The 55824-nt window shown below is 66.8% G+C and carries 59 protein-coding genes (1 of these 59 only partly in view); 26 read left to right on the top strand and 33 right to left on the bottom strand.

Features of this window, described 5'->3' with window-relative positions:
- Positions 1 to 822: the 3' portion of a GNAT family N-acetyltransferase gene (locus E1263_RS14965; protein WP_202868881.1), read on the top strand. It extends 42 nt beyond the left edge of the window; the window shows 822 of its 864 coding nt (coding positions 43-864); its start codon lies beyond the left edge, outside the window; it ends in the stop codon at positions 820 to 822.
- 2 nt (positions 823 to 824) lie between these two features.
- On the opposite strand, the gene E1263_RS14960 is transcribed toward E1263_RS14965, so the two are convergent.
- Together E1263_RS14960 and E1263_RS14955 are read right to left on the bottom strand one after the other, a co-directional pair.
- Positions 825 to 1469, bottom strand: a complete 645-nt coding sequence (locus E1263_RS14960) for a hypothetical protein (RefSeq protein WP_132167898.1) — start codon at positions 1467 to 1469, stop codon at positions 825 to 827.
- Positions 1470 to 1483: 14 nt separating this feature from the next.
- On the bottom strand, positions 1484 to 2164 hold the full coding sequence (locus tag E1263_RS14955; RefSeq protein ID WP_132167897.1) for a hypothetical protein: 681 nt from the start codon (positions 2162 to 2164) through the stop codon (positions 1484 to 1486).
- Between the two features lie 89 nt (positions 2165 to 2253).
- Here E1263_RS14955 and E1263_RS14950 point away from each other — a divergent pair, with 89 nt between their 5' ends.
- A complete protein-coding gene (locus tag E1263_RS14950) occupies positions 2254 to 3183 on the top strand; it encodes a WD40 repeat domain-containing protein (RefSeq protein WP_132167896.1) in 930 nt (309 codons plus the stop codon).
- Between the two features lie 11 nt (positions 3184 to 3194).
- Positions 3195 to 3944 (top strand): inositol monophosphatase family protein, encoded by a 750-nt coding sequence (locus E1263_RS14945; RefSeq protein WP_132167895.1) that lies wholly within the window; start codon positions 3195 to 3197, stop codon positions 3942 to 3944.
- Here E1263_RS14945 and E1263_RS14940 read toward each other — a convergent pair.
- Positions 3919 to 5055, bottom strand: coding sequence for a phosphotransferase (locus E1263_RS14940; RefSeq protein ID WP_165956619.1), 1137 nt, complete (start codon positions 5053 to 5055; stop codon positions 3919 to 3921). The genes E1263_RS14945 and E1263_RS14940 overlap by 26 nt on opposite strands.
- Before the next feature lie 11 nt (positions 5056 to 5066).
- Positions 5067 to 6038, bottom strand: coding sequence for a helix-turn-helix transcriptional regulator (locus E1263_RS14935; protein ID WP_132167893.1), 972 nt, complete (start codon positions 6036 to 6038; stop codon positions 5067 to 5069).
- A gap of 87 nt (positions 6039 to 6125) precedes the next feature.
- On the opposite strand from E1263_RS14935, the gene E1263_RS14930 reads away from it, so the two are divergent.
- Positions 6126 to 6527 (top strand): RidA family protein, encoded by a 402-nt coding sequence (locus E1263_RS14930; RefSeq protein ID WP_132167892.1) that lies wholly within the window; start codon positions 6126 to 6128, stop codon positions 6525 to 6527.
- A 20-nt stretch (positions 6528 to 6547) separates the two neighbouring features.
- On the opposite strand, the gene E1263_RS14925 is transcribed toward E1263_RS14930, so the two are convergent.
- The 6 genes from E1263_RS14925 to E1263_RS14900 all read right to left on the bottom strand — a co-directional run bounded on the left by E1263_RS14925 (position 6548) and on the right by E1263_RS14900 (position 12899).
- A complete protein-coding gene (locus E1263_RS14925; RefSeq protein WP_132167891.1) occupies positions 6548 to 7186 on the bottom strand; it encodes a DUF6624 domain-containing protein in 639 nt (212 codons plus the stop codon).
- Between the two features lie 15 nt (positions 7187 to 7201).
- On the bottom strand, positions 7202 to 8980 hold the full coding sequence (locus E1263_RS14920; protein ID WP_132167890.1) for an FAD-binding dehydrogenase: 1779 nt from the start codon (positions 8978 to 8980) through the stop codon (positions 7202 to 7204).
- An 88-nt stretch (positions 8981 to 9068) separates the two neighbouring features.
- Entirely contained in the window at positions 9069 to 11039 is a 1971-nt protein-coding gene (locus E1263_RS14915) for a golvesin C-terminal-like domain-containing protein (protein WP_132167889.1), read from the bottom strand.
- 104 nt (positions 11040 to 11143) lie between these two features.
- Positions 11144 to 11587, bottom strand: a complete 444-nt coding sequence (locus E1263_RS14910; RefSeq protein WP_132167888.1) for a VOC family protein — start codon at positions 11585 to 11587, stop codon at positions 11144 to 11146.
- A 186-nt stretch (positions 11588 to 11773) separates the two neighbouring features.
- Entirely contained in the window at positions 11774 to 12349 is a 576-nt protein-coding gene (locus tag E1263_RS14905; protein ID WP_132167887.1) for a GNAT family N-acetyltransferase, read from the bottom strand.
- Between the two features lies 1 nt (position 12350).
- The gene (locus E1263_RS14900; protein WP_132167919.1) at positions 12351 to 12899 is read right to left on the bottom strand and encodes a GNAT family N-acetyltransferase; all 549 of its coding nucleotides are present in this window, start codon (positions 12897 to 12899) and stop codon (positions 12351 to 12353) included.
- A 229-nt stretch (positions 12900 to 13128) separates the two neighbouring features.
- Here E1263_RS14900 and E1263_RS14895 point away from each other — a divergent pair, with 229 nt between their 5' ends.
- Positions 13129 to 13710 (top strand): GNAT family N-acetyltransferase, encoded by a 582-nt coding sequence (locus tag E1263_RS14895; protein WP_132167886.1) that lies wholly within the window; start codon positions 13129 to 13131, stop codon positions 13708 to 13710.
- A 3-nt stretch (positions 13711 to 13713) separates the two neighbouring features.
- On the opposite strand, the gene E1263_RS14890 is transcribed toward E1263_RS14895, so the two are convergent.
- The 3 genes from E1263_RS14890 to E1263_RS14880 all read right to left on the bottom strand — a co-directional run bounded on the left by E1263_RS14890 (position 13714) and on the right by E1263_RS14880 (position 16566).
- Positions 13714 to 14151 carry an NUDIX domain-containing protein gene (locus E1263_RS14890; protein ID WP_132167885.1) on the bottom strand — a complete coding sequence of 146 codons (438 nt, stop codon included), beginning with the start codon at positions 14149 to 14151 and terminating at the stop codon, positions 13714 to 13716.
- Positions 14152 to 15141 carry a tyrosine-type recombinase/integrase gene (locus E1263_RS14885; protein ID WP_132167884.1) on the bottom strand — a complete coding sequence of 330 codons (990 nt, stop codon included), beginning with the start codon at positions 15139 to 15141 and terminating at the stop codon, positions 14152 to 14154.
- Between the two features lie 648 nt (positions 15142 to 15789).
- Positions 15790 to 16566, bottom strand: a complete 777-nt coding sequence (locus E1263_RS14880; protein ID WP_238161252.1) for a class I SAM-dependent methyltransferase — start codon at positions 16564 to 16566, stop codon at positions 15790 to 15792.
- A 112-nt stretch (positions 16567 to 16678) separates the two neighbouring features.
- Here E1263_RS14880 and E1263_RS14875 point away from each other — a divergent pair, with 112 nt between their 5' ends.
- Positions 16679 to 17566, top strand: a complete 888-nt coding sequence (locus tag E1263_RS14875) for an aminoglycoside phosphotransferase family protein (RefSeq protein WP_132167883.1) — start codon at positions 16679 to 16681, stop codon at positions 17564 to 17566.
- Positions 17567 to 17579: 13 nt separating this feature from the next.
- Here the strand turns inward: E1263_RS14875 and E1263_RS14870 are convergent, their stop codons facing one another.
- Both E1263_RS14870 and E1263_RS14865 read right to left on the bottom strand, forming a co-directional pair.
- Positions 17580 to 18212: an HAD family hydrolase gene (locus E1263_RS14870; RefSeq protein ID WP_132167882.1), complete on the bottom strand. Its 633-nt coding sequence runs from the start codon at positions 18210 to 18212 to the stop codon at positions 17580 to 17582.
- Positions 18209 to 18895, bottom strand: coding sequence for a class I SAM-dependent methyltransferase (locus E1263_RS14865; RefSeq protein ID WP_132167881.1), 687 nt, complete (start codon positions 18893 to 18895; stop codon positions 18209 to 18211). The genes E1263_RS14870 and E1263_RS14865 overlap by 4 nt, the downstream gene beginning before the upstream one ends.
- Positions 18896 to 19022: 127 nt before the next feature.
- Here E1263_RS14865 and E1263_RS14860 point away from each other — a divergent pair, with 127 nt between their 5' ends.
- On the top strand, positions 19023 to 20747 hold the full coding sequence (locus tag E1263_RS14860; protein ID WP_132167880.1) for an ABC transporter transmembrane domain-containing protein: 1725 nt from the start codon (positions 19023 to 19025) through the stop codon (positions 20745 to 20747).
- Positions 20744 to 22471: an ABC transporter ATP-binding protein gene (locus E1263_RS14855; RefSeq protein WP_132167879.1), complete on the top strand. Its 1728-nt coding sequence runs from the start codon at positions 20744 to 20746 to the stop codon at positions 22469 to 22471. The genes E1263_RS14860 and E1263_RS14855 overlap by 4 nt, the downstream gene beginning before the upstream one ends.
- 47 nt (positions 22472 to 22518) lie before the next feature.
- Here the strand turns inward: E1263_RS14855 and E1263_RS14850 are convergent, their stop codons facing one another.
- Positions 22519 to 22944, bottom strand: coding sequence for a nitroreductase family deazaflavin-dependent oxidoreductase (locus E1263_RS14850; RefSeq protein ID WP_238161251.1), 426 nt, complete (start codon positions 22942 to 22944; stop codon positions 22519 to 22521).
- A gap of 173 nt (positions 22945 to 23117) precedes the next feature.
- A complete protein-coding gene (locus E1263_RS14845; protein WP_132167878.1) occupies positions 23118 to 24161 on the bottom strand; it encodes a hypothetical protein in 1044 nt (347 codons plus the stop codon).
- 264 nt (positions 24162 to 24425) lie between these two features.
- Between E1263_RS14845 and E1263_RS14840 the strand changes: the two genes are divergently transcribed.
- The gene (locus tag E1263_RS14840; RefSeq protein WP_132167877.1) at positions 24426 to 25628 is read left to right on the top strand and encodes a S1 family peptidase; all 1203 of its coding nucleotides are present in this window, start codon (positions 24426 to 24428) and stop codon (positions 25626 to 25628) included.
- Between the two features lie 59 nt (positions 25629 to 25687).
- On the opposite strand, the gene E1263_RS14835 is transcribed toward E1263_RS14840, so the two are convergent.
- A complete protein-coding gene (locus tag E1263_RS14835; protein WP_132167876.1) occupies positions 25688 to 26539 on the bottom strand; it encodes a hypothetical protein in 852 nt (283 codons plus the stop codon).
- A gap of 55 nt (positions 26540 to 26594) precedes the next feature.
- Positions 26595 to 28142 carry an MFS transporter gene (locus E1263_RS14830; protein ID WP_132167875.1) on the bottom strand — a complete coding sequence of 516 codons (1548 nt, stop codon included), beginning with the start codon at positions 28140 to 28142 and terminating at the stop codon, positions 26595 to 26597.
- A 76-nt stretch (positions 28143 to 28218) separates the two neighbouring features.
- Here E1263_RS14830 and E1263_RS14825 point away from each other — a divergent pair, with 76 nt between their 5' ends.
- The 5 genes from E1263_RS14825 to E1263_RS14805 all read left to right on the top strand — a co-directional run bounded on the left by E1263_RS14825 (position 28219) and on the right by E1263_RS14805 (position 33454).
- Positions 28219 to 28785 (top strand): helix-turn-helix transcriptional regulator, encoded by a 567-nt coding sequence (locus E1263_RS14825; RefSeq protein WP_132167874.1) that lies wholly within the window; start codon positions 28219 to 28221, stop codon positions 28783 to 28785.
- Positions 28786 to 28902: 117 nt separating this feature from the next.
- Entirely contained in the window at positions 28903 to 29790 is an 888-nt protein-coding gene (locus tag E1263_RS42725; RefSeq protein ID WP_165956618.1) for a hypothetical protein, read from the top strand.
- A complete protein-coding gene (locus tag E1263_RS42720) occupies positions 29787 to 30389 on the top strand; it encodes an AAA family ATPase (protein ID WP_165956617.1) in 603 nt (200 codons plus the stop codon). Before E1263_RS42725 ends, E1263_RS42720 begins: the two co-directional genes overlap by 4 nt.
- Positions 30390 to 30392: 3 nt before the next feature.
- The gene (locus E1263_RS43630; protein ID WP_238161250.1) at positions 30393 to 31853 is read left to right on the top strand and encodes an ASCH domain-containing protein; all 1461 of its coding nucleotides are present in this window, start codon (positions 30393 to 30395) and stop codon (positions 31851 to 31853) included.
- A 278-nt stretch (positions 31854 to 32131) separates the two neighbouring features.
- Positions 32132 to 33454 (top strand): helix-turn-helix transcriptional regulator, encoded by a 1323-nt coding sequence (locus E1263_RS14805; RefSeq protein ID WP_132167872.1) that lies wholly within the window; start codon positions 32132 to 32134, stop codon positions 33452 to 33454.
- Here the strand turns inward: E1263_RS14805 and E1263_RS14800 are convergent.
- Positions 33436 to 34455, bottom strand: a complete 1020-nt coding sequence (locus E1263_RS14800; protein ID WP_165956616.1) for a helix-turn-helix transcriptional regulator — start codon at positions 34453 to 34455, stop codon at positions 33436 to 33438. The genes E1263_RS14805 and E1263_RS14800 overlap by 19 nt on opposite strands.
- A gap of 423 nt (positions 34456 to 34878) precedes the next feature.
- Positions 34879 to 36015, bottom strand: a complete 1137-nt coding sequence (locus E1263_RS14795) for a coiled-coil domain-containing protein (RefSeq protein WP_132167870.1) — start codon at positions 36013 to 36015, stop codon at positions 34879 to 34881.
- Positions 36016 to 36152: 137 nt separating this feature from the next.
- On the opposite strand from E1263_RS14795, the gene E1263_RS14790 reads away from it, so the two are divergent.
- The gene (locus E1263_RS14790; RefSeq protein WP_132167869.1) at positions 36153 to 37274 is read left to right on the top strand and encodes a tyrosine-type recombinase/integrase; all 1122 of its coding nucleotides are present in this window, start codon (positions 36153 to 36155) and stop codon (positions 37272 to 37274) included.
- Between the two features lie 68 nt (positions 37275 to 37342).
- The gene (locus E1263_RS14785) at positions 37343 to 37780 is read left to right on the top strand and encodes a VOC family protein (protein ID WP_132167868.1); all 438 of its coding nucleotides are present in this window, start codon (positions 37343 to 37345) and stop codon (positions 37778 to 37780) included.
- A 746-nt stretch (positions 37781 to 38526) separates the two neighbouring features.
- Here the strand turns inward: E1263_RS14785 and E1263_RS14780 are convergent.
- Positions 38527 to 39270, bottom strand: coding sequence for a DinB family protein (locus E1263_RS14780; RefSeq protein WP_132167867.1), 744 nt, complete (start codon positions 39268 to 39270; stop codon positions 38527 to 38529).
- A 79-nt stretch (positions 39271 to 39349) separates the two neighbouring features.
- On the opposite strand from E1263_RS14780, the gene E1263_RS14775 reads away from it, so the two are divergent.
- Entirely contained in the window at positions 39350 to 39814 is a 465-nt protein-coding gene (locus tag E1263_RS14775; RefSeq protein ID WP_202868879.1) for an NUDIX domain-containing protein, read from the top strand.
- A 1-nt stretch (position 39815) separates the two neighbouring features.
- Here E1263_RS14775 and E1263_RS14770 read toward each other — a convergent pair whose 3' ends face one another.
- A complete protein-coding gene (locus tag E1263_RS14770; RefSeq protein WP_132167865.1) occupies positions 39816 to 40655 on the bottom strand; it encodes a helix-turn-helix transcriptional regulator in 840 nt (279 codons plus the stop codon).
- A 170-nt stretch (positions 40656 to 40825) separates the two neighbouring features.
- Here E1263_RS14770 and E1263_RS14765 point away from each other — a divergent pair, with 170 nt between their 5' ends.
- Positions 40826 to 41683 carry an oxidoreductase gene (locus E1263_RS14765; RefSeq protein ID WP_132167864.1) on the top strand — a complete coding sequence of 286 codons (858 nt, stop codon included), beginning with the start codon at positions 40826 to 40828 and terminating at the stop codon, positions 41681 to 41683.
- A gap of 17 nt (positions 41684 to 41700) precedes the next feature.
- Here E1263_RS14765 and E1263_RS14760 read toward each other — a convergent pair whose 3' ends face one another.
- From E1263_RS14760 to E1263_RS14745, 4 genes are all read right to left on the bottom strand, one after another.
- Positions 41701 to 42258, bottom strand: coding sequence for a hypothetical protein (locus tag E1263_RS14760; protein WP_132167863.1), 558 nt, complete (start codon positions 42256 to 42258; stop codon positions 41701 to 41703).
- Between the two features lie 22 nt (positions 42259 to 42280).
- On the bottom strand, positions 42281 to 43027 hold the full coding sequence (locus E1263_RS14755) for a DUF3626 domain-containing protein (RefSeq protein ID WP_238161249.1): 747 nt from the start codon (positions 43025 to 43027) through the stop codon (positions 42281 to 42283).
- Entirely contained in the window at positions 43024 to 43785 is a 762-nt protein-coding gene (locus E1263_RS14750) for an SAM-dependent methyltransferase (protein WP_132167862.1), read from the bottom strand. The genes E1263_RS14755 and E1263_RS14750 overlap by 4 nt, the downstream gene beginning before the upstream one ends.
- 121 nt (positions 43786 to 43906) lie before the next feature.
- Positions 43907 to 44704: a nucleoside/nucleotide kinase family protein gene (locus E1263_RS14745; RefSeq protein WP_238161248.1), complete on the bottom strand. Its 798-nt coding sequence runs from the start codon at positions 44702 to 44704 to the stop codon at positions 43907 to 43909.
- Between the two features lie 138 nt (positions 44705 to 44842).
- Here E1263_RS14745 and E1263_RS14740 point away from each other — a divergent pair, with 138 nt between their 5' ends.
- Entirely contained in the window at positions 44843 to 45475 is a 633-nt protein-coding gene (locus E1263_RS14740; RefSeq protein WP_132167861.1) for a phosphotransferase-like protein, read from the top strand.
- On the opposite strand, the gene E1263_RS14735 is transcribed toward E1263_RS14740, so the two are convergent.
- The gene (locus tag E1263_RS14735) at positions 45426 to 46577 is read right to left on the bottom strand and encodes a lipid II:glycine glycyltransferase FemX (protein ID WP_238161247.1); all 1152 of its coding nucleotides are present in this window, start codon (positions 46575 to 46577) and stop codon (positions 45426 to 45428) included. The genes E1263_RS14740 and E1263_RS14735 overlap by 50 nt on opposite strands.
- 252 nt (positions 46578 to 46829) lie before the next feature.
- Here E1263_RS14735 and E1263_RS14730 point away from each other — a divergent pair, with 252 nt between their 5' ends.
- Together E1263_RS14730 and E1263_RS14725 are read left to right on the top strand one after the other, a co-directional pair.
- Positions 46830 to 47684 (top strand): aldo/keto reductase, encoded by an 855-nt coding sequence (locus E1263_RS14730; protein ID WP_238161246.1) that lies wholly within the window; start codon positions 46830 to 46832, stop codon positions 47682 to 47684.
- Positions 47685 to 47731: 47 nt separating this feature from the next.
- Entirely contained in the window at positions 47732 to 48391 is a 660-nt protein-coding gene (locus E1263_RS14725; RefSeq protein ID WP_132167859.1) for an HAD family hydrolase, read from the top strand.
- Position 48392: 1 nt separating this feature from the next.
- On the opposite strand, the gene E1263_RS14720 is transcribed toward E1263_RS14725, so the two are convergent.
- Genes E1263_RS14720 through E1263_RS14710 form a run of 3 tightly spaced genes read right to left on the bottom strand, consistent with a single transcriptional unit; the run spans position 48393 to position 50226 of the window.
- Positions 48393 to 48944, bottom strand: coding sequence for a cysteine hydrolase family protein (locus E1263_RS14720; protein ID WP_132167858.1), 552 nt, complete (start codon positions 48942 to 48944; stop codon positions 48393 to 48395).
- 48 nt (positions 48945 to 48992) lie between these two features.
- Entirely contained in the window at positions 48993 to 49283 is a 291-nt protein-coding gene (locus E1263_RS14715; RefSeq protein WP_132167857.1) for a DUF1905 domain-containing protein, read from the bottom strand.
- Positions 49276 to 50226, bottom strand: coding sequence for a helix-turn-helix transcriptional regulator (locus tag E1263_RS14710; RefSeq protein ID WP_132167856.1), 951 nt, complete (start codon positions 50224 to 50226; stop codon positions 49276 to 49278). The genes E1263_RS14715 and E1263_RS14710 overlap by 8 nt, the downstream gene beginning before the upstream one ends.
- Positions 50227 to 50333: 107 nt before the next feature.
- On the opposite strand from E1263_RS14710, the gene E1263_RS14705 reads away from it, so the two are divergent.
- From E1263_RS14705 to E1263_RS14695, 3 genes are all read left to right on the top strand, one after another.
- Positions 50334 to 51239 (top strand): LppU/SCO3897 family protein, encoded by a 906-nt coding sequence (locus E1263_RS14705; protein ID WP_132167855.1) that lies wholly within the window; start codon positions 50334 to 50336, stop codon positions 51237 to 51239.
- 63 nt (positions 51240 to 51302) lie between these two features.
- Positions 51303 to 52142, top strand: coding sequence for an alkaline phosphatase family protein (locus tag E1263_RS14700; protein WP_132167854.1), 840 nt, complete (start codon positions 51303 to 51305; stop codon positions 52140 to 52142).
- A complete protein-coding gene (locus E1263_RS14695) occupies positions 52139 to 52924 on the top strand; it encodes an SDR family oxidoreductase (protein WP_132167853.1) in 786 nt (261 codons plus the stop codon). Before E1263_RS14700 ends, E1263_RS14695 begins: the two co-directional genes overlap by 4 nt.
- Here E1263_RS14695 and E1263_RS14690 read toward each other — a convergent pair.
- Both E1263_RS14690 and E1263_RS14685 read right to left on the bottom strand, forming a co-directional pair.
- A complete protein-coding gene (locus E1263_RS14690) occupies positions 52905 to 53330 on the bottom strand; it encodes an OsmC family protein (protein ID WP_132167852.1) in 426 nt (141 codons plus the stop codon). The genes E1263_RS14695 and E1263_RS14690 overlap by 20 nt on opposite strands.
- A 30-nt stretch (positions 53331 to 53360) precedes the next feature.
- Complete coding sequence (locus tag E1263_RS14685) at positions 53361 to 54017, bottom strand: SDR family oxidoreductase (RefSeq protein ID WP_132167851.1); 657 nt, start codon at positions 54015 to 54017, stop codon at positions 53361 to 53363.
- Between the two features lie 36 nt (positions 54018 to 54053).
- Between E1263_RS14685 and E1263_RS14680 the strand changes: the two genes are divergently transcribed.
- Both E1263_RS14680 and E1263_RS44050 read left to right on the top strand, forming a co-directional pair.
- Positions 54054 to 54827: an alpha/beta fold hydrolase gene (locus E1263_RS14680; protein WP_202868878.1), complete on the top strand. Its 774-nt coding sequence runs from the start codon at positions 54054 to 54056 to the stop codon at positions 54825 to 54827.
- 232 nt (positions 54828 to 55059) lie between these two features.
- Positions 55060 to 55185, top strand: coding sequence for a hypothetical protein (locus E1263_RS44050; RefSeq protein WP_272949667.1), 126 nt, complete (start codon positions 55060 to 55062; stop codon positions 55183 to 55185).
- Positions 55186 to 55824: the final 639 nt, after the last annotated feature.

Raw genomic sequence — 55824 nt, 5'->3', positions numbered from 1 at the left:
ATGCAGGAGTTGCTGCAGCGGGTCTGGTCTCCGCGATCGCGGATGCACATCGGCGATGTTGCCTGGGAGCGGGCGGTCAACGCCGGCCGGAGCGCACACACCTGGCGTACGGCGTGCTGGGACGACGGCGGTCAGGTGATTGCGTGGGGCTGGGCCGAGGGCGATCACCTGTCACTCGTGGTCGATCCGGACCGGGCCGAGGTCGCGGCCGACGTACTGGCGTGGTTCCAGGAGCTCGCACCCGCAGGAGTGGTCAGCGTCCTCGAGACCGAAGACCACTTGGTCGCGGCGCTGGAGGCTGCGGGCTACCACTCGGACGACGCCGCACCCTTCTTCACCCACCACCGGATCCCGTTGAGCGATCTCCCGGCGCCGGTAGTCCCGGACGGGTTCACGCTCCGGCACACCCGGCCCGACGAGGTTGAGAAGCGGGCGGCTGCGCACCGCGCTGCCTGGTCCGACCTGGCTCCTTCGAAGGTGAGTGATGCAGACGTTGCCGCTGTCATGTCCACCTGGCCGTACGAATCCGAGCTGGACTGGATCGTCGAAGCGCCCAACGGCGACTTCGCCGCCACGGCCCTGATCTGGCACGACAAGCTCCACGGCATCGGCCTGGTCGAGCCGGTCGGCTGCGCGCCGCCGTACCGGCGCCAAGGCCTGGCCCAAGCCGTCAATCTCGCCGCTCTGCACGCCCTCCGAGAGGCCGGCGCCACCGACGCCATGGTCTGCCCGCGCGGCGACGACGGCTACCCGCAAGCGCGAGCCCTCTACCAATCCATCGGCTTCCGCCCAGGTGCCCGTACGGCGCTCTACCTTCCCTGAGGTTATTGGCGCGTCCACGGGCCGCCGGGGTGTTGGCGCAGCGCGGCTTGGCCTGGAGTCAGGTCGAGGACGTCGAGCAGGGTTTGGTCCTCGTCGATGACATGGCTGAGGTGGCCGACTTTGCCGTCGTCGGCCAGGTTCGTCGTACCGAGGATTTGCCACACGCCGTCGTCAGCGGCGTGACCGACGACGAGGATCGGCTCGGTCAGGTCGAAGACCTCGGCGGTCTGGATACAGGTGGTCTGAAGCAACCAGTGGAGCAACCACCAGGCACGGCGATCGCGGGCAAGGGCGTTGTCTGCGACCCACCACATGAACGCCAAGTCCTCATGAGCCCGGGCCTGCTGCGCGGTGAGATGCGGGCCGCCCTCAGGGACTTGCTCGAAGGGATCGTCGACGAGGCTGAAGGCATACTCGCCCCCGTTGTCGACGACGATCGCATGGATGGTCGCGCCACCGGGATTACCGGCGCCGATGCCGACCGAGAGGCGGCCGACGTGCTGATCGGTGCCGGTCGTCCAACCGATCGCGTACGACGCGAGCTCGCCCTGCGGACCGGTGAACTCGCCGAACGCGCGGCGATCGATGCCGCTGGCATCGGGTGTCGGCACCTCGATGAAGCGGCCCTCGGTGATCTGAACATCCATCCCGGCACGCTAACTCATCGCGGTGGCGCTTCTTGGCGAAAATCCTTCAAGACGAAGGGCGGAATTCGGTCGACGATTCCGTGGAGGAAGGGGACGGTCGCGAGAGTGTGCGGGACGGTCCACGGCTTGGCGGTGTAGGCGACCAGGAGGTTGCCGACCAGGCGGAGGTCCTGCGGAGGGTGCGCTAGGAGCCACTCGATCATGCGGGGATGCAACATGGCTGAGGTGTAACGCGGATCGAGGCTGGCCGCGTAGTACCGCTGGTTGAACGCGTCGCTCTCGGTGTCGCTCGTCTGCAACACCGGCTCAAGCGGAGGCAGCGCCGGGTCGGCGACTCGATCATGACTGATCCGCAGCTCGGGAAGGCCGGCTGGGAGCTCAAGCGCGACCAGGTTGTTGAACACGTCCGTCGGGAGCCTGCCCCCGGAGGACGTCACGAACTCCGCCATCTGAATCCGGCGGCCCTCGTACTCACCGACGAGCAGTCGCCGCAGTTCGCCGTCCTTGTCGAAACAGCGGGCGCCGGCCGCGGCGAGCTTCCCATCGACGTCGTCGCCCGGAACCCAGCCGTAGCGCTCGGCGCCCGCCTGAAGCCGCGCGAGCTCAGCGGCCTTCCGGTCGAGTGACGGAGAGGCCACGTGAACGATCAGCCGAGCAACGAGGTAGAAGCCACCAACGAGCACTACCAGGGCCACACTTATTTCGACGGTGGCTTCGAACCAGGTAGAGAGCACGACGAAAACCTAGCGGACCTGCCCGGTCAAACTCGGTACTGTCTGGCTTCGTGAGCTTCTCCGAGCAAGCGGTCCAGCTTCAGCCGGCCAACGACCGATGCCTCGCGCCACTAGGCGACAGCTGGCTCGTCTACACCGGCTCGCACCTCGTGCAGCCGGACGGAACGTCGTACGAGCTGATGTTGCCGGACGAGCTGGAGGAAGACGACCGCTTCGGTACGCCGGGACCGACTGTGCACACGTCGGCGGACGGGCGCTTCGCGGCGGTGGTGCGTGACTACGGCCGGTACGGCGCAGTCGTGGATCTCGCCGATGGCCGCGTCACCCTGCCCCTCGACCGGAAGGACGATGACGACAGCTGCACGACGCCGTACCCGATCGCCTTCCTGAACGCCGGCACGCTGGTGGCAGCGACCGAGTGGAATCGGCTGGATCGCTTCGATGCTGCAACCGGCGAGCTTCTGACGCCGCGTGACCTCCAGGATTTTGACTACTTCCACGGCGCGTTGACGCTCAGCCCGACCGGTGCCTGGCTGCTCGACGATGGCTGGTCCTGGCATCCGGTCGGCATCCCGACGGTGATCGATCTGACCGCTTGGAAGAACGGGCACACCTTCGCAGCTGAGCACGGTCGCCAACTGTCGCTCCGTACCTACCACTGGAACCAGCCGATCGCCTGGGTGAGCGACCACGTCGTCGCCGTCCAAGGCATCGGCGAGGACATCGACTCGATGGTCGACGGCGTCGAGCTGTACGACGCTCCGAGCGGTGAGCGCGTGGGCACGGTGTTCGGTCCGAAGGGGCGGATGTGGGCGGTCGACGGTCAGCTCGCGGTGGTTGGCGACCAAGGGCTCGAGTTCTGGGATCCGGCCGAGGGCGCGCGGGTCGGCGTACTGGCTGGGTATCGGCCTACCGCATTCAACCCGCGCACGCGGACGTTCGCCGTAGTCGACGACGGGGTGCTGCGGACGTATTGCTAGCTTGGGCGGCGATGAACGATCTTGAGCTCGCCTTCAGCACGTCAGATGAGGCCGCGGAGGTTGCGCTCGCGCACTTCAAGGCGGGTGTTGCCGTCTCCTGGAAGGCTGACGGGTCGCCGGTCACGGAAGCCGACCGCGAGGTTGAGCATCTGCTGCGCGACCGGCTGTCGGCAGCGCGGCCGGGCGACGCCTTCTTCGGTGAAGAACTGGGGGAGTTGGGCGAGTCCGAGCGGATCTGGATCATCGACCCGATCGACGGCACCCGCCGCTTCGCTTCCGGCGATCCGAACTGGCGGGTTCAGTTCGCACTCGAGGTCAACGGCGTCACCGAGCTATCAGTCGTCACCTCGCCCGCGCTCGGCCGACGGTGGTGGGCTACCCGCGGCGGCGGTGCGTTCGAAACATCCTGGCCGCACGCGGACGCCGAGCCCCGGCGTCTCCAGGTCAGTACGACTGCCGAGCCGGCAACTGCCGTAGTCGATGCCGTACGCAACGACCAGGAACGACTCGCGATCGCCCGCCCAGCCGCCAGCCCGCTCCCCGTGATCGAACTGGTCCGCGGCGAGATCGACGGCTTCCTCGTCGAGCGCTACTCCAAGTGGGACCACGCCCCCTGGATCCTCCTGGTCGAAGAAGCCGGCGGCCGCTTCACCAACCCGGTCGGCACCAACACCGGTGATCACGGCGGCGGCATCTACTCCAACGCCAACCTCCACACCGACCTCACCACCGCACTTAACTACCCGAGCCGAAAGCAGTAAACAGTTTGGGTGGCGGCTGGGTCGCGTCGGGCCAGCGTCGGGTCATCGCCTCGGCGAGCTCGTGAGACCAACTGGCCAAGTTGGACAGTATTCGCGTGCGGCCGATCAGCCGGTTCAGTACGCCGATCTGTTGGACCAGCTGAGCGCGTCGTCGCCAACTGTCATCAGGGGACTGGTCGTCTCGGGCAAGCACCGGAAGCCTTACGACGCGGCCGGCCATGGCTGCGGCAGCGCCGACCGCGACCATCTCGTCGTACCCGCTGAGCATGGCCGTGCCGAGCTCGGCACGGTAGGCCGCGTCAGCTGCCTGGGTCACCGATTGCGGTAGCACCGACCAGTTCGCGCTGTGATGCGGGAAGGGGAAGTGCAGGAACGAGGCGTCGAAGCCGATGTGCCCGAAACCAGAGCCTTCGAAGTCGACCAACCGGACGCCGTCATCAGTGACCAGCGCATTCGTCGGATTGAGATCGTTGTGCACGACAGCGGCGTACCGGCCCGGGGCCTCCAGTTGCGCACGGACGAACGCGATGTCGTCCCGGGCCTTGCCCGCGTCGGGGAATCCGAGATCCTGGCAAGCCGCTTCGACGAGGTGCCACCGCCGGGTGCCGCGTGTTCCAGTATCGGCACCGGTCGTCACATCGGCGCCCCCGAACTCGGCAAGTGCCTGAGCATGGTCGGTACGGCGATTGATCGTGCTGGCGTGCAGTCGTCCAACGGTCTGCGCAAAGGAGTGCATCGCGGCGACCGCCTGACCGCGGTCGTCACCGTGGAGGACCTTCTCCAGCGTCGGCCACACTCCGAGGTCCGACTGGACGACAACGCCCGAACGGTCGTCGTACAGGATCAACTGCGCGGCAGTACCGCTCGGCGCCGCCGCTCGCAGGCCGGCCACCTCCCGGCGCAGATAGGCGGGCCCACCATGCCCTTCACCGTCCACGCGACGGGTCTTGACGATCGCCGTCCGGCCAACGCCAGGCAGGTCGCGGTCAAACACGAGCCTGGTGACCGGCGCCCACTCGTGCCCAACCTGGTGCTCTGCCACAACGGTCGGCCGCTGTCCGCACGCCGCCTGCAGCCCGTCGAGGACCGCCGTACGCCGCTTGTTCGTCAACGGGTACTGCATTAGGACTCGGCGTAGCGCGCGGCCAGTTTGGCGGCTTTGGTTTGGAGGGTGGCTCGCAGCCAGTCGGGGGAGAGGGCTTCGGCGTGGGTGGCTAGTTGCCAGAGGGCCCATTCGGCGTGGCGGCGGTCTTGGAAGGTGAGCTCCAGGTGGAGCCAGCCGTCGGGGGTTGGGCGTTCGGTGTGGATGGCCAGGGCGGTGCGGGCGAGTTCTTCGCGGCGGGTGGGGTGGACTCGGGCCTCGATGGTTACCTGGTCGCCGCCGGTGCGGAATTTGGTGGTGCGCTCTTGCCAGGCCTTGTCGAGGTCTACGCGGTGGGGGCGTTCGGCTGCGTCAGGGAGAGCTTCGGCGGCCTGGATGCGGGAGAGCCGGTAGGTGCGGTCGGATCCTTCGCGGGTGGCCAATAGGTAGCCCTGGTCGCGGACTGTGACGACGCCGATCGGGTCCACATCGCGCCATTCGGGTGGCTTGTTGAAGGCGGCGTACTGGATGCGCAGTTTGTTGCCGGACAGTACGGCGCGCAGGACTTCGGCGGCGACCTCGTCGGGCATCTCGTCGGTGTAGATCGGCCGAGCGAGCAGGTCGGCGGCCGGGTCGATGAGTAGGCGCTGGGATGCGCCGGCGGCGGTGTCTCGATAGCTCTCTGGGAGGGCATCGATGACCTTGAGCATTGCCGACGCGAGAGCCGATCCGAGGCCGAACGCTTGGGCGCCGCGGCGTGACCCGGCAACCACGAGCGCGAGCGCCTCGTCGTGATTGAGACCGGTCAGCTGGGTCTGGAATCCGGGCAGCAGCGCAAACCCGCCATACCGGCCTCGCTCGGCGTACACCGGCACGCCCGCCGCAGACAACGCCTCGATGTCACGCAGGACCGTACGGGTCGAGACCTCCAGCTCCTGGGCGAGCCGGACCGCCGACAACTGGCCGTGCTGCCGCAGCAGCAGGACTAGGGAAACGAGCCGGTCAGCGCGCATGCGAAAACCCTACGGCATACACGACAGAGGGTGTCGTGATTCGCTGGAAAGCTTGTCAGTAAGAGAAACAAGCCGAAGGGACCTGATGTGGGAGTAGTACGAACGGCGGTCAATCCGTGGGCCTGGTCGAGAGATCTCGGCTACAACCAGGGCGAGCTCATCACCGGCGAAACCCGGACCCTGTACTGCGCCGGCCAGACGGCCATGAACGCCGACGGCAAGCCGGAACACCCCGGTGACATGGCCGCGCAACTGACGCTGACCCTCGACAACCTGGAGGCGGTCCTCGCCGAGGCCGGCATGACGCTGGCCAACGTCGTCCGGCTCAACGTCTACACCACCGACGTCGACGACCTCTTCGGCTCGTACGGCGTCCTGGCCGCGCGACTGGGCGCCGCCGGCGTCGCCCCTGCCACCACGATGCTGGGCGTGACCCGCCTGGCGATACCTGACCTGCTGGTCGAACTCGAGGCCACGGCGGTTGCATGAGCCGGGCCTGGGATTGGTAGTCACCAGGGTTCGGGCCGGGTGCCGTCAGTGGCATCCGGCGGATGACCGGCACGCCGCCGGTCCAGGTCCACGCTGACCGGAAGCAGTCCGATCTGCGCGCGGTTCTGATCGATGACGTCAGCGTCGAGATCAGGCCGCAGTACCAGCTCGCCGTCCTCCCGCACGAAGGAAGTATTCAGTACGGCGAAGTCCGGCGGCTGGTTCGATCGCAGGCACAAGTTGTCCACCACATGAGCCAGGTGCCGCGGATGCACCTCCCCAGCCCGTACGGCGTCCTGTAGCAGCGGAACGCAACTCGCCTGGAAGGCGAGATTGTCCGGCGTACCGATCGTGGGCACGCCAGATCCGGCGTGCTGAAGGATCAGCCAGAACGCATCCACGCCGTCCTCGCCGACCACGGATCTCCCTGGCCAGGCTCGCTCAGCCAGTACGCCACGCAGCCACTCGACGTTGTCGTGCACAACGGTGAGGACACGCCGTACGGGCTCGGGTGGGTCGTCTTGCTCCAGGAGCGAGTAGGGCCAAGGCACCTCGGAGTGGCTGACGCCGGTGGGTCCAGCGGTTGCCAAGAAGGCGCCGACAGCATCACTGTCGGCGCCTGCCCTGGCGAGTACCTCTGCGCGCAGCTTCTCGTCCACGCACGCAATCTACGGTCAGGCGCTCTCCGCCGCAGCGGCTCGCCCGGTTTGGCGGCCGGTGAAGAGGCAGCCGCCGAGGAAGGTGCCTTCGAGGGCCCGGTAGCCGTGCACGCCACCGCCGCCGAAGCCCGCGACCTCGCCTGCTGCGTAGAGGCCGGGGATGGGTTGGCCGGATGCGTTGAGCACCCTTCCGGACAGGTCGGTCTGGAGGCCGCCGAGAGTTTTGCGGGTGAGGACGTTCATACGGATGGCGATCAGCGGCCCGGCGGACGGGTCGAGGATCTTGTGCAGGGACGCCGTACGGGCAAGGCTGTCGCCGCTGTAGGCGAGCGAGTTGCGGATCCCCATCACCTGGCCGTCCTTGGTGAACGGGTTGTCGACCTGCTGATCCCGTACGACGATCTGACGGCGCAGGGCGTCGTAGTTGATCAGGTTGGTCCCGGTGAGCTGGTTCATGCCGGTCACCAACTCCGGCAGCGTATTGGCGATGACGAAATCCTCGCCGCGATCCATGAACGCCTTCACCGGCGGCGGCGTACTGGTCAGCAATCTCATCGCCAGATACGCGACCAGGTCCTTGCGGGTCAGCTCCGGGTTCTGCTCCGAGCCCGACAGCACGAACTCCTTGTCGATGATCTTCTTGTTGAGCACGAACCACGAGTAGCCGTGACCGGACTGCCCGATGAGCTCCAGCGTGCCGAGCGTGTCGTAGCTGGGCACACCAGGGTTGGCGAAGCGGCGACCGCTCGCGTCGAACCACAGTGACGACGGCGCCGCCAGCACACGGATGCCGTGACCGGGCCAGATCGGGCTGTGGTTCACCATCCCTTCCGTGTAATGCCACATCCGATCCGGGTTGACCACGCGCGCCCCGGCGCGGCCGCTGATGGCGAGCATGCGACCGTCAACATGAGCCGGTACGCCGGTAATGAGCCGGGCTGGCGGCGTACCGAGTCGCGCCGGCCAGTTGGCGCGCACCAGATCCAGGTTGCCGCCGATACCGCCGGACGTGACGATCACCATCGGCGCATGCAGCTCGAAGTCGCCGACCTTCACCCGTGAACTAGGCGTACCGCGCGCCGCACTGCTCGCCTCCAAGACACTGCCCTGTACGCCGTTGACGACGCCGTTCGTGGTGGTGAGCCCGTCGACCTGATGCCGGAACCGGAATGTCACCTTGCCCTCGGCCGCCGCAGCCCGAACCTTCTTCTCGAACGGCTCCATGACGCCAGGCCCAGTCCCCAACGTCAGGTGGAAGCGGGGGACCGAGTTGCCGGGACCGTCAGCCAGCTGCCCACCACGCTCGGCCCAGCCGACAATCGGCACCCAGGTCAGCCCGAGACTGGCCAGCCACGAACGCTTCTCGCCGGCCGCGAACTGCAGGTACGCCTCGGCCCACCGCGATCCCCAGTAGTCCTGGCCGAGTGGATCGTCGACACCACGGTCGAAGCCCGCCGTACTGAACCAGTCGTTGCGGGCGAGATCGATCGAGTCCCGGATCCCGCCGAGCCGCTGCTCGGGAGAGTTGATGAGAAACAGACCGCCCAGCGACCAGAACGCTTGCCCACCAAGGCTGGCTGCCGGCTCTTGATCGAGCAGAATCACCTTCCGCCCGGCCGCCACCAGCTCCGACGTAGCAACCAGCCCCGCCAGCCCGCCGCCCACCACGATCACATCCGCATCAGCCTGCGGCGCGGCCGACGCTTGTCGCGGCCCGAAGCCAGCGAGCGCCGTACCGGCGACCACCCCGCCTGCTGCCAACACGCTGCGGCGGCTCACGCTTTCGTCACCCATCCAGTCATCTCCCTCACAAAGATGCACTACCGTTCAGTAAGGGTAGGGTTTGTGACCGCCCGATCACCAGAGGTGACGGCGGGTTTACCTAGGGCTGGCGGCGGAATCGAACTGCGTCAGCGATCACGAACCCGTCAGCCGCATCGGTGAGCTGGACATAACCAGCGATCCCGGCCTTGAAGGTGAACACGCCCAGAGACTTCCATTCGCCAGTGCGGTCGTCGGGCGTGGCACGCAGACGCTGGTTGACGGTGACAGTCGTCGTACCGGTGGCGTGATGTACGGCGTACTTCGCGTTGCTCGCGCGGTTGGGGTCGGCTGTGTAGGAGACCAGCACCTCGTAGCGACCGTCACCCGGCAGGGCGGGGCGGAACCGCACGAGGTTGGCGCCGGTACCTTTCGGGTGCGTGAGGTAGTTGAAGCCGTAGTACCCGGCGATGCTGCGCGCACTGTTCCAGTCGCCGACCACCTCGAACCCGAGGCCGTCGTTGTCCACGGTGATCTCCTCCCTGACGTCCGGCTTCGCCGGTGCAGTGACCAGCGAGAGGTGCTCGAAGGACATCGCCTTGCCACTGCCTCGGCCAGCGCCGGCGAGTGTCATGCGCAGCGTGTGGCGCCCAACTGTCAGCCGCCGCGTATCGATCAGTACGACGTCATGGCCGTCGCCGCGGAATGAGGTGAGGTCGACGGCCGCCGTACGCGGGGCCTGACCGTCAATAGCGACCGTGACCAGAGCGCCGTCGGATGTGCGGTAGTAGCGGAGCCATAGCTCGTACTGGTCGTCACGGCTGACGGTGAAGGGGTACTCGATGGTGTCGGTCGGCGGGGGACCGAGCGGAAAGGTCTGTGTGGTGAGTGCGGGGCCGGTGGCCAAGGAGTCGCGGCCCTGGGTGAGCCACTCCAGGTTGAAGCGAGCGACTGCGACACTGCGCGGGAAGCCGTCGAGATCGCCGTCGCGGCCGTAGAGCAGCACGATCGTTCCGTCGGACAGCCGGCCCAGGTCCGAGTAGTAGCTGCGGCCCGAGTGGACCACGCGGCTGTAGCGGAACGAGTCGCCCTCGTCATAGCTGACCGACACGGTCATATTCCGTCGCATCGGTGCGTCCGGCCGACTGAAGAGGACCCGGTCGTCGGTGTAGCGGATGAAGCCCGTGTCGACGCCGTTGAACAGGCCGGCCCCGAAGTCGAGTGTAGGACGCGACCAGCTCAGTCCGCCGTCTGTACTGATCGCCACGCCGCGCGGCCAGTCGTTTCCTGAGCCAGGCCGGCTGTTGAGGATGACACTGCCGTCAGCGCGTTCCACCAATCGCGCCTCGCCCATGTGCGGCAGGCCAGGCCCCAGCGGCACCTCACCACCTGAACGCCACGTGCGCCCGTGATCATCGCTGTAGATCGACGAGACGCCGTACCGGCGTTCAGCAGCCGGTACGCCGGTAATGATCGTCCGATGCCCGACAGTGAGCAGCAACCGGCCGGACGTGAGCTGGATCCCGTGTCCCGGACCAGGGCCGTGCATCGCCCAGTTGTGCGGGAAGTGATCGAACAGCGCGGTCAGGTTGCGCGCCTCACCCCAGGTCGCGCCGCTGTCCGTACTGGAGATCACGTGGACGGTGCTGGAGTCGGACGAGCAACTGGTGTTCTGAGGCAGCCGCACGCACAGCCCATGGAACAAGAACACCTCGCCCGTGCTGTTGTCGACCACGAACGCCGGGTTGGCCCAACTCTGCCCATTGACCGAAGGGACGACAGCAACGGACGGCGCCCAACTCCGGCCGCCATCAATGCTGCGGCGGATCAGCAGGTCATGCGGACCGGCATCACACACCTCATGCCTGCCCTCAGTGCAAGCCAGAATCGTGTCATCCGGCAGTACGGCGAGGGCGTGGACGTGGTAGTTGGCCAACGGATCAACGGTGTTGTCCCACAAGACCGTCTCGGCAAACTCAGGCGGTGCAACCTCAGCACGGCTGGCTGCCCAGGCAGTCTGCGGCAGGCTGCCTGCGACGACTCCGGCGGCGAGTCCTGCAGTGAATGTGCGACGGCTGATGGGCGGCGTCATACGTCAGCTCCTCAGGTGGATTCGCCACGGACGCTACCGATCCACGACACCACAAAGCACGCTTCCCAACGTCCAACTCCGGACTCTGACAGGAACCTGACGCTCTAGTTGATATCGAACTCGTTGCCCTCCGGATCCGTCATCGCGACGGCGTAGTGGTCCAGCCCTTCGTTGGCAAGAGTCGCCAGCCGGGTAGCGCCAAGAGCCACCAACCTCTCGGCCTCTGCCTCGACACGCTCCCGCCGTACATCAAGGGGCAGCCCACGGCCGCCACCCGCACTCACATCGATATGCATCCGGTTCTTGATCGACTTCTCCTCAGGAACCACCTGGAACCAGATCCGCGGACCTCCACCCGCAGGGTCCACGATGCTGTCCACACCACCCCCGAGCTCATCCTCAGGCACCCCGATCGACCGGTAGAAGTCGTCCCAGGACGCAAACCCGTCCGGCGCCGGCGCAAGCACGTAATGCAAAGCCCCGGCCCAGAACTGCGCCAACGACCCAGGTGACCGGCAATCGACCACCAACTGATACGAAACACCCATCGCAGTCCCCAAACCCTCGAAGTTCCCAACACCCTCGCAGGCCCCGCCGACAAAACGTGCGCTGCCCGGCTACCCGGTCGGCGAGTGTAAGAAGTGTGCCGTCGTGCATCGTTTACCGGCGGCAAGCTCCCACAGCCGACGCCGACTGGCCGTACGCGGACAGCCTTTAGGTGGGGGAATCGAAAGTCAGGCGCATGACGGTTCTTGCGCCGGCGTTGCGGATGGCGACGAATCCTCTGGACTCGTACGACGGGCGGCGGCCCATCCAGCTGTCGTTCTCTTCGGCTCGACGGCTCGACGGTTCGCTTGGGCGTGGGGCGCGATGTCCGTTTTGGGGAACGCCTCGAGCGCTGTGGCGCCCGCTGATCGCGCGTAGTCGATTGCTGCGTCCAGGAGCGCGCTGGCGACGCCGGTACCACGGAGGGCACGGTCGACGTAGAGGCAGGTGACGGCGTAGACGTTGTCGTCGTCCGGTTCGGGGCCGTAGTTGCGGGAGCGTTGGAGCCGGTCGTGGTCTTCGCGCGGTGCGACGGCGACCCAGCCGGCGGGCTGGCCGTCTACGTACGCGATGAGTCCGGGGGAGCGGCCCTCGTCAACGACGGATTTCAGGCCGGCTTTGCGGTCGGCTCTTGTGTCGAGCTTGTCGCGCCACAACATGCACCAGCAATGACCAGGAACCGGTACGCCGCCTCGCGGGCCGGGGCGTTCGAACAGCTGCACGAGATCGGGCCAGCGATCTGGCGTGACGACGTCGATGTCCACGTCAGGGTTTCCAGTCTCGCCTGAGCAGGCCGTAGACCCAGGAGTCGGAGACGTCGCCGTTCACGATGCAGTCTTCGCGCAGGGTGCCTTCGAGGAGGAAGCCGAGTTTTTGGAGGACGCGGGCCGAGGGTGCGTTGCGGGTGTCAGCCTCGGCTTGGACCCGGTTGAGGTCGAGCGTGCCGTAGGCCCATCCGAGGAGGGCGCGCGCAGCTTCGGTTGCATAGCCGTTGCCCCAGGCGGCAGCGTTGTAGCAGTAGCCCAGCGATGCGCTGCGAAAGTCCGGGTTCCACTCAGTCAGGCTGCACCAGCCTAGGAACACTCCATCGGCCGCGCGCTCGACGGCTAGCCGGGCACCGGTGCCTTCGGCGGCCATTGCCCGGCAGGCCGCGACGAAGCGCTCAGCTCGCGCGGGCTCGGTCCACGGTGGCGAGTCCCAGTAGCGCAGTACGTCGGCGTTGCTGTGGAGCGCGAAGAGGTCGCCTCGGTCAGCATCCTCGAAGGGGCGCAGGCGGAGGCGGTCGGTGAGTAGCGTCGGAGTCGGCAGCGACATGTGCGCCATCGAAACACCCGTCCGAGCCTGGAGACAACAGAATTCAACTCGATCAAGCGCTGATTGGAAGCGATCTTTGTGGGAGTCCTACTGCCGCAGAGAGGCCTTGGGAGACCACAAAGATTCAGTCGACGACGAAACCGGAGGCCCGAGGGCTGGGGAGTGTTGCCTGACGTTTTGGGTCCGTAGCGCTCCCCAGCCTGCCCGAACGTGGCTTACGATCGGCGCCATGGGGGCGAGTGAGTATTCGGTTCAGCCGTTGAGTGCTGACACCTGGGATGCGTTCGCCGGCCTGGTGGAGCGGCACAACGGAATCTTCGGTGGGTGCTGGTGCATCTACTTTCACCCTGACTGCGCTGAGCGGGGTCAGGGATTCGAGGGCAATCGCGCGCTGAAGCGGCAGCTGGTCGAGGCCGGACAGGCTCATGCGGCGCTGGTGATGGTTGATGACGAGGCGATTGCCTGGGCGGAATACGGTACGCCGGATGAGCTGCCGAACATCCATCACAGCAAGCAGTACCTCGCCGAGCTCGACGTCACGCCCGACTACCGGATCACCTGCATCTTCGTCGACAAGCGATACCGCAAGCAGGGCTACGCCAAGATCGCTCTGACGGGTGCGCTCGATCAGATTGCCGCGCACGGCGGCGGTGTCGTCGAGGGATACCCGCACGAGATCGGCGAGAAGCGGATGAGCAACTCGTTCGTCTACAACGGCACCCGCACGATGTACGAGCAGGCCGGCTTCACCTTCGTCCGTCCCAAAGGGCTGAAGAACACCGTCATGCGCCGTACGGTCCAACCGGCCTGAACCTCACCAGTCAGGCCGTCGACCGGCCAAGGGGGAGAGGATGCTCGGCAGGCTCTCCGGGTGGCCCAGCTTCAAGTATGGGAGCTCGCTGGGCAGGAACCAGCGAAGATCGTCATGCTCCTCCGGTGCCGCGTTGACAGGTTCCCCGTCCCAGCGCGTGACGAGGAACGCGTGCACGTCGAGGGTCGGGTCGCTGATCGTCATCGGGATGGGTACGGCGTCGTGGACGTGGACCCCGAGTTCTTCGCGGCATTCCCGGACGACGGCTTGTTCAGGCAACTCGCCTGCCTCGACATGCCCGCCCGCGGAGAAGCTCCAGCAGTCGGGATACCACCGACGCGATGGATGGCGATGCACCAGGAGCACGAGACCATCGCGCACAAGCAGAGCGACTGAGATCGGAATCTTGGCTTCAGCGGCCTGAGACGAGGGCTGCTGCATCTAATGGACTCCCGTCTGCTGCTCGCTCGGTGCGGTGGGATCGAGGACTCTGTCGAGCGAGCGGTAGGTCCGGTTGCTTGCGGCAGCGGCTCGTTGCTCGCGGCCGGTCGCCTCTATGTAGTTCTGGCTCGTCGCCAGGCTGGCGTGTCCGAGCAGCGTCATGATCTCGGAGGCGGTCGCGCCATCCTCGGCCAACCTGGTCGCGAACGTGTGCCGCAACGCATGCAGATTCGCGCCGACGGGGACCTGATCGTGCAGGCCCGCCCAGCGGTAGCAGGACTTGACCAGGTACTCGAGTCCGCCACGGCCGATCGGCTCGCCCGCACGGTTCAGCAGCAGTGGTGTGGAGCGCCCGAACCTTTCCTTCGGAAAGCGCCGGCGGCACGAAGCGACGTACGAATCAATAATCTTCTCCATGATCGGTTGAACCGGGATCGATCTGTCCCGGCTGCCTTTTCCGTGCACGTGTAATCGCATTTCACCCGGTCTTCCCGCGAGTGATTGAGCGGTCAGCGTCCGCATTTCCGCCGAGCGGAGACCGGCGACCAGTCCGAGTGCGATCACCAGGACGTCGCGCTCGGGCCAAGGATCTCTGGCCTGACGCGCGCCACCGGCCGCGGCGGCGAGGAGCTTCTCCGGGGTGTCTTCACCGCGCAAAGGCTTGGGGGAGAGGGGAGGGGCTTTGGGTCTGGCGACGGCGCCCATCGGATTACCCGCGAGCAGGCCGTCGGACACGCAGAACGTGAGGAACTGGTTCCAGGTCGACCAGGCACGCAGGACTGAACTCTTCGCGTGCCCGTCGGCGAATGCACCGAATGCGGACCGGAGCGCTTGAGCAGTGAGACTGTCAACGCCAAGCTCTTCAGGTGTTTCGGTGAGCAGCGCCGTGATCCCGGCCAGGTCACGACGGTAGGCATCGGTGGTGTGAGGGGAGTCCTTCCGCGGCCGGCGGGCGGCGAAGAATGCCGACTGTGCTTCGAGAACCTTCATGGGGGAGTTCTACCGTTCGCCACCGACAGTTTCCGCCAGCGCGAACTAGGGGGAGGGAGGCCTTAGCTTAGTTGTTGCTCTAAGCAACAGTAGTTGACCTTAATCCCCCGCATTTGCTGCATAATAGCAATTATGCATGACAGAAATATCCGAGAGCGCATAAACGCTCCATGGGGGATTCTGCGGGCCATTAGATCAATTGACGGCGGGATCTCATAATTCGGCGCCGATGCATTCGCTGAGTCACTGCTCATGAACCGGCGACCGTGAGCGACCTCCTGAATGCCGGGGCGCCGATAGCTGTAGGACATGGTTCTGAGAGCGGCATCCTAAGCCGCGGACATCGCACCCAAACTCGCAAGGCGGTCGCCAGATCGCTCTCACATAACTCCGTAGCGTCACATTCGTAACAGACAGTATTCAGGGCCAGCTTGGATCATCGCTGCCGATTCACCGACGATGATCCACTCAGGCAACTACTGAAGCTTGCGGACGATCGCATCGTCACCACGGCGTGCGGCGTCTCAACCGGCCTTGCTCATGAAGGCTTGTAAACAAGGACAATCCAAGTGGATCCAGGCGACCCACCTCTCCCTGAGACCCCCTACTGAATGCGCCGATAAGCGACATTATGTCAACTAGTACGGATTATGCCCCTCTCCTCGCGACCACCAGGTAGTTCTCGGCCTCAAGATCGAACGTGCTCAGTTCGATCCGGAGTCCGACCCGGTGCAGCTCGGCTTCGAGTTCCTCGTACCGGTAGGGCCAGCAGGACAGCAGTTCTGAGCGAACAAGAACCGATCCAGTCCCATCAACTTGCGCGATCGCAATCTCGATGTGGTGTTCCTCCTCCCAATGCGACGCAATCTCCCAGCGGTAGACCACGACGGCATCGCGACCGTTTCGGCGGACGAGTCGGTCACTGATGTCGAGCCGGGAACCTCTGGCCCTCACGAGTTCCCAAGTGCGGGATGTGAGTACCAAGCGCCCGCCAGGGCGCAGGAGGCGTGACATCGACTCCAGCGCGGCTCCCCTACCTGTGGCGCCCGCAGCATGGTGGAGCGAGTTGCCAACGCAGAACACCATGTCGAACGTTTCGTCCTCGAAATGGTTGGGTAACTCTTCCCAGCTCGCCCGCACCGCCCGGACGGATGCCCCGAACTCTTCAGCCAACCCTGCAGTACGACGAACCATCGCTTCGCTGGCGTCAGTTGCGACAACCTGCATCCCGCGACCGGCGAGGCCGACCGCCAACTGTCCGGTTCCGCACGAACAGTCGAGGACGCGAGCGTTCGACGGCAGGAGACTGAGGACGTCGTCGAACGACGCAGCGAACTCGGCCGGCGGCAACTTTGCCTCCGAGATGAGCCATTCGTACACCTCGGCAAGCACGTCGTAATCCGCCACAACCACTACCTCCGTCACGCTGCAGACTCGCGGTGGGGCGTCAGTCCATCAGCGGAGCGAGCCGGGCACCAATGGTTTTCGCCAGGAAACCCCGTTGACAGCGGACAGCCCTGAACGTTCGAGTGGTCACGTGAACCCCCATGCCGGCATCGACACACAGCTTGTCCGCGAGCTGCTGATTGCTCAGTTTCCGCAGTGGTGCACGTTGCCGCTGGCACCGATTGATTCCAGCGGATTGGTGAACGCGGTCTACCGCCTCGGTCCCGATCTGTCCGTACGGCTGCCACACGAGCCCTCGAGCACCGACATGGTGCAACGGGAGCAAACGAAACTTGCGGCACTCGCGCCGTTCCTACCGGTGACCATTCCTTCTGTCGAAGCGATCGGCTCCCCCAGAGACGCATATCCAGGCGTATGGTCCGTCTCCCGCTGGCTCACCGGTACGCACCCCACCGCCGACGCGCTTGCCGACCCCTGCCAGTTGGCGACGGACCTCGCAGCGTTCATCGATGCGTTCCGGCGGATCGACCTGCCAGACCGGACGCCGGCGTACCTGGGCGAGCGCCGTACGCGCGCTTCGATGGTCTCGCTGGACGCCCCTACGCGGGATGCGATCGGAGCGCTTGCTGGCCTGATCGACACTCGCGCAGCGCTGGCATCGTGGGAGGAGTCCCTAGCGGCGCCGTACGACGGGCGCGAGGTGTGGGTCCATTCGGACCTGACCCCAGGCAACCTGCTCGTGTCGCCGGAAGGCCGACTGACCGCGGTCCTGGATTTCGAGACCTGCGGTGTCGGCGATCCGGCGTGCGATCTCTTTCCCGCCTGGCACGTGCTGGCCGGGAACCTCCACGACAAGTTCCGTACGGCGCTCGATGTCGACGACGCGACGTGGCTCCGCGGCCGCGGACGCGTGTTGTCCCAGGCCCTGATTGCGTTGCAGCACCACAGGGACACCAACCTGGCACTGGCGAACTACGCGCGGCGTGCCATCGGCAAGGTGCTCGCCGCTCCTCGATGAGGTGGTCGGCGATCTAGAGGAGAAGCTCTCTCAGTTCGGACAGGGACCTGATGCGGTGGGTGGCTTGAGTGAAGTCCTGTCCCCTGGTGAACTCGTTGTGAACGATGGCGCAGTCGATGCCGGCTGCCACCGCGGACTGCAGTCCGCGCGCGGAATCCTCGATGATCAAAGCTTCTCCGGCGCTGGCTCCGAAGCGTTTCAGGCCGGTGAGATAGGGCTCGGGATGCGGCTTGCTGCGGACGTAGTCTTCGCGAACCAGGACAAACTCCATGAATTGCGTGATGTGACGCTTCTCGTGGATCAGATCGAAATCGGCGCGCTTCGACGTTGTCACGATGGCCATCCGCACCTGTGCCGACAGTTCGGCGAGCGTTTCGACGACGCCTTCGATCTCGATGGCCTCGGTGCGCAGGTATTCCTGGTAGTACGCGTCGCGGACGATTCGCTGCCGGTCGATCGTCTGCTCGTCGACGCCTGCTGCCCTGGCCTGCGCCCAGGTGCCTATCCCCTGGTTCGTGTCCTGGTGATACTGCTCCCGGTCGAGCGTGAACCCGACCTCGGCCAACGCGCGCGAGCCAGCTTGGTAGTACCAGAACTCGGTATCGACCAGGACGCCGTCGTGATCGAACAGAATATATCTCTTCACTCGGCCTCAAGGACGAAGAAGAGGAAGCACAGGAACGCCTTCTTGTCACCCAGATCGGGCGGCAGGATTTCTTTCGGGGTGTCTGGTGAGAAAGGCGGTTCGCTGATGACCGAGATGCGGAAGCCGGCTTGCGTGAACGAGTCCGTCATGACGTGCAGCGGGCGGTGCCAGTAGGTCAGCGAGCCCCAGTCGTAGTCGTCGGTCCAGTCATCGGTCGAGAAATAGTTTCCGTCGGGCCTCGCGAACAAGTAGACGACCGGGTGGTTCACCGACACGATCAGGCGGCCGCCTGGCTTCAGGATCCGCCGCAGCTCGGCGAGCGGTCCGGTCCAGTCCTCGAAGTAGTGCAGCACCAGCGAGACGATCACGTCATCGAACTGGGCATCGGCGTACGGGAGCTTCTGGGCGAGGTCGGCACTGTCGATGGTCACCTGCTCCCCCAGACGTTCTCTGGCGATCGCGGCCATCGCGGGGCTCGCTTCGCAGCCGGTGACGCTCGCTCCCCCGGCGAGCAGTCCTTCTGTCAGCGAGCCGGAGCCGCAGCCGACGTCGAGGATGGTGCGGCCGGCCACATCTCCGGCCAGCGCGAGGACCGCCGGGCGGTTGTAGTAGGCGTTGAAGAGGCTGGTTTCGTTCGCCGCCGCGTACTCTGCCGCGAAGCTGTCGTAATGGTCGGGCTTCAACAGATCGTCCTTTCGCTCGTCAAGTGCCTGGGCTGACGCACGGTCGGCAGAATAAGTTGGTTGCAGGAACGTGCAAGACAGAGCCCACTCCCCTGCCCAAGTCGTTGATGCTGCGAGGATCTGCAGTATGGCGACGTTTCGCGAGTGGCTGGACAAGACGAGCGAGACGTGGCGCCCGCCCACGGCTGCCGATACTGCCGGGCCGTTCCGCTATCTGTTCTGGCTGACGCGATCGCAGTCGCGCCGCGTCGCACTGGGCGCGTTTCTCGGCACCGTCTGGATGGTTGGCCTGACTGTGCCGCCGTGGGTGCTGTCACGCGCGGTCGACGAAGGACTCGCCCAACATAATCCAGGCGCACTGATCAAGTGGGCACTAGTACTGCTCGTCGTCAGCGTGCTGATCGCGCTACTCGCCATCGCGAGGCATCGCACAATGACCAAGATCCGGATGGACGCATCATTCCGCTCGATCCGGGCGACGGTTTGGCACACATCCCGGCTGGGTTCGTCGCTGGCGCGGCGGGTGAACGCGGGTGAGATCGTCACGGTGGGCATCACCGACGTCAACATCGTGGCGATGGCCCTGACCGTCACCGGCCCAGGTGTCGGTGCAGTCGTCGCGTACGCCGTCGTGGCGGTGATCCTGTTCGCCATCTCACCGCTGCTGGCGGCAGTCGTTCTCGCCGGAGTCCCTCTGCTGGTTGTTGCCGTCGGCCCCTTCCTGCGGCGGATCGAAAGAACCGGCGGCGACTACCGGGTGCACCAAGGCCGGTTGACGACGCGACTGGTCGACGTACTGGCTGGTCTGAAGGTTCTCAACGGCCTCGGTGGGAAGTCCTTCGTCGCCGACCGGTACGGCGAACAGTCGCAGCTCCTGGTCAGCCGCGGCTACCGAGTCGCGGGCCCGGCCAGTTGGGTCGGAGCGTTGTCGACCGGCCTGCCAGCGTTGTTCCTGGCCGCGGTCGTGTGGTTGTCGGCGCGGATGGCGGCCACCGGAGCGATTTCGATCGGTGACGTTGTCGCCGTCTACGGCTATGTCGCCGTACTGGTGGTGCCCGTCTCGAACTTCATCGAAGGCGGTGGCGACATCGCGCGCGCCCGAGTCGCCGGACAGCGCATCATCGACGTCCTGAATCTGCCCGTGACCGAAGGCACCGGTACGGCGCCACTCCCCCGCGGCTGCGGTCCGCTGGCCGACCCTGAATCTGGAGTGATCGTTCGCCCAGGGCTGCTGACCGCACTCGTCGCCGCCAAACCCGTCGAGGCGAATGCGGTGATCGAGCGTCTCGGCAACGACCCGGGAGCGCTGTGGGCCGACGTGCCGGTCGGCGAGGTTGCCAGGAAGGATCTCCGGCAGCGCTTGCTTGTCGCCGACAACGACGCTGAGCTGTTCGCCGGGACCGTCCGCGACGTCATCGCCGGGCGGCTGGAGCCTGACGACGATCGGATCCGTCACGCGCTGAAGGTCGCCGTGGCTGAGGACATCGTGGAGGCGCTGCCCGATGGTTTGGACTCGAGCATCGCCGCCGGTGGAAGTGACCTGTCTGGTGGCCAACGGCAACGAATCCGGCTCGCCCGCGCGGTGTACGCCGTACCGGATGTCCTGCTTGCCGTTGACCCGACGTCCGCGGTCGACGCGAACACAGAGGCGGCCATGATCGACCGGATTCGCGAGGCTCGGCGTGACACGACAACGGTCATCACGACGACCTCGCCGCTCGTGCTGGACCGCGCAGACGAGGTGATCGTCCTGGTCGACGGCAAGCTGTCGTCGGTCGGAACGCACGCGGACCTTCTGCACAGCGATGCCTTCTACCGCGACCTCGTGTCGCGCGCCCAGGACGGCCGATGAGTAGCCAAATGCCGGTGGCCGGGCCGGCTGAAGTCCGTGCGGCAGCGGTCCGGGACCTCAAAGCCGATCGATGGGCGGTGGTTGGCCTGGTCCTGGTCAACGGACTTGCTGCCGCGGCAGGTTTGGTCGGTCCGCTGTTGCTCGGCCGAATCATCGACACGATCCAGGCCGGTTCGGGGAACGTGCTCAGCGCGGTCGATCGACTGGCGTTCGGTGCGCTGGTGTTCACCGTCGTACAGACCGTTCTGTCTTGGTGGGCCTTGAAGATCGGCTACCGGTTCGGGGAGCGTACGGCCGCGCGGGTGCGCGAGCGGTTTCTGAAGCGGACGCTGGCTCTCCCCCCGCGTGTCGCCGACCATCTGCCGGCCGGTGATCTGATCGCTCGCGGCAGCACTGATGCGTCGCTCGTCGCGCTGACGTTGCGCTCGGCGGTGCCCGAGATCCTGGTTGCGGTCGTGCACGCGCTCTTCCTGATCGTGGCGGTGCTCGTCCTGGATCCACGGCTCGGCCTGTGCGGACTCGTCTGTTTGATCGGGGTCGCGGGTGCAGTGCGCTGGTACGTACGGCGTGCGCGGCCGGTGTACTTGGCGGTCGCCGCAGCAGGTGCCGAGCTCGCCGGAGTCATCGCCAGCAACGCCAAGGGTGCGCGGACGATCGAGCTGCTTGGGCTGGAGGAGCGCCGTACCGAGGTCTCTGAGGTAGGGATCGCTGAAGCGCGGACGGCGCGGCTCGGGGCTTTGTGGCTGCGGACGGTGCTGTTCCCCTGGTCGGAGATCGCTCTCGCGCTCCCGGTGGTGGGTGTCCTGCTGGTCGGCGGCGCGCTGTACGCAAACGACCTGGTGACGCTCGGGGTCGTGGTGACGGCGACGGTCTACTTGCGTCAGCTCGTCGGACCGCTCGACACGCTGATGCTCTGGATCGAGCAGCTCCAAGGCGCCGGAGCGTCGTACGCGCGCGTCGAGGGCCTGGCCGATATCCCCGCGGCGGAGCCTCAGCAGGCGAAGGCGGTCGGCGACCGCATCCAGGTCGACAACGCTCACTTCAGCTACACCGGCGCGCGTGACGTGCTGAGCGGAATCGATCTGGTCGTCCAGCCCGGAGAGCGCCTGGCGATCGTCGGGACCTCAGGCGCCGGGAAGTCCACGCTCGCGCGGCTCATGGCCGGTCTCGACCGCCCACACACTGGGTCGGTCACCATCGGCGGTACGCCGGTTGTCGAGCTGCCACCCGACCAGCTCCGCGAGCACGTCGTACTGATCACTCAGGACCATCATGTCTTCCATGACTCCCTGCGCGACAACCTGTTGATCGCCAAGCCCACCGCAACCGACGAGGACCTGTACGGCGCTCTGTCGGCGGTCGGCGCTGATTGGCTCGACGACCTGCCGGACGGTCTGGACAGTGAGCTCGACCTCGATGACGCCAGTGCTCAGCAACTCTCGCTCGCCCGAGTCGTCCTGGCCGACCCCCACACGCTCATCCTCGACGAGGCGACCGCGTTGCTGGACCCGAAGACGGCTCGCCAAACCGAACAGTCCCTGGCCGCTGTCCTCCACGGCCGCACTGTCATCGCCATCGCCCACCGTCTCCAGACAGCCCACGACGCCGATCGCATCGCCGTCATGGAGGCCGGACGGCTGGTCGAGCTCGGAACCCACGACGAACTCGTCACCGCCAACGGCACCTACGGCCGGCTCTGGCGAACCTGGCATGCCCAGGCATGACGAAGGGCCACGAGACAGCAATCTGTCGCGTGGCCCCTCGAAGGTCTCTACTTGCGGTGCAGCAGGACGACCGGAATGAGCCGGTCGGTCTTCTTCTGGTACTCGGCGAAGTTCGGCATCTTGTCCGCGATGTGCTTGTAGAGGCGGGCGCGCTCTTCACCTTCGGTCAGCGCCTCGGCGGTGACCGCGATGGTGTCCGGGCCGAACTCGATCGTGGTCTCGGGGTTGGCCAGCAGGTTGTGGTACCAGGCCGGGTTCTCCGGCGTGCCGGCCTTGGACGCGATGATGAACAGCTGGCCGTCGACCTCGTCGTAGGCGAGCGGCGTCACCCGCGCGGTGCCGGTCTTCGCGCCGACGTGGTGCAGCAGCACGATCGGGCCGCCGGCGAACGGCTCTATGGTGACGGTGCCGTTGTTGGCACGGAAGTCAGCGATGACCTTCTGGTTGATGTCGGACATGTCGAACTCGGGCACAGAGCAGTCCTCTCGGGAGCGGTGGACGACCAAGGAAAATGGCGTCCTGTTGGTCACAACACTGCCGGAGTGCCCTTTCATACCCGGCCCAACTGCCCGAAGGAGCATATGTGTGATGGAACACGTCAAGGTCCTGCCGGGATCGAGGCGCTTGCGGAGCTTGCACCGTTCGGCTAGGTGCCGCGGATGGTGAAGGGTTTGGTGGTGCCGGCGACCTTGTCGCCGCAGGGGCGGAGGTAGGCGCGGTAGGTGAAGGTGGCTTTGGCGGACGGTTGGGCGTTGAGGGTGAAGCGGCCGTTGGTGCGGACGGCGGTGGTGCCGATGGTGCGCCAGGCGGAGGCGCCGTACAGGCGTTGGAGGGCGACCTGGCAGTAGGAGCCGTTGATGACGGTGCCGTTGACGGGGACGAGGGTGCCGACCGGGGCGCTGGTCCTCGAGGGGGTCGCGGTGATGGCGGCGGGGCGAAGGACGCGGGTTTCGAGGCTGGCGATGTCGTCCGGTTTGCCGGGGATGTTCACGCAGCTGGTCCAGTCGCCGTTGCGGTTCGCGGCGAAGGCCCGGCTGAAGTTGCCGCTGATGTCGGTCAGGACGGATTCGGGCGAGCCGCTTCCGGGTCCGGAGCCGAGGCAGTATTCCTCGAAACCGAACCACATCCTGATCCGGGAGCCGTACGGTTTGCCGGTCTGTGAATCGGTGACGGTGTACCGAACCGTCCACGGCTTGTCGTACGGCACGACCTTGGGCGTCAGCAGCGAGGTCAGCTTCGGGATGTGGGTGCCGTTCACGACCAGCACGGGCGGGTTGGCTACCGGCGACGGGCTGTTCGGGGGTTCGCCGGGGAAGATTCGGTAGCCGTCGATGACGGCCGGTTCGATCGTTCCGTTGGCCGTGGACGGCACGTTCACGGTGCCTTTCCAGAGGCCGGGAGTGCCGTCGCCGTCGACCAGCGCCAGTGGCATCGAGGACAGCTCGGTCAAGGGACCGCTGCCGCCGATCCGCTTGAACTGGACGTAGAGGTCCTTGCTGGCGGAGAGGTCTGTGTATGACCCCTCGACCGTCACGGTGACCGGCACGGTGTTGAGCGAGGCGACCGCGACGCTCGTCCGGCTCAAGGTGACTTTCATCGGGTCGCCGGCAGCCTGTGCCGGGGTACTGCCGATGGTCAGTGTCAGCAGCGGCGCTGCGAGGAGGGCAGCCAGAGCTCGTCGTCCATGCATGGGACTGAGCCTGACAGACGCTGGGCGGGCGGGTAGACCAGAACTGTGAGCGAGGGGTGACCCTACGGTTGGGTTGTTCAACAGCTGTTCACCCTCGGTCGACGAGTGCTCCACGGAAAGTGAAGCGAAGGTTTGCCCTTGAGCGACCCTGTGCGTCGTCGTGCAGGCTTGTTAAGACGTGGCGTTACCGACAACGATTCCCAAAATCAGCGGCCTTGAGGCCAAACATTCAGCTGGCCGCCCCAGTGGAATCGGATGTGACCAATGCGTTTCCCACCCCGCCCCCGCAAGTCCCTTACTGGTGCAGTTCTCGCCCTCGGGCTCGGTGCCGCCGCCCTGGCACCGATGCAGACGGCAACTAGTGCGCCGACCCCGTCGCCTGCAGACGGTGTGTACGACGTCCTCGGCAAGAGCTGGGGTGTCAGCCCGGCCGAGGCGAAGGTTCGGCTCGATGGTGAGCACACCAAGGCTGCTTCGTTCGAGACCGCCAAGGGCCAGCTCGACGGTGCGTTCTTCAACGCCGACCGGCAGCTCGTCGTGAACGTGCACTCGGCCAAGGCTGCTCAGACCGCTCGTGCGAACGGCCTGTCCCCGCGGACCGTTGCCCGTGGCGAGAAGGCACTGACCAAGCTGCAGACCCAGGTTCAGGCGCTGGCCGACAAGTCGGGCTCGCTGCAGGTTCAGTCGATCGGCGCCGATCTGCCGACCGACAAGCTGCAGGTCGTCCTGCAGCCGGGCAAGCAGTCGGCGAAGACCGTTGCCCTGGTCAAGCAGTTGAAGGCGATCCCGGGTGTCGACGTCAGCACGAACGACACCACGCTGGCGATGACGGCCGACGTGATCGGCGGCCAGATCATGGACCTGGTTCCGGGCACGAACTGCTCGCTCGGCTTCCCCGGCACCCGCAACGGCGGCGACAACGTGATGCTCAGCGCGGGTCACTGTGTCGAGGGCAACCCGATGGTGCAGAACCGCTCCGCCGTACGGCTTGGTGTCGGTGTTGCCAGCCGCTTCCGGACCGGCTCGCCGAGCGTCGACATGGGCCTGATGGACATCGACTCGAACAACGTCGGCCGCGGCTACATCGACAACCGCAACGGCCAGACCACCCGGGTCACCGGTTCGTCGAAGGCTCCGGTCGGTTCGACCATCTGCAAGGCCGGTAACACGACGGGCTGGACCTGCGGCACGATCACGCAGTACAACCTGACCGTCAACTACGGCGGCGCGGGTGGCAGCGTCACCCAGACCAGCGGTCTGGCCCGTTCGACCGTCTGCACCGAGGGCGGCGACTCGGGTGGTGCCTACATCTCCGGCACCACCGCCCAGGGCATGACGTCCGGCGGCCCGAACGACGGTCACGACTGTGGCTTCAACCAGGGCGGCAACGCCACCGGCTCGTACTCGTTCTACCAGCCGGTCGTCGACGCGGCCCAGTACTACGGCGTGACCCTCACGCTCGGCTGATTCCGTCCCAGCCGAACCGGCCCCTCTTGCCCACCCAGGGCGGGAGGGGCCGCTCGCGTCTAGGCGACGGTGCCGATCCAGTCACCGGGCAGCGGGTCAGGCACGAAGGCGACGAAGATCGCGTCGACCACGTCGGGACGCAAGGGATCGAACAGGACGAGCGCCTCGCCCAGGGATGGCACGGCCTCGCGCCCCTGGACGGTGCGGGTGACCCAACGGTCCGTGCCCTGGAGATCGGTGAACTTCACGATGACCTCCGCGCCGACGATGGAGTGATGGCCGTCGTCGTTCGTCGAGGTCCGCACGGTCACGTCGGTGATCTGGCCGGTGACCTTGCGGCCCTCGGCGAGCAGCCGGTTCCGCTCGGCGACCTGCTGCCGCAGGCGACGGTTGTGCCTGATGGCAAAGAGCGTGACGAGCAGGGCGATGACGGCGAAGAGTGCCGGGAACCAGATGTCCGCGTGGTCCATCACCCCGCCCGACCCGCTCCAGCTCTCGTTGCCGTTGAAGACCGGATCGAACGTCTCCCCGCCGGTGAGTGGTGCGTTCCAGCTCCGGGCGTCCAGCGCGACGCCGCCGGCGAACGCCCAGAACGCGAGGGGCGTCTGCAGGGCCGGCTGCTTCTCGCCGCCGCGATAGGCGTCGACGAGATACCTGGCCGTCGCACCGGCGATGAACAGTCCGAGCAGGCCGCCCATCATCAGGACCGGGATCGTCGCCATCCCCAGGACGCTCTCCAGGCCCGGACCGGAGCTGTCGATCGAACTGCCCCGTATTTCGTCGAACAGCATGCCGGCCCCGACGCCGAAACCGAACGCCGCAACCAGCTGCACGGCCCCGGCGATCAGCGCGCCGATCAGGAATCCCGGCCGGCCCGCCCGCTGCACACGCTTGGCGCGCCGGGCCGCCATCGGATCTATCGTGCTCAAAGTTCTCCCCCTAGTCCCCAGAACCGAGGCAAGCAGCCTATCGGTCATCACCGACGGCGACCGTGGTCTTCTTCGGTCCGCGCGTCACCACGAAGACCGCGACCGCAGCCATCAGAACCATCCCTGCCCACATCGACGTCTGCCACCCGTCGACGAAGGCCTGCTTCGCAGCATCCACCAGCTCCGGGGTCATCTGCGGGGCGTGTAACGCGTTCGCGATCCCTTCCCTGGCAGCATCAGCCGTCCGAGCCGGTACGCCGTTCAGCGCGGGACCGATCGCTGCGCGGTACCCCGCGGTGAGCAACGCGCCGAGCAGTGCGACACCGAGCGCCGTACCGAACTCGCGGGTGACGTCGTTGAGTGCTGAGGCCACGCCTTGCTGCTCACGTGGGAGTGCGCCGGTGATCACCTCGGTGGACGGTGTCATCGCGATCCCCATGCCGAGTCCCATGGCCGCCATACCGGGCAGGATGCAGAGATAGCCTCCGTCGACCGAGACCAGTACGGCGAGCAGTCCCAGGCCGGCGGCGGCCAGTGTGATGCCGGTGATCATGGAAGCGCGGGTGCCGATGCGTTCGGTCAGCCGCGGACTGATGCCGGAGGCAACCATCATGAGCAGCGCCATCGGCATCAGGCCCGCGGTGGAGAGCAGGCCGGACCAGCCGAGAACGGTCTGGAAGTAGGGGTAGAGCATGACGAAGATGCCGGCCTGGACTCCGAAGACGACCAGCAGTACGACGGACCCGCTCGCGAGACCGCGCTCTTTGAACAGCCGGACGGGGAGCAGTGGTGCCGGGTGGCGGAGTTCCCAGGCGACGAATCCGGCGACGGCTGCGAGGCCGACGACCAGGCTGCTGAGTGTTGCCGGTGCGGACCAGCCCTGCTCGGGTCCTTCTTGGAGGAAGAAGACGAGTCCGACGACGGCCACGATCGAGGTCAGTGCGCCGACGATGTCGAAGGCTGCGGCTGAGCCGGTGCGCGAGTTGGGGACCGAGCGCAGCGCCATCGCGATCGCAACCAGAACGAGGGCGATCGGCAGGATGAAGAGGTAGCGCCAGTTCGCGACGTCGACGAGTGCCGCCGACAGGAACATACCGAGGATGCCGCCGCCTCCGGCGACTCCGGTCCAGACGCCGATCGCGCGACCGCGCTCTTTCGCCGGGAACGTCGAGGTGATGACGGCGAGGGTGACCGGCATGATCATCGCGGCGCCGATGCCGCTGAGGACGCGGGCGCCGAGCATCACCTCGGCCGACTGGGCCACGCCCCCGATGAGGTTCGCAGCGCCGAAGATGACCAGGCCGATCAGCAGGACGGTTTTGCGTCCCCAGCGGTCGCCGACCGCGCCGAGGGTCAGCAGCAGGGCGGCCAGGGTGAGGGTGTAGCTGTTGATGATCCACAGGACAGTGCTCTGCGAGGCGCCGAAGGCCAGGGCGAGGTCGGGCTGGGCGACGTTCAGGCCGGTCACCGAGGAGATGACCGCCATCAGCGCGATGCAGACCGCGATCAGGATCGAGCGGCGCCGGCGGGCATCCGGTTCGATCGGGCCGGACGACGTGGTGGGCAGAGCTTGCGACGTACTCATGGGGTCCTCTCGCGCTAACTGACTGAACGAGTCCGACCGTAAGCGGGTATTGCGGGATAGGCATACAGTTATGCGTATGACGCAAGATGATGGTGAGCTGGACAGCCTGGTACGCAAACGCATCCGGGCTTTGCGGGTTGCGCAGGGGTGGTCGCTGGACGAGTTGGCGACCCGGGCACGGTTGAGTGCGTCGTCGCTGAGCCGGATCGAGAACGGTCAACGGCGGCTCGCGCTGGATCAACTGGTGACACTGGCCCGGGCCCTCGACACCTCGCTCGACCAGCTGGTCGAGACCGCGACCGATGACGTGATTTCGAGCCCGATGATCGATGGGGCTCACGGCGTGATGCGGTGGCTGGTCAAGGCCGATCCGGGGATCACGGTGGTTCGGCGCCGGCTGACCGATCCCCCGCCGGAGAACCTGTCGCGGATGCGGGCGCATCCGGGGCGCGAATGGTTCGTCGTACTGTCGGGGACCGCGGTGCTGATGCTGGGTAATCGGCGGTTCCGGGTGGAGACGAATCAGTCGGCGGAGTTCCCCACGATGCTGCCGCACGAGATCGGCGCCGAGGGTGGACCGTGCGAGATCCTCGGCATCTTCGACCGGGACGCGCGGCGTGGGCACCAGGCGGACCAGGCCTGACTGCTTGAGTCGGGCAGATCCGGGAATCGAGCCCACAACATTGTCGATGCCCGATCCTGCCGCTCGCGCTGAGGGTAGGGACTGGGCTTTTCCTGGGCATCGTGATTCACTGCTGCTATGCCCACAAAAAGCCCAGTGGCAGCCGATGTCGTGGCTGCGGTTCGTGGCCTGCTGCGGCAAGGCCTTCCAGTTGCGCCGGGCAGCACTGTTGCGCCTTTGCTGGAACTGCACGGCGTTGCCGCCAGGGCGAGCGATCCCGGAGACAGCGTGAGCCGGACCGCGGCACTCAACGGCGTACTACGCGGCCTGTTGGCTCGTTTCCCAAACGCCCGTTACGCCATACCCGTCAGAGCCCTCTTTGGTCTGCCGCCGGCAGCACAAGGTCTCAACCTGACGTCGCGGCGTGAGTTGGCCGCCGAACTGGCAGGCCACGAGGTGCATCACTTCCGCAAACGGGTCGAACCCAAGTTGATCGAGATGGTCGCCGCCGAACTGCTCACCGACGCCGAGCGGTTCATCCGCCCGACCCTGATCGCCCCCCGGCTCCCCACGCCGGCTGGTCGCGAGTCGATCGTGCCCGACCCGTTCGCATGGGAAGTCGCCGAGGCCGAGGTCCACCTGGCCCGGCTGTGGGCTGCGATCTATGCGGCGCGGGCAGCCCTGCTCACGGTCGACCGTCTGGTCAGCTTGGAGTCTGGCCATTCCGAGATCGGCCGGGCTGCCGTGACTGCCGCCTGGCGCTGGTCGACGGCCCGCGCCGAGGCACTCACCTACACATCCGGATTCGCGACCGACCAGTCACCCGACGACCTGGTCGCGCTCGCCGGCTGGACGCCGACCCTGACTACCGAGCAGGTGGACCGGCTCGTGGCCGCGACACAGGGCGGCGAAGCGACACGGGAACAGTTCATCGCCGACCTGCACGGCGAAACAGAGCTCAGCACCGCCTGGAACGGGGGCTTTCAGCCGCCACCACCTACCGACGTGGAAGGACTCATTGCGTGACCACCAACCCTGACCTGGCGGACGCGCTTGCGAAAGCGGCCGACGGTGAACCGCGCCGCTACGTCATCACCGGCGGACCATCATCGGGCAAGGACGATCTGATCGAGGCGGTACACGCGGCCGGGATCCCCTGCATGGTTCAGGAGCCAGGCCGGGAGATCTACCGCAAGCACCGCGAACGTCTCGGCCGGCACCTGCGCAGAGAGGACCGGCGTGAGTATTCGCTCGAGGTCCTCGAAGCGTTCATCGCCGAGTACGAGGCTCACGCACACGGGATCCGCTTCTACAACCGCGGCATCCCGGACGGCTACGGCTGGGAAGGATTCTTCGGTCTGCGCCCGACCAGCGAACTGGAGACGGCGACGAGGGCCTATCGATACGACGTCGTCTTCGTTCTGGATCCTCTTGACCGGTTCGAGGATGCCGACGACGTCGTGTGGGCCAAAGACCGCGAGATCCGCCGGGTGCACGAGTTGATCGTTCAGGGCTACTACGACGCCGGCTACGAGCCGGTCTTCGTCGCGGCCGACTCCGCGATCGCGCGCCTCGACTTCATCTGCTCCAACCTGCGTCTGCCCCGCCCCAGCCGAGGAGCGTGATCGATGATGACTTCGTCCGAGACGTCGCTGCTGCTATCGCCAAATAGCGTGCTGGCCAACGCACTGCTGCGATCGATCGACCTGCTCCGGCCGCGAGTGCTGGCCAATCGTCCGGCTCGGATCGAGTTCGTGGTCGGTACCCAGATCAACGGAGCTCCGCATCTGGGAACGAATCTCGTGCAGACGTCGGCGTTCCTGTTGGCGAAGCTGGCCCGGCGGGAGTTCTCCATCGACACCAGCGTGCGTTTCGGGGCACTGGACAACGCTCCGTACGACGTCGTCCTCGATCCCGAGACCCACACCGCCTACCAGCAGACCTATTTCCATGCCCTCGGCAAGGACCAGATCGGCGCCCTGATCGGGACCTACTACCGGGCCTTCTTCAACTCGGTCTCGCAAGCCACCGACACCGTCTATGCCGTCGAGACCTACACCGACCAGCAGGCCACTCCCGCGTTCCGGGCCGAGTTCCTGCGGTCGCTGGAACACCTTGAGGACATCCGTTGGTGGCTGGCTCCCTCGCACGGAACCGTCCACGTCCGGATCCCGTGTCCGCAGTGCGGCTGGGCGCAAAAGCGCGCCGACCGGACGAAGCTTGCCCGCCTCGACGAGGACGGAGCCACCTTCACCGCAGTGTGCTTCGACCACGGCGCCTACGAGGCCCACGTCGACCCCGAGGACGACCAGCCTTACCTCGACCTGGCCACCCTGTACCGCAACCTCGTCAAAGAGCGCGCCGGTGGCCGCGATGAATCGACGCTGCAGGTGATGATGAAGGGCGGGGACTGGGCCTTCGGGTGCCAGCTCGTTGACGGCGCTCTCGGTGCGCTCGGAACTCCCGCGCGGCAGATGCCGATCCGGGTGTTCACGCCGCAGGTCCTGGCTCCGACCGGCGCGAAGCTGTCCAAGTCGCTGCTACGTGAACACGGCCGCGGCGTTCTTCCCGCTGACGTCGAACCGTGGATGCTCGACACGACCGCCTGGCCCGGCACCATCGACAACTACGTCGACGCGCTCGTCTGGCTGGTGTCAGAGCTCCTGGGAGACCCCAAGCACTTCTTCCGATCGTTCACCGTCAAGGAGCTAGGCCGGTTGATGACCGCACGACCCACCGAACCGCTGATCCGCGCCCACGAGATGGGCATCTACAAGCGGTACTTCGACCTGATCGCCACCGGGCGTAAGACCACCGAGATCCGGGTCAATGACTCCAGCCGTAAGAACATCAAACCCGGCTCCCTGATCCGGTTCCGCTGCCAAGGCCAGGAGGTCTTGACCCGCGTCACCAGGGTGGCCCGGTACATCGACTTCGAGGCGATGTTCGACTCCGAGTCGGTAGCCTCGGTCAATCCTCTCGCCACCCGCGAGGAACAGCTCGCCAATATCCGCCAGATCTATCCCCCCGAACGAGAGGCGCTCGGCGTCGTCGCGATCGGCATCGAATTGGCCGAGTCACCGCGGTAATGAATGGCTCGGTCTGTCGGTGGCGGCTGCCACAGCCGCATGCGATCGGCAGCGCCAATTCCGAGCCGGCGGAGCTGCTGACGCTGTTCGGAGCGCAGGGCGAGCGGGCGCATCTGTCGGCGACCTACCACTGAAAGGCTTCAGACCACCACACTCTGTGGTGGCACCGTAGGGACTCTCCATGATGGGCGGGCGAGAATCACCAGACCTGGTGTGCCGATCTCGAGGCGGATGGTGCGGACCGGGCCGCCTACCAGTGAGCTACGGGGGAACTGGCGATGAACTTCTCGACCGACAACAACAGACGGCACGACGCCATCACCGCGGCTGGGGCAGACCCGCACCGGCTGCGCGCGGACGAGCTGGAACCGCTGGTGTATGCCGTGGGCGGTACACCGGATGACCCTGCCTTGGCTGCTCCCTCTGCTGCCGCCCTGCTTCGCGTGCTCTTCGCGGTCAACCAGAAGCGTGACCGGGAGCCGGCGATCGCGTTCGCCACCGCGACGCTGGAGGCGCCCACATTGGGCATCGCGTCGACGCTACGCGCGCTTCTGGTGCTCCTGTACGCCGAGGAGTTCGCGGATGCCGAGTGTCGCCTGCGGCAGATTCTGGCTGCCGGCGAGACCTGCCCGGCGTTCACCTTGCTGCTGGCTCGGGTCGTCGCCTGCCAGGGCCGCAGCCGTGAGGCCGCGGAGCTTCTCGGGGCGCTTCTCAGCCGCGGGCTGTCGGCTGACCTGGTCCCGGCGACGGTCGCTTGGCGGATCGCCGCCCTAGTCGATCTGGGGGAACTCGAGCCCGCCAACGAGCTGCTGCGGCTCCACGGTTACGACCACGAACTGACCGACGTACCGGATCGGGCTGAGGTGCTCGCTGCGCGTGGGGCGCTGCACCTGGCGGAGGGGCGCTTTGGCCTCGCTTATGACGACTACTCCGCCTGTGGCCGGGAGCTGACCGCGTGGGCCGTGGTGAACCCGGCGGTGGCCAACTGGCGTTCGTATGCCGCACTGTGCGCTCACATGACCCGGCGGAACTGGCTGGCCAAGACACTGGCCAGTGACGAGGTCGTCGCCACCCGCGCCTGGGGCGGGCGCCGTACCAGCGGGATCGCGTTGCAGATCGCTGCCCGGCTCGCAACTGAAGAGGAGACCCGGGCAGAGCTGCTGCAGAGCGCGGACAGCGAGCTGGCCGGCAGCGGCGCGCTGCTCGAACAGATCCGGGTCAAGTACGACCTCGCCGTACTGCGGGCCCAGCGCAGCGACGACGCAGCGGCGCTCGCACTCCTCGGTGCGGCACGCACACTCGCCGAAGAGATCCAGAACGACCTGTGGCGCGGCCGCATCATCGCAGCGATCGAGCAGCTGGAAGGAGCGCCCGGACCGGCACGGCTGACCCCGCAGGAGCTAGCGGTCGCGAGAGAAGTCCAGCCCGGGCGGACGAACCGGCAGATTGCCGACCACCTGTGCCTGACGGTCCGGACGATCGAGTTCCACCTGTCGTCGGTCTACCGCAAGCTGGGCATCTCCGGGCGGCGCGAGCTGCAGCCGGCCATCCTGCTCACGCAAGAGGGCCGGCGCACCCGGCTTCAGCCCATCATCTGGTAGAGCTCAGCGCGTCCCGAGATCCCCAGCCGCCGGTACGCCGCTGAGAGGTGGAACTCGACCGCCCGCACGGACAGGTTGAGCTGGGAAGCGATGTGCCGGTTCGTGGATCCGGCGCGGGCCAGACTGGTCACCCGGAGCTGCTGGCGGGTCAGCGTGGGATGCGGCCGCCGGCCCTCCAGCCGGTGCATGGCCGAGTCGATCCGCTTCGCCCAGTGCATGCGCCCGTCGGCCCGGGCCAGCTCAGAGGCACGGGTCAGGCGCTGCCGCGAGGCAAGCGAATCGCCCTTGGCTGCCAGGTAGCCAGCTGTGCGGAACAGCACCGGTATCAGCTCACTGCGTGCGTCAGCGACCTCCAGCAAGTCGACTGCCTCACCAAGCAGCGCAGCGGTCTGCTGATCGTCACGCACGATGGCGTGCGCGTGCAGCGCCCAGCCGATCTGGCGCGGTGCGCCCCAGCGCATCGCGAGCATCAGCTCCTCGTCGGCCAAACGGGAGGCCAGCGGCGGACGCTCTGTGGCCAGAGCCAGCGCGGCACGTGAGCGCCAGGCGGTGACCGCCGGATTCTCGATCGGGCCGTTGGTGGGTGGCCGTCCGCTCTCGATGAAGTCGGCCACCGCGGACTGCGGCGTACCGAGCGCGAGGTGCAGTTGGCCGCGGGCGGTCAGCAACGAGCCTCGGCCGGGCAGTCCGGGCGGTATGACGCCGTCCAGGTTGCGGTGTCGGAGCAGATGCTGGGCGGCCTTCACCTCCCCCAGATCCAGCATCGCCTCGACGGTCCAGGCGGCGCGGACCGCTGCCAGCCGGTCGGCGGGCACCGGCTCGGAGTACGACGCGAGGGCCTGGGCGGTCTGGCCGCGCAGGAAGCGCGTCCGGGCCTGGATGAGCTTGATCCCTTCCATGGCCTCGTTCGAGGTCCGCGGATGCTCGGCCAGCCACAGGCAGTGCTGGCCGGCGCGGCGCAACTCGCCTGCACAAATGAGCGCATAGAGCGCGCTCCACATCTGCCAGGGTGATTCGAAACATTCTGTCTGTTGCAGAACGGAAAGCGCTCGCCGGACTGTTCCCTCCCGTCCTTGACCAATTCTGAGGTTGTTCCAGGATATCGCCGAGATATTCCCCAGTTTGTTACTCATACGTCGGCTCGACCTCACTTCAGGGCACTGCATTGGGCGGCAGAGCGGACATGATCGCGCTCTCACAGTTGAGAGTGACAAGGGTCGACAATGTCTGTCAAGGTTCGAAAATGTGAGGCCGATTTCACTTTTGCGCAACGGCCGGTAAAACGCGAAAAATGCGCGCCAATTCGTCAATGATTGACGAACCGACGCGCATTGTTGTGATCAGGTATCACCGCACGTAAACGACTGATCACGTCCGGCGTACGCTCATCATCAGCCTTCGGCCGCAGGTGGTCAAGCGCAAGACTATTTCGGCTCGATGACCGGTTCCGGACGCGCGACGACCGGTTCGGAACGAGCGACGAGCTGCTCCCGCAGATCCTCGGCGATCTGTTCGGCGACTCGTTGAGCGGTCGTCGCGGCAGCGACCCGATCGGCGGCAGCCTGCCGGATATCGGCCAACTGGGCTTGGTGATCCGTGCGCAGCTCGTCGCGATCAGCCCGATGTTCGATGCGCAGGCTCTCGAGCTCCGAGCGATGCTGGTCGCGCAGCTCACGAAGCTCCGCGCGGAGCTGGTCAGCAGCATGCTGGCTGGTCTGGCGCTCGGACTCGGCCGTGGCCTGAGCGATCCGGGCAACCTCAGCCTCCGTGCGCGCCTGCTGAACCTGCACCTCGACGGCGGCCTGAATCTCCGCAATCCGCCGCTCGGCATCCAGGCGAACCTCCTCAGCCTGCGCCACAGCGGCTTCCCGTACGGCGGCCACCTCGGCGCGAGCCTGTTCCACTTCGCCCGCGGCATTCTCGCGAGCCGTGACGGCATCCTGCCGGGATTTCTCGGCCGCGGTCAGGGCACTCAGAGCTTCTGAGCGAGCCGATTCCAGCTCCTCGATCGCATCCTGGGCGGCCGCATCGGCTTCCTCCCGGGCATCTTCGGCCTCGGCAGCCTGCTGCTCGGCCTGGCGCCGGCGATGCTCCTCCTCACCGCGCTGCCGCTCCACCTCGGCGACCTGGGCACGCGACGACGCCTGCAGCTGCTCGACCTCGGCGGCCACGGCTTCAGCATCGCCGTACGCGCGAACCGCTGCGGTAATGCCGGTCAGGAACTCCTGCAACTGGTCCAGCCGACGCGGCAGCTCCAGCATCTGGTTCTCCAGGGTTGTCCTGGCGGTCGTCACCGGGCCTGCGGGTAGCGGCGGCACGGAGCTCGTCGATCCGGCGGCGCGCTCAGGGCGTCTCTCAGCGGCCTTCTTAGCCGACCAAGCCGTCGCCTTGTTGTGTACGACCAGTTTTCCGTCGACCCCGGGGCCCTCCAGTCCGCAGTACTTCGGCGGGCGGCCCGAAGCGCCGGCATCGGCCAGCTTCGGGTTCGGGCAGTTCACGCCGGGGAACTCGCACAGCCCATTGCGGACCTGCGAAGTCAGCTCAGTTTCGGTCGCCGTCATTCTCCGCATCCTACCGTAGTTTCGTGGTTAAGTTCACGGTTTAGTTTGTTTCGTTTCGTCATACCTGACGTAACTAAGGGAACTAAACGGATCTTGGAAAGAGCGCATAATCCCCGTTATGCGCTAACCTGTGCGGTGTGGACGATGAGCGCTCGAGCGAGCTGGAACGGCGTGACGCAAGAACGATCGAAGAGAAGCCGAGACCAGACGCCGCGACAGAAGCCGCCGTACGACGCTCGCTAGGAGCCCGCCGGCCAGTGGGAGCCCCCCGCTCAGCAGAACCGGTCGACCGGCTCGACCTACTGACAGACGTACTGACCCCCGAGCTAGCGGCACTGGCCGTGCTGTGGCTGGGTGGAACGCGCCGGGCGAGCACGCAGACGCGCATCGCGTACTCCGACGACTTGCTGCTGTGGGCCGAGTGGGCGCGCCGAGAGCTCGGCCGCGACCGATTCGCGCTCGACCTGCACCGGGCTGAAATCACCATGTGGCTGACGCAGCAACAAGACGCGGGGGCGACTGAGTCCTCGATTGCCCGTCGGCTGTCGACCCTGTCGAGCCTCTATCGGTACGCCGCAAGCTGGGGACTGCAGGTGGTCTCCCCCATCTCCGATGACGACCACCGCCCCAAGTTCCACCGCGGCCGGCGCGCTACTTCGGCCCGAGTCCTGCTGGCAGACGACATCTCCGCGATCCTCGCTGCTGCCACCGATGTGCGGGACGCGCTTGTCGTCGGTTTGCTCTTCACCGGCGCGCTCCGCGTCTCCGAGCTGTGCGGCGCCGACGACTCCGACCGGCAGGACGAAGGCCGCCGTACCTGGTTGGTCATCACTCGCAAAGGCGGCGAGTCGGTCCGCGTCCCCCTCGAAACCACCGTCGCCGAGCTCCTCGACCTGTACGTCGCCATCCGCCCACCGTGGACAGGCCCCGGGCCGGCGCCTTTGGTGGCTGACGCTGCCGGCAACCGCCTCGACCGCCACGACGTGACCCGCCTTCTCCGTCGCCTCGCCAAGACCGCCGGTATCCCCCGTCCCGAGAAGGTCACCCCGCATTCCCTGCGCGCCACCGCCATCACCGACCAGAAACGCCGCGGCCTGAACGCCGAGGACATCCAGGAACTGTCCGGTCACGCCGACGTACGAACCGTCATGATCTACATCGACGACGACGGCCGCGCCGAACGCGTCTCCGCGATCACCGACGATCTCGGGCGCGTCATGCGGGCGGTCCCCCGCCATCTGCGCCGGTCCGGTTCCTGATGTAGAGGACGGACGGGCGGCTTCGTCCTAGGGGTACAAGTGACCAGAATCGATCGAGGAGCAGCAACGTGACGGTACGCCGGATGGACAATGTCGGAATCGTGTTCGAGGACCTGGAGGCGGCGATCGCCTTCTTCGTCGAGCTCGGCCTGGAGGTCGAGGGACGCGCGCAGGTCTCCGGCGAGTTCGCGGATCAGTGCGTTGGGCTCGAAGGGATCCGCTGTGACATCGCCATGCTGCGCACCCCGGACGGCCACAGCCGCCTGGAGCTGAGCCGCTACGTCACCCCGGCAGTTCTCGAGGCCCCGCTCAAGCAACCGCACAACACAGTCGGGATGCACCGCGTCATGTTCGCCGTCGACGGCCTCGAAGACGTCATCGAACGTCTCGGCAAGCACGGCGCCGAGCTCCTCGGCAGCATCGCCCGCTACGAGGACAGCTACAAACTCGCCTACATCCGCGGCCCCGAAGGCATCATCGTCGGCCTCGCCGAACAACTCGCTTAGCCCGCCCCCTCGTGCACGAACAACTGCAGGTAGTCGCCGAATCCCGCCAGCTTCGCCTGCCCTGGCGGCCAAAGCGGCATGCAGAGGCACTACGTGCAGTCCGTCGTGCCGGCCCGGTGCCCGAGTCGAGCCGCTCGGTAGCCGGGCGCGGACCGCCTGGTGCACGAGGTGGACTCGGGCGGATCAGCCGAGTGGTCGGCACTAACAACTGCAGGTAGTGCGCTCCGGCGGCGCAAGCTGCGCTGGGCGATCGGCTGGTGGGCAGGAACCCGGCGACTACTTGCAGTCCCCAGTGCCGTACCAACCGAGCACCGCGAGTGAACCCACCCTGCTTCCACGTTCCGCGAGTGAACCGAGTGGGCTCCCGCGAGTGAACCCACTCGGCGGGTCTGGAGCCGAGTGGAATGAGTGGGCTGCCGGAAGGCGGTTTCCGGCGACAAGGTGCGCACACTCGAAGGCCGCCCGCAGAGTGCTGCCACTCGCGGGCGGCGATGAGCGCGGTCGCGCCCACCGCGACACTCGGGCGCGCGTACGGCGGCGGCACGACGAACTGCACGTAGTCGGCCACACCGGCGAGTAAGCCACCTGAGCCACAGGCGACCAGCTCCGCTCCCGCGACTACCTGCAGTTGTTAGCGTCGGCGAGCACCCGTCGGTACGACGAACTGCGCGCGCACGATCGGCCTGTTCCGCCGTACGGGCTCGTTGTGGTGGTGGCTGATGCACGACGGACTGCAGGCGGGCGGGCTAGCTGAGAGTGGCGAGGTCTCGGGAGGCGTAGCGGAGGTGTTCCCACTCCTCTTCGAGGATCGTGTGGAGACACGAGAGCACGGTTTCGGGATATTGCGGCGCCCATGGGTTCTTGCGGGCGCCGGCCAGGTCGGCCGCGGTGACCGTTGCCAGGTAGTCGCGGACCTGGGCGACATGCTCGGCGCGGACGGCCAAGACTTCGTCGTACGACGGTTTGGTCGCGCTGAAGACCGACATGTCGAGCCCGTCGGTCTCGTACTCGGCATTCGGCTGGCCGAGGGGGTGGAACGGCTGCGCGACACCGAGGATCGCGCCACCGAACCAGGTGTTGGTCGCCATCACGAGGTGTCGCAGCGTTTGTGCGAACGACCATTCGCCGTCGACCGAGAGGTCCGCCGTACCGGCCGACATCGCGGCGACCTGGTCGGTGGCGGTGGCCCAGGCGTGTTCGATCGCGGCCCACGCCGTACGGAGGGCTTCGGGGTTGTCGGCGAGCCGGAGTTCGCGGCCGGGGAAGCGGCGGTTGAGCTCGGCGTCGACGTACGGCGCGACGTTTACACCGTTGACCAGTAAGGAGTTTTCGCCCGCGAGCAGCCAGGGCGCGTCGATGTCCGCACCGGCGACCTCGGCGGCTCGCAGCACCACGCCGGACAGGTCGCAGCGGACGAACCGCGCTCCGCTGAGGTTCACATCCGTGAACGCTGCACCCTGCAAATCATCGGACTGGGTAAAGGACGCCATCGCGCCAGTCTCACACCTGACCGCCCCCGCGCGAAGCACTGGGCCAAAACTGTCGGCGGCCGCTGACATGCTCCACGGCATGGTGATCCCGAGAGCGATATCAGTGGTGATCGAGGCCGGGAAGGTGCTCGTCGTCAAGCGCTACGTGCAACGGCAGCGCGCCGATGAGTGCGTCATGTGCGAGGTCAGTGACGCGCCGGGGCCTGACTGCGCCGGACATCACTACGCGGTGCTGCCGGGAGGTCATGTCGAAGAAGGAGAGACTCCTGAGGAGACTGCGGTTCGAGAGCTTGCGGAGGAGACCACGCTGACCGCCGAGATCGATCGGCTGCTCTGGACGGGCACTCACAACGGCCGGCCCGCGTACTACTTCCTCATGAAGGACGTCCGTGGCGACGTGCAGTTGTCAGGCCCGGAACTGGACGCCCAGTCGGTCGACAACTCCTTCGAACTGCTCTGGCGCGACGTCGAGAGCCTCGAAGCGCTCGGCATCCACCCGCCGGAGATCCCAGCCCGGCTACTGGAGCTACGGCAAGACCGGTGAGCTAGCGAGCCGGAGGCTGCGGGTGGCGGGTGGCGTGGAGGCTGCCGAGCAGGGACAGTGCCTGGGCGCTTGGGCTTCCCGGTTCGGCGTGGTAGATCACCAGTTGTTGGCCCGGCGCTCCGCGGACATCGAAGGTCTGGTACGTCAGGTCGAGCGGCCCGACGTCGGGGTGGACAACCTTCTTACCGTCGTGGGTCTTTCCGTGCACGGTGTGCGCGGACCACAGGGCGGCGAACTCCTCGCTCGCTCCCGTCAGGGAGTCGACGAGGTCGTGCAGGCGTCGATAGTGCGGGTCCGGGCCGGTGGCGTGGCGCAGTCCGGTCACGACTGCCTCCGCTGCCCGCTCCCATTGGGTGAAGAACTCTCGGGCGGCCGGGTCGAGGAAGGTCATGCGGGCCATGTTGTCCATCTTCACGAACGCTGAGAACAGGGCGCCGGCCAGGGCGTTCGACGCCAGGAAGTCGGTGGCCGGGTTCAGCACGAACGCCGCGGCGGTCGGGTATCCGTCCAGCAACTGACGCAGCGCAGGACTCACCGTCTCGTGTGGCTGTGGCCGCTCACCTTCCGGCGCGGTGCCGGCCAGCCGGAACAGGTGCTCTCGGGCTTCATCGTCCATCCGCAGCGCGCTGCTGATCGCGTCGAGGATCTGCGGAGAGGGGCTGCGCTCGCGGCCCTGTTCGAGGCGGGCGTAGTAGTCGCTGTTCATGCCAGCCAGGACGGCGACCTCCTCGCGCCGCAGCCCCGCTACCCGGCGCGCGCCGTAGGAGACGAGCCCGACATCGTCGGGGCGCAGGCGGGCGCGGCGGGCGCGCAGGAAGTCTCCGAGATCGTTGCTCGTCACCCCTTCAGGCTAAGCCCCAGCCCTTCGGCGTGCCTGGGTGCGCCGTACCCAGGCACGACTCGTCCTGGCCCCCTTTCCCCGGGCCGATCAGGCTGGCAATCAGCAGCCGGATACATCCGCGACGGTGTGCTCTTCCACGAACACCTCGTCCTCTACAAGGAGAACCAGGCATGACACCCACCACCAAGGTCTTCTTCATCACCGGCGTCAGCAGCGGCCTGGGCCGCGCCTTCGCCACCGCCGCCCTGGATGCCGGCCACACCGTCGTCGGCACCGTCCGCAGGGACGCTGACGGACAGGCGTTCACCGCTCTGCACCCCGAGCGCGCGCACGCCCGCCTTCTCGACGTCACCGACGACGCGGCGGTCTTCGCTGTGGTCGGCGAGGTGGAGCAGTCCGTGGGTCCGGTCGACGTGCTGATTGCGAACGCCGGATACGGCCTGGAGGGCACCTTCGAGGAGACGGCCCTGGCCAACCTGCGTGCCCAGTTCGACGTCAACGTCTTCGGCGCTGCCGCAACCGTTCAGGCCCTCCTGCCGTTCATGCGCGAACGGCGCCGGGGGCACATCTTGGCAGTCACCTCCATGGGCGGTCTGGCCTCTTTCCCCGGCGTCTCCGCCTACTGCGGCAGCAAGTACGCCCTGGAAGGTATCCTCGAAGCCATCGGCAAGGAGGTATCCGGCTTCGGCATCCACGTCACCGCCGTCGAGCCAGGCTCCTTCCGCACCGACTGGGCCGGCCGCTCCATGGTCCGCGCAGCGCGCACTGTCCCCGACTACGACGAGCTGTTCGAACCCCTCCGCGCAGCCCGCCGAACAGCCAGCGGCCAACAGCTGGGAGACCCGGCCAAGGCGGCCGCCGCGCTTCTGCGCATCCTCGACGAACCGAACCCACCTGCCCACCTCGTCTTCGGCTCCGACGCTCTGCGCCTGGTACGGGCCGGACGCGAGGCCGTCGACCGCGACCTCGACGCCTGGGAACACCTCACTCTCTCCACCGACTACAGTCCCGCCGCCGACCTGGCGTAGGTCGCACGTATCTGCGGCTACGGCCGGGGTTCGTGGGGCGGGATGAGTAGGGCGGCGAAGAAGGTCCAGAGGTAGAGGGGTTCGCTGGCGATTGCGTACGAAAGGGCGTCGTTGCCGACGCCGTTGAGAGCCAGGACGTAGGCGCCCAGACCGACGAGGGAGATCGTGCCGGCATCGCGGGCGCGGTCGCCGACCCGCGGAAGCTGGCGGCGCATGGCTGACGCGGTGAGATAGAGGATGGCGATGGCGCCCAGGAACACGGCGAACCTCAGCACCACCTCCAGGCGAGTGAACGACTCGGCCCCGGCCACGACCTTGGCGATGCCGCAGGCTGGGATCAGTAGCCAGAGGCGCGCGGCCCAACCTCCCGACCTACTGGCGTAGCGCCAGCTCAGCTGGCGGCCGCCGGTTGCGAGCAGGATCCAGACGACGATGGCGCCGAGGTCGATGACGGTGTACAAGCGGAACACCGTCGGAATCGTCGTTGCGAAGAAACTGAACAGCAACAGCCCGAAGTGGAGGACAGACGCCACCACCCAGCCGATCTTCGCTGTCCAGATCGGTTCGTAGAACATCCGGCAGACCTTACCTGCTTGCTTATGCGGTTCCTGCCCGGCCGAAGTGGGCCAGGCAGTGCCAGAGGCGCTTGAAGTCCTGAGCTGGGCGAATGGCAGCGCGGGCTGCTCGGCCGACCAGCTCTGGAGTGATGAGCCCGCCGAGTGACTCGGCCAGGGCGACGATGTGCGGTCCGCGGTACGCCGGGTCGATCGCGCCAGCGCGGACCCGGAAGCCCGGGTGGTATTCGACCGCGCAACCGAGCCGCGCCGCCGCGGCCTCGACAGCTGTCCCGGCAAACGACGGATCCAGTACGACGGCCTCCACGTCGGCGCTGAACCGGACCGACCCGTGGACGTGGGCTTCGACCGCGTTGTCGAGATCGCCCAGCTCCGACTCGTCCGCGAGCGCGCAGAGATGAGGGAGCGCTGTCTGGTCTCCGAAGTCGGTCGGTTCGTAGACCGAGTCCGGGAAGCAGAAGGTCGCCCGGTCGACGACCTCGGGCCGCAGCCGGAGGTAGGAGGAGCCGAAGCGGATCGCTCCCCCGTACGGATCGGCGTGCCGGTTCCATGCGCCGTAGACGGGTCGCGTGTCGGCGGGAGCGTCGTCGTACCGGCCGGTGAAGAGGCGGGACTCCCAACGCCAGCGGTCACCGCCGGGGTGAGCGGTCAGACCGCCGTTGGAGCTGCCGGTACTGAACTGACTGCGATAGATGCCGTCAGCAACCATCGAGTCGATCACCATGCCGCCTCGGTAGGGCCAGTCCGGATGGAACTGCAGGGTGATCACCGGCGACGAGCGACCAAGCGAACGAGACCCAGCAGCTCACCCCGGTCGGCCTCAAGCATGTTGGCGTCAGGCGCGTAGCCGCGGTCGATGAGATCACACGCTTTCAGCCATTGCAGCCAGTCGTCCCAGCCGCCCGGGATCATCTCGGCGATCGCGACATCGACGAGTTCGGTGCGCTCCCAGTGGTTGCGCCACCAGTCCGGGCTCAGCCAGGTGAACAGGTCCGGTGTCCACCGCTCAGCCAGGTACGGCGGAAGTGTCGGACCCGGGTCGTGGTCGAGACCGGGCATCACGACGCCGACTGAGCCGTGCGGCTTCAGGAATTCGAGTAGATGCGCGAGGTACCGGGATTCGGTGCCGAAGTAGTGATACGACCCGATGCTGATCACCGCGTCGAAGAACCCGCGGGCGAACGGCAGCTCCCGTGCGTCGGCCCGGATCGGGTGCACCCGGTTGGCGACGTCCCAGGTGCGGATCCGCTCCCAGTTGTCGGTGGGGTCGGTCCAGAGATCGGCCGCCCACACCTCAACGCCGTACTCGCGGGCCAGGAAAACAGATGAGACGGCGGCACCGCAGCCCAGATCGAGAACACGCATCCCGGGTTCGAGGGTCAGCACCTCCATCAGGGACTCGATGCACCAGAGCGGATGCGGACCCATCGGCCGCTCGACGATCCACTCCGGGTCGTAGCCGGAGCTGCGGGGATAGCGCTCTCTCGTGAGAGCGGCCCGTAAATCGTGCTGAGTGGAAGGTGGCATCTGTTAGAAGATGACAGCACGCCGATTGGCCCGCAACGCATTTCTGAGGGAGCAGTTGCATGACAACGAGCGGCCGCATCATCGTCTTGATCGGTACGTCGAGTGCCGGGAAGCGGCTGAGCTAGTGGTGATTTAGATGGCCGTCGGCCCGAAGTTGAACGTCGGCACGCGCCTCGTACTCATCCGGTGTTCCAACGAAGGTCAGAGCACAGCCGGATTCTCCGCACTCACAAGCGAAAGGAAAGCGCGGCAGCTCAGCGAATCCACGGTCAGACCGCCACAGCCGCACTTGACGACAGGCTGCACGATTCTCAATCCGCCGTTGCCTGCTCAGCTCGTCGCCGGGCCGGAGCCTTGGAAGTTGACCCAGGGTCGTCTCCACCATCGCCATGATCGCCGCCCAGTCCGGATCGGCAGACACCTCCACCAACGGCAAGCCTGCGGCTGCGGCCTCCTCCCGCACGCGACCCGCGAGTATCGCGTCCCGCTCCAGCAGGCCCTCCAGTCGCGCCCGCGCAGCGGCATCATCGACTCCCTCAAGCCGTTCCTCACGCGCTTTACGTGTCTGCTCACCGTCAGCAACCAGCCAGATCGCCGTGCGAACGTCAGCCGTTAGCAACGACGGAAACAACTGCGGGCCCTCGACCAGCGCCGGCACCCGTCCGAGGTCGCGGGCCGTGACGTCTTCCACCACAACGTCAAGCCGCGCTCGCGAGATCTTCACGAACACATCAGCGGCTGCCTCCGGTGTCTCAGCAACCTCTTCGACCAACGACCTGAACACGGGCATCCGGCCCAGATGGTCATAGGTCCAGAGATCTACCGGATGCAGTGGCAGATCCCTTGCCTTGGCCAACTGCCGTGAGATCGTCGACTTCCCAGCTCCCGGCGATCCACCGATCCACACCATGTCTGTCATCCGCTCATAGTGGCAGGCAACTCGTCCATCCCCTCGACCTCTACGCACCATCGGAGGTCTTGCTCAGTGGAAGGTGGCATCTCTTAGAAGAGACAGGACGCCGGTAGGCCCGCAACGCATTTCTGAGGGAGCAGTTGCATGACAACGAGCGGCCGCATCATTGTCTTGATCGGTACGTCGAGTGCCGGGAAGTCGTCGACTGCCCGGCAGCTTCAACTTGGGCTGCCGGAGCCGTATCTGCTGGTCGCGCTTGATCACTTCTACGACATGTTCCCGCAGGACTGGCTCGGCCATCGGCGTGGGCCGGGGCCGGGGTTCTGGCAGGAGACGTTGACCGATCCGGATGGGAAGCCCCGGATCGTCACCCAGTACGGCGACGCCGGCCGCCGCATGTTCGCGGGCATGCGAGCGTCCGTGCTCGCTCTACTCGAGACCGGGAACAATGTGGTTCTCGACGAAATGCCGGTGGACGAGTCGATCGTGCCGGCTTGGCGCCAGGCGCTGGCCGGGAGGGCGGTCTATTGGGTCTCGGTCGAGGCGCCGTTGGAGGTGCTCGAGTCGCGTGAGCTGGAGCGCCATCACGGGCGGCACCTGGGGAACGCGCGCGGGCACTTCGGTCTGGGGCTGGACGGTGAGTTCGATCTGCGACTCGACGCGGCAGCGCTCACTCCGGAACAGCGTGCTGCTGCGGTCATCAGTGGCGCGGAAGAGAGCGGTTTCTTCAGCCGCGGGATCGGTAGCGGGTCATCGCGCGGAGAAGCAGTTGGTTGATCGGGCCCGGGAGGGCGCGTTCCCATTCGCCGACGGTCTGGACGAGTTCGCCCCCGGTGCCGAGCTTCCAGCGCAACAGGCCGAAGGCGCGGTCCTCGGGATCGAGTGAGTCGGACACTCCACGCATGTCGTAGCGGTCAGCGCCGAGTTGCTGCGCCTCGGACATCATCGTCCACTGCAGGATGTGACTCGGGCGGACCTCGCGGTGATGGTTGGCCGAGGCTCCCGACTGGTACCAGACCCGTCGGCCGACGACATTCATCGTGTGGGCGGCGAGGACTTCGCCATTCCAAGTGGACAGGTACAGGCGCATCCGGCCGAGGCGTTCGGCGTTCATCACGCGGTACTGGCGCTGGTAGTAGGCCAGCGACCGGCCGAGCCGGAACCCGTTGCGGCGCTCGGTCGCCTCCAGCAGCTCGAAGAACGCCGGGAGATCGCTCTCTGCGCCCTGCCGGATCTCGATCCCGGACTTCTCGGCCTTCTGGATGTTGCGCCGCCATTCCTTGCTCAGCCCACCCCAGAGATCGGCGTTCGTCCGCCCGTCGATCGGGACCTGGAACAGGTACCGCGGCTGCGCGTCACTCCCCGCGCCGTCCTCGCCGCCGCGACTCCAGCCGAGATCACGCAACCGCTCGGCCACTGATGCTCCCACCGGCTCCACCACATCCGGGAGGACGTCGTCCACCCGGCGATCGCGTCGTACGGCGGCCTTGAGGGTGGCGGCCTGCCAGCGTTTCAGGACAGTGGGCGGGCCGAGCCGTACGGCGAAGACCTGTCTTCGGTCGAGGTGGTCGAGCAGCGGATCCAGCCAGCGCTCCAGGCGCGGATCGGCCCAGTCGATGTCGGGTCCTTCGGGGAGATAGGCGTACCAGCGGGACACACCCGGCAGCCGGCGGTAGAGCACGAGCGTGGTGCCGACGACCTGACCGTCGGCGTCACGCCAAGCCAGTAATTCAGAGCTCCACTCCGTCTTCACCGCCGCCCAGGATGCGACCTGGAGATAGCTCCGGCCGCCGTGCTGATCGGCCAGTGCGTGGTATTCCGATGGAGCGATCACTCCGATTTCGAGCAGCTCCGAACGCGTCCGTACGTCGGTGGTCACCAGTGCCTCCCCGGCAGTCGCCTCTACTGACTGAGACGTAGCGAGCGGCGGAAAAGTCACACGTGGGCTGGCGATCCGAGGCGCCACTCCGGATCGCGGCACCGGCAGCGACACCCACAGGGGCAACAAAAAATCCACCCGGAAAGGGTGGACCGGAAGTAATTCCTGTTTTATTATGAGCGAATGCCCAATTGGAATGTAAATGCATTCCTACTAATAACCATATCACCAGAAATTGCGAGGTGCAAGTCCATGGAGTTTTGGCAGGGAGTGCAGCGGGTCGGGTTCGGGACGAAGCGGCTGGCGGGGGCGACCGGTGGGCCGGACGCCCGCACGAAGGCTGTCGCGCTGATCCGGCGGGCCGTTGAGCTGGGCGTGAACCACCTCGACACGGCCGCCTTCTACCCGACCATCTCCCCTTCTGACAACGCGCGCGCCATGGAGTGTCTGCGCTGGGCGAACGAGACGGTCCGGGAGGCGTTGACGCCGGGCACCAAGGAGGTGGTCATCGCGACCAAGGTCGGTGCACTCGACCGGCCACTGGTCCGGCCCGACGAGCTGCCCGGCCTCGTCGAGCAGGAGCTGCGAGACCTCGGCCGCGACACCATCGACCTTGTCTACTTCCGTCAGCAAGGGCTGGAGTCGGTCGCCGAGCACTTCGGCGTACTGGCTCAGCTTCAAGAGAAGGGACTCATCAGGGGGCTCGGACTGTCCAACATCCGCCTGCACCACCTCGCCCAGGCGCAAGAGGTCGCGCCAGTCGTCGCCGTGCAGAACCGGTACGGCGTCGGTTTCGGGCGCGTCAACGACGAACTCGTCCGGCTCTGTGGTGAACAGGGCATTGCCTACGTCCCGTACTTCGCCTTGGCCGGCGCCGACCGCGAAATCGGTGGGGTTGCGGCCTCCGATGTCGTTCAGCAGCTCGCCGATGCCCATGAGGCGACACCTGCCCAGATCCGCCTCGCGTGGACGCTCAGTCGCGGGGAGCACATGCTCGCCATCCCGGGCACGAGCAGTGTCCAGCACCTGAGCGAAAACCTGGCCGCCGAATTCATCCACCTCTCCCCCACCGACATCGCCGCGCTGGACGCCGTACCGTCTGACTAACCGAGTCTGACTAACCGACTCTGACTGCCCGCTCTGGAGGTCGCCGCGTGCTCAAGGTTGTCCTGTTCGATCTCGACGGCACCCTGGTCGAACAAGAGCACGCGGCGGCTCAGGCCGCTGTCGAGTGGGCCGCGGCGTACGGCGTCACCGGTCCGGAGGTCGCGGCGCGGTGGGCGGCGGTGTCGCAGCTTCACTACCCGAGGTACCAGCGGCGGGAGCTGACGTTCGCCGAGCAGCGTCGCGCCCGGGTGCGGGAGTTTCTGGGGCTGCACGCCGATGACGCCGAGCTCGACGCGATCTTCGGTGAGTATCTGTGGCGCTACGAAGCCGGTTGGCGACTGTTCGACGACGCGGTCCCCGCCGTCCGACGGGTCCGGGCAGCGGGGCTGCAGGCCGTGATCTTCACCAACGGGAACTCGGCCCATCAGCAGCAGAAGATCGACCGCTTCGGACTGACCGCCGAGGTCGACCGCTTCATCTCCGCCGAAGATCTGCCGGCCGGCAAACCCGACCCACGCGCGTTCCAGCAAGCCCTGTCCCTGCTCGACATCGAGCCCGACCAAGCGCTGATGGTCGGTGACTCCCTGACGAACGACGTCCACGGAGCACTCGCAGCCGGCCTCGGAGCCGTCCTGCTGGCGAGATCCGGCCAGCACGCCGACGTCGGCGTACGGCGGATCGCCAGCCTGGACGAACTCGTCTGGTAACTCAGCCGAACGACAACTCGGCGGCAGACTGCACAGTCGCCGTCCGACCCGGCGCATCCTGGAACTGCCAGTACAGGTTCGTGTGCGCGATGACCTGATCGGGTTTCGGAGCGCCGTACGCAGACAGGTCTTCAGTCGTGTGCGCGTCGGACACGAGCGTCACGTCATAACCGCGCGTGAACGCACCATGCACGGTCGACCGAATACACGCGTCCGTCTGCGCTCCCGTCACCACCAGATGCCCGATCCCGCCGGCCTCGAGCACCGACTCCAACGTCGTGTCCTCGAACGAGTCCCCGAACGTCTTGGGCACCAACGCCTCACCAGGCTCCCGAGTCAGCTCCGGCACGAACTGCCACCCTTCCGTGTCCGGCACCAGGTCAGCACTCGAGTGCTGAACCCAAACCACCGGAACCCCGGCTGCCCGAGCACCGTCGACAGCAGTCTTGATGTTTGCGACAACCTGGTCGCGCTCATGTGCCCCGGCAACAACGCCGTTCTGCACGTCAATCACCAACAGCGCCGCATGGGGCCGATCAATCAGCGTAGTCATGCACCAGACGTTATCTGCCGCCTCCGACAGTTTTGTCAGGCAGCTTTGTCAGGTGCGGAGGTGGAGGCGAACGGTGGGGGCGTCGCCGTCGTCGAGGTCTTCGGCCCGGCGCACAGCGGCCTTGATGGGGACGATGTAGTTGCCGTCCTTGGGGAAGAGCGAGGTCTCCCAGGTGGTGCTGCCGATGGCGGCGTGGACGGGGATCATGCCCCAGCCGTAGGAAACTCCGGCGGATTCGGCTTCGAGGTAGGCGCACTCCTCGTCGGGGACGGTGATGAAGTACCAGGGCGCCGGGCCACGCCAGAAGTAGATCTCGCCGGTGAATTCGAGCTCACGCACTGGTGCTCGCCTCCAGCAGTCGTCGGGCCAGGTCGCGGGATGCTTGCTGGAGTTCGGGTGGGGACACGATCCGGTACGGCGTGTTGAGCGCGGCGAGCTGGAGGGCGTACCAGTAGGGGTCGTCGGTGCTGGCGATCAGACGGGTCTGCTGATCGGAGAGCGGTTCCAGACGGCCCATGCTGCGCGGTAAGCAGCGGCGGATGTCGTCGACGGAGGCGTCGATGACGACCTCGATCGCGTGTTTCCACCCCATGGCCAGGTGTTCTTCGACGACGGCCAGTGGGTCGAGGTCGTCCGGGACGCAGAACTCGGCGCCGGTCTCCTCCATACCGGCCATGCGGTCGACGCGGAGGACACGTTGGGCTTCCTTGGCGTGCGACCAGCAGAGCAGATACCAGCGTCCGCGGCGGACGACGACCGCCCAGGGGTCGACCTCCATCGGTCGGGTGCCGCCGTCGCCGAAGGTGTAGTCGAGGACGATGCGGCGGCGTTCGGTGCTGGCCGCGACAAGGGCGGCGGTGACTGCGGGGTCCGGGGTGCGGATACCGGGGTCGGCGGCGCGGGCGCTGACTTTGCGGATAGCGTCGGTCGAGCGGGCGATCGGCTCAGGGAGAACACGAATGATCTTTCCGAGAGCGCTCTCCACGGGATCATCGGCGCCGCGCGGTCCTTCGAGCACAGCCATCACCAGGCCGAGCGCCTCGGTGGTGCTGAACATCAGCGGGGGCAGCCGCAGACCGCGGCCGACGCGATAGCCGCCGTACGGGCCGCGGGCGGACTCGATCGGGATCTCGGCCTCACGCAGGATCGCGACGTACCGGCGGGCGGCGCGTTCGGAGACGCCGAGCTTGTCGCCGAGCTGCTCGGCGGTGATGCCGGGGCGGTTCTGGATCAGCTCGAGCACCGTCAGCGTGCGCGAGGTCGGACTCACGTCATGTGCCATCGAGGAAAAGGCTAACCGAGAAGCTACTTGAACTCTGGACGTGAGTAAGGTTCGGAAGTTCGCTTTCGCGAATAGACCCAGCATGCTTCTAGTCCCAGGAAGTTTCCGTGACCACACCGCCACAAAATCCGCCGCAGAACCCGTACGACGCCCAGCCCGGCAACTACGGTCCCCCGCCGGAGCAGTTCCCGCAGTACACCCAGCCCCAGCAGGGTCAGCCGCAGCCGCCGCAGTACGGACAGCAGGGTCCCCCGCCTGGAGCGCCCCAGTACGGCGCACCGCAGTACGGAGAGCAGCAGGCGCCGTACGGACAGCAACAGCCGGGGCCGTACCAGCAGCCCTACGCCCAGCAAGGACAGCAGCTCCCGCAGCAGGAGCAGTACCCCCAGCAGGTGCAGTACCAGCCGGGCACCTGCCGCTTCTGTGGTGGCTTCCCTGCGGTCGACGCCACGGTGCGTGGTCACCAGGGCATGCTGATCGTGATGCGTTGGCTCAAGCTGACTGGCCCGTTCTGCAAGACATGCGGTACGGCGACCGTGCGCGACATGACGGCGAAGACCATGGTGCAGGGCTGGTGGGGTATCGGCTCCGCGATCGTGACGCCGTTCGTCATGCTGTCGAACCTCGGCCCGGCGCAGAAGTTCAAGCAGCTGCCCGAGCCGCAGCCCGGTCAACGGCAGCCGATGGATCCGGGCAAGCCGCTGTTCAATCGCCCGCAGGCCCTGATGCTGGTGCTCCCGATCGCGATCATCGCGGCGATCGTGATCGGCAACATCACCACCACGTCGACCAGTGAGGCGACCGTCGGGTCGTGCGTGGTCAACAACGGAAGCAACTCCGACCCGGACGTGAAGGTCGTCGACTGCAGCAGCTCGGAGGCGCAGTACCGCGTCGTCGGCAAGCTGACCGGTACAACGGACGACAGTGGCTGTGAGCAGTTCCCCGGCTTCGAGGCGTCGTACACGAAGAAGGAGCGCTACACGCGGTACACGCTCTGTCTCGGCGCCAAGTGACCTGATGAGGCCCGGCAGAAAAAGGCCGGGCCTCTAAGGCACCTCCTGTGCCAGGGTGACCGCGTGAGAGTCCTCGGAATCGACGTCCCGCCGGCCCTCCTCGACAAGTGGGCCGACTGGCTGGCTCCCGACCAGCAGCCGTTCTTCCTCACCCCGCAGCAGGCTGCGGCCTGGGGGCTCGAGGACACCGGCCGCGAGCCGAGCCGCGAAGATCGCGACACCTTTCTCACGTACGCCGTCGACTCGACCGCGACCGTGGTCGCGTGGCTGACCGAACCGCAGTTCGCCGCGCTCGACAAGCCGATCCGCGCTCAGCTGGTCCGGGCGCAGGTACGGCACGGGCGCGGCGCCGTACCGGCTGTTCGCGCCTGGCAGGGTCTGCTCGGGCCCGAGCTCAAAGCACAGGCCGACGGTCACCGCTTCGTCTGGTGGAAGTCGCTGCTCGCCGAGCACAAGGCCGCGATCCTGCCGGTCATCGTCAGCGAAGACATGGGACCGAGCCGGCACACCGAGGTGACGCGCTGGCCCACCGAGGTTCCCCGCGCCCAGGAGCTGGCCGGCACCTTCGCCGACGGCAGCGGGCCGAACTGCTTCGGCAGCGTGATGGCCGCGACCGGAGTTGAGGGCGCGGACTCCGTGTGGATGCTGCGGGAGCCCTTCGAGGAATGGCTCGCCGAGCACACCGTCCCGGGCGGCCGTGACAACGAACCTGGAACCGTCTTCGTCTGGCGCAACCAGGCCGGTCTCGTGCAGCATGCCGCGATCACCATCGGCGACGGCTGGATGTTCCACAAACCCGCCCAGACGTGGCGATCACCGCGCAAGGTCCGCACCGTCGCGGAGGTGCGCCGCTCCACTCGAACCGCAGGCTGGCGACTGACCCGGCATAGGGTGATTGGGTGAGGCTACTGGTCACCGGCGCGGCCGGATTCCTGGGGAGCGAGGTCGTGCGGCTCGCCGAACACGACGTCGTACCGACGTATCACTCGGCGAAGGTCGAGGGCGGTGCGCGGCTCGATGTGCGTGATCGCGCCGAGGTCGCGGCGGTGATCCAGCGGGTGCGTCCGGACGCGATCATCCACGCGGGGTTCAAACAGAGCGACTGGGCGACCACGGCCGACGGTCCCGCGAATCTCGCGGTCGCTGCGCGAGAGGCCCGGTTCGTGTTCGTCTCCACCGACGCCGTGTTCGGCAGTGGACCCGACCCGTACGACGAAGATGCGCCGCCGAGCCCGACTTCGCCGTACGGCGCTGCGAAGGCGGCCGCGGAGACCGCGATCCGCGCGGTTCATCCGAACGCCGTGATCGCCCGGTCGTCGCTGATCGTCGGGAGCGCGGGCACATCTGAGTCAGAGCGGCTCACGCATGCGTTGGCCGGCGGTGCCTCGGGAGCGTTCTTCAGCGAGAACATCCGGTGCCCGGTGCATGTGAGCGACCTCGCCAGTGCATTGCTCGAGCTCGTCGAGTCGGATTACACCGGGATCGCACATCTGGGCGGCGCCGAGGCGGCCAGCAGGCTGGAGCTCGGGCGACTGATCGCCGTACGGGATGGGCTCGATCCAGACGCGCTGCCAGCGGTCCCGGGCGCGATCTCGCATATCCGGCTGGACAGCACGCGGACGCAGCAACTGCTCAAGACCAGGCTGCGTCCGGTGCGGGAGTTCCTCAGACCGCTGTCGTCGTAACCGGTGTTCCGAGCTCGACCGTCCGGCTGACCGTGCAGAGGCGGTCGTGCGACATCTTGACCGCGCGCGGTAGCGCCTCGCGGGCCTTGTCGCCGTCCTCGCCCTCGGGGAACCGGATCGTGAACTCGACCGCGAGGTTCTCCATCCGGTTGCCTTCGTCGGCGTCGCGGACCTTGTCACCGCGGACCACCGCGGTGAACTCGGTCGGCTCCGCGCGCCGGCTGACCACGATGTCGACGTCGATCGCCGAACACGTCCCGATCGCGGCGAGCAACAGCTCGACCGGCGTGAAATCGGTGTCGTCGCCACCGGAGCCGACGGTGATACTGCCGCCGCGCGCGTTCGTCACCTTGTAGCTGCTGTTCGCCAGGCGCTCGAAGTCGACCTGGCGCAGTGAGTCGCCCATAACCGTCACAATCTGTTGCCCCAGGCAACGTCAGAGGTTTGCGAGTGCCTCGGTCACCGGGGTTTCCCCGGTGATCAGCTCAAGGACCCGGCCGATCGAGGCTGTCGCCGTACAGAGACCAGCGAGTGTCAGCGCGACGTCGTCGCGGCTGATGCTGCCGCGGCCGGTCTGGTCGGCGATCAGGATGTTGCCGGTGCCGGGGTCGTTGGTGAGAGCGCCTGGCCGCAGGACCGTCCAGTCGAGGTCGCGGCTGCGGCTGCGCAGATCGTCCTCGGCCGCCTTCTTGGCGCGCAGGTAGATCGTGAACGACTCGTCATCAGTCAGCGTGTCGGCGCGATCCGCACCCATCGAGCTGACCTGGATGTGCCGCCGTACGCCGGCCTGCACGGAGCCGTCAGCGAACAGCGCGGCCGCGCCCCGGTCGACGGTGTCCTTGCGATCGTCCCCGCTGCCCGGTCCAGCGCCAGCCGCGAAGATCGCGACGTCGGCCTGAGCCAGCACGTCGGCGACCGCGTCAGCGTCAGCCTGCTCAAGATCCAGTACGGCGGCCTTCCCGCCGGCGGCCGCGATATCGGCCTCGTGATCGGGGTTGCGCACCAACCCGACCACCTCGTGCCCATCAGCACTCAGCAGCTTGGTCAGCCGCAGAGCGATCTGCCCGTGTCCACCCGCAATCACGACTCGCATGTCATGAGCCTAGCTCGCGTCGGGCAGACTGGGTGGGTGCCGTATGCAACAGCACTTGATGGTGTCCGGATCGGTTATCAGCTCAGTGGCGAGGGACAACCACTGATTCTGCTGGCCGGTCAATCCAACAATCACACCTGGTGGGACCCGGTTCGCGCCGACTTCTCGTCGGCCTATCAGACGATCACGCTCGACTGGCGTGGTACCGGGATCAGCGACAAACCCGATGAGGTCTACACCACTCCCGGCTTCGCCGAAGACGTCGTGGCGGTGCTCGACGAACTCGGTCTGCCGACTGCGCATGTCTACGGAACCTCGATGGGCGGGCGGGTCGCCCAGTGGATCGCGATCAACCACCCGGACCGCGTCTCCAAGCTGATCTTGGGTTGTACGTCGCCTGGTCCGGCGCACGGTTATGAGCGGAGCTCCGAGATTCGGCGTGCGCTCGCGGACCCGGTCCAAGGTGGCCGGGTGCTGGTCGACCTGATGTACACCCCGCAATGGGTCGCGGCGAATCCGCCGCCGTACCCGGTGCTCGGGGATCGCGACATGCCGCCGTACGCGAAGGGCCTGCACTTGGTCGCCAGCAACAAGCACGAGGCCTGGGACCGGCTCCCCGACATCATCGCGCCGACGCTCATCCTGCACGGTTCCGAGGACATCTTCAGCCCGGTCGCGAACACGAAGGTGCTGGCCGAGCGGATCCCCGACTCCCGCGTTGAGATCATCCAAGGCGCCCGCCACGCGTACTTCCACGAGTGCCGGGCGGTCGCGAGCCCGCTGGTGCTGAGCTTCCTCGGATCCTCCTAACCGCCAACACGAACAACTGCAGGTAGTCCCTGGACGGGGCCCATCCGGCGCCCGGAACCCCTTGGGCACCCGACCACCTGCAGTCCCTCACGCAGGAGCCACCACCGCGACGCACCCGTACGGCGCGCCGGCCACCCGCAGTTCGCCGTACCGACAGGTGCCGGGGCTGGGCGTGGTGCGGGCCAGCTGGTGGTCGACACGAACAACTGCACGTAGTCATCGAGTCGGGCTGATGACATCAGCTCAGGCGGCCCGTTCGTCCGCGTGGCCGACCACCTGCAGTTCGTCGTACCGACAGGCGCTGGGGCTTGTCGCGATGCCGACCGGGGTAGCGGCCGACACCAACAGCTGCACGTAGTCGCCGGAGCGGGGCTGATCGCATGCGGCTCAGGCGGCTTACTCGTCGGTGTGGCGCCTACCTGCAGTCCGTCGTGCCGACGGGCGCTGGGGCAGCTGCCAGCACAACGGACTGCAGGTAGTCCGCAACCGGGGTTGCCGGGGTTCGGCCGAAGCGGGCGACTCGTGCGGGCCGCCCACTACATGCAGTTCGTCGTGCCGCCGCCGCTGCACGCGGGCCAGAGTGCCCAGGTGAGCGCGACCGCGTGTACCGCCGCCCCGCTTACCGCCGCCCGCGAGTGAACCCACTCTGCGGGCGGCCTTCGAGTGTGCGCACCGTGTCGCCGGCAATCGATTTCCGCCAGCACACTCCTTCCACTCGACCCTCACCCGCCGAGTGGGTTCACTCGGCGGACGCGCAGTGGGTTCACTCGCCGAAGCCGGACGCCCGGTGGGTTCACTCGGGGACGCCCGGTGGGTTCACTCGGGGGAGCCAGAAGCCGGCTGCCCAGTGGGTTCACTCGGAGGGCTCGGCTGGTACGGCGCACTAGGGACTGCAGGTGGTGGCCTATCGGGGGGCTATCGCGCTCCGACTGGGCGGGCGGAAGGGGTACGTGCAGTTGGTCGTGTTGGGGTTACTGGGGGTGGCGGAGGATGGGGC

The sequence above is a fragment of the Kribbella antibiotica genome (genome assembly GCF_004349055.1).
In the GTDB taxonomy this organism is placed as follows: domain Bacteria; phylum Actinomycetota; class Actinomycetes; order Propionibacteriales; family Kribbellaceae; genus Kribbella; species Kribbella antibiotica.
This window is presented reverse-complemented; position numbering and strand designations above follow the sequence as displayed.

Coding starts and splice junctions, on each gene's coding strand:
- E1263_RS14960 (WP_132167898.1), bottom strand. CDS start 1,469: ATGGATGTTCAGATCACCGAGGGCCGCTTCATCGAGGTGCCGACACCC.
- E1263_RS14945 (WP_132167895.1), top strand. CDS start 3,195: ATGAACGATCTTGAGCTCGCCTTCAGCACGTCAGATGAGGCCGCGGAG.
- E1263_RS14935 (WP_132167893.1), bottom strand. CDS start 6,038: ATGCGCGCTGACCGGCTCGTTTCCCTAGTCCTGCTGCTGCGGCAGCAC.
- E1263_RS14920 (WP_132167890.1), bottom strand. CDS start 8,980: ATGGGTGACGAAAGCGTGAGCCGCCGCAGCGTGTTGGCAGCAGGCGGG.
- E1263_RS14915 (WP_132167889.1), bottom strand. CDS start 11,039: ATGACGCCGCCCATCAGCCGTCGCACATTCACTGCAGGACTCGCCGCC.
- E1263_RS14910 (WP_132167888.1), bottom strand. CDS start 11,587: ATGGGTGTTTCGTATCAGTTGGTGGTCGATTGCCGGTCACCTGGGTCG.
- E1263_RS14900 (WP_132167919.1), bottom strand. CDS start 12,899: ATGTCGCTGCCGACTCCGACGCTACTCACCGACCGCCTCCGCCTGCGC.
- E1263_RS14895 (WP_132167886.1), top strand. CDS start 13,129: ATGGGGGCGAGTGAGTATTCGGTTCAGCCGTTGAGTGCTGACACCTGG.
- E1263_RS14890 (WP_132167885.1), bottom strand. CDS start 14,151: ATGCAGCAGCCCTCGTCTCAGGCCGCTGAAGCCAAGATTCCGATCTCA.
- E1263_RS14885 (WP_132167884.1), bottom strand. CDS start 15,141: ATGAAGGTTCTCGAAGCACAGTCGGCATTCTTCGCCGCCCGCCGGCCG.
- E1263_RS14860 (WP_132167880.1), top strand. CDS start 19,023: ATGGCGACGTTTCGCGAGTGGCTGGACAAGACGAGCGAGACGTGGCGC.
- E1263_RS14855 (WP_132167879.1), top strand. CDS start 20,744: ATGAGTAGCCAAATGCCGGTGGCCGGGCCGGCTGAAGTCCGTGCGGCA.
- E1263_RS14845 (WP_132167878.1), bottom strand. CDS start 24,161: ATGCATGGACGACGAGCTCTGGCTGCCCTCCTCGCAGCGCCGCTGCTG.
- E1263_RS14840 (WP_132167877.1), top strand. CDS start 24,426: ATGCGTTTCCCACCCCGCCCCCGCAAGTCCCTTACTGGTGCAGTTCTC.
- E1263_RS14835 (WP_132167876.1), bottom strand. CDS start 26,539: ATGGCGGCCCGGCGCGCCAAGCGTGTGCAGCGGGCGGGCCGGCCGGGA.
- E1263_RS14830 (WP_132167875.1), bottom strand. CDS start 28,142: ATGAGTACGTCGCAAGCTCTGCCCACCACGTCGTCCGGCCCGATCGAA.
- E1263_RS14825 (WP_132167874.1), top strand. CDS start 28,219: ATGACGCAAGATGATGGTGAGCTGGACAGCCTGGTACGCAAACGCATC.
- E1263_RS42725 (WP_165956618.1), top strand. CDS start 28,903: ATGCCCACAAAAAGCCCAGTGGCAGCCGATGTCGTGGCTGCGGTTCGT.
- E1263_RS43630 (WP_238161250.1), top strand. CDS start 30,393: ATGATGACTTCGTCCGAGACGTCGCTGCTGCTATCGCCAAATAGCGTG.
- E1263_RS14805 (WP_132167872.1), top strand. CDS start 32,132: ATGAACTTCTCGACCGACAACAACAGACGGCACGACGCCATCACCGCG.
- E1263_RS14800 (WP_165956616.1), bottom strand. CDS start 34,455: ATGTGGAGCGCGCTCTATGCGCTCATTTGTGCAGGCGAGTTGCGCCGC.
- E1263_RS14795 (WP_132167870.1), bottom strand. CDS start 36,015: ATGACGGCGACCGAAACTGAGCTGACTTCGCAGGTCCGCAATGGGCTG.
- E1263_RS14780 (WP_132167867.1), bottom strand. CDS start 39,270: ATGGCGTCCTTTACCCAGTCCGATGATTTGCAGGGTGCAGCGTTCACG.
- E1263_RS14775 (WP_202868879.1), top strand. CDS start 39,350: ATGGTGATCCCGAGAGCGATATCAGTGGTGATCGAGGCCGGGAAGGTG.
- E1263_RS14765 (WP_132167864.1), top strand. CDS start 40,826: ATGACACCCACCACCAAGGTCTTCTTCATCACCGGCGTCAGCAGCGGC.
- E1263_RS14760 (WP_132167863.1), bottom strand. CDS start 42,258: ATGTTCTACGAACCGATCTGGACAGCGAAGATCGGCTGGGTGGTGGCG.
- E1263_RS14750 (WP_132167862.1), bottom strand. CDS start 43,785: ATGCCACCTTCCACTCAGCACGATTTACGGGCCGCTCTCACGAGAGAG.
- E1263_RS14745 (WP_238161248.1), bottom strand. CDS start 44,704: ATGACAGACATGGTGTGGATCGGTGGATCGCCGGGAGCTGGGAAGTCG.
- E1263_RS14740 (WP_132167861.1), top strand. CDS start 44,843: ATGACAACGAGCGGCCGCATCATTGTCTTGATCGGTACGTCGAGTGCC.
- E1263_RS14730 (WP_238161246.1), top strand. CDS start 46,830: ATGGAGTTTTGGCAGGGAGTGCAGCGGGTCGGGTTCGGGACGAAGCGG.
- E1263_RS14720 (WP_132167858.1), bottom strand. CDS start 48,944: ATGACTACGCTGATTGATCGGCCCCATGCGGCGCTGTTGGTGATTGAC.
- E1263_RS14710 (WP_132167856.1), bottom strand. CDS start 50,226: ATGGCACATGACGTGAGTCCGACCTCGCGCACGCTGACGGTGCTCGAG.
- E1263_RS14690 (WP_132167852.1), bottom strand. CDS start 53,330: ATGGGCGACTCACTGCGCCAGGTCGACTTCGAGCGCCTGGCGAACAGC.
- E1263_RS14685 (WP_132167851.1), bottom strand. CDS start 54,017: ATGCGAGTCGTGATTGCGGGTGGACACGGGCAGATCGCTCTGCGGCTG.
- E1263_RS44050 (WP_272949667.1), top strand. CDS start 55,060: ATGACATCAGCTCAGGCGGCCCGTTCGTCCGCGTGGCCGACCACCTGC.